49 protein-coding genes and 2 tRNA genes (1 of these 51 running past the window's edge) are annotated in these 57,671 nt (G+C 51.8%); 25 read left to right on the top strand and 26 right to left on the bottom strand.

The window, feature by feature from the left end; all coding sequences use genetic code 11:
• Together ACLBVC_RS15780 and ACLBVC_RS15775 are read left to right on the top strand one after the other, a co-directional pair.
• Positions 1-703: the 3' end of an ABC transporter permease gene (locus tag ACLBVC_RS15780; protein WP_410150416.1), read on the top strand. 881 nt of this gene lie to the left of the window's left edge; the window shows 703 of its 1,584 coding nt (coding positions 882-1,584); its start codon lies beyond the left edge, outside the window; it ends in the stop codon at positions 701-703.
• On the top strand, positions 700-1,746 hold the full coding sequence (locus tag ACLBVC_RS15775) for an ABC transporter ATP-binding protein (RefSeq protein WP_410150415.1): 1,047 nt from the start codon (positions 700-702) through the stop codon (positions 1,744-1,746). The genes ACLBVC_RS15780 and ACLBVC_RS15775 overlap by 4 nt, the downstream gene beginning before the upstream one ends.
• 128 nt (positions 1,747-1,874) lie before the next feature.
• On the opposite strand, the gene ACLBVC_RS15770 is transcribed toward ACLBVC_RS15775, so the two are convergent.
• Both ACLBVC_RS15770 and ACLBVC_RS15765 read right to left on the bottom strand, forming a co-directional pair.
• Positions 1,875-1,962 (bottom strand) — tRNA-Ser (locus ACLBVC_RS15770).
• A 183-nt stretch (positions 1,963-2,145) separates the two neighbouring features.
• Positions 2,146-2,233 (bottom strand) — tRNA-Ser (locus ACLBVC_RS15765).
• 260 nt (positions 2,234-2,493) lie between these two features.
• Between ACLBVC_RS15765 and yccA the strand changes: the two genes are divergently transcribed.
• Together yccA and tusE are read left to right on the top strand one after the other, a co-directional pair.
• A complete protein-coding gene (yccA, locus tag ACLBVC_RS15760) occupies positions 2,494-3,156 on the top strand; it encodes an FtsH protease modulator YccA (RefSeq protein WP_410150414.1) in 663 nt (220 codons plus the stop codon).
• 107 nt (positions 3,157-3,263) lie between these two features.
• Positions 3,264-3,593 (top strand): sulfurtransferase TusE, encoded by a 330-nt coding sequence (gene tusE, locus ACLBVC_RS15755; protein ID WP_410150413.1) that lies wholly within the window; start codon positions 3,264-3,266, stop codon positions 3,591-3,593.
• A 3-nt stretch (positions 3,594-3,596) separates the two neighbouring features.
• Here the strand turns inward: tusE and yccX are convergent, their stop codons facing one another.
• Entirely contained in the window at positions 3,597-3,875 is a 279-nt protein-coding gene (gene yccX / locus ACLBVC_RS15750; RefSeq protein ID WP_101075882.1) for an acylphosphatase, read from the bottom strand.
• Positions 3,876-3,974: 99 nt separating this feature from the next.
• On the opposite strand from yccX, the gene rlmI reads away from it, so the two are divergent.
• Both rlmI and hspQ read left to right on the top strand, forming a co-directional pair.
• Positions 3,975-5,168: a 23S rRNA (cytosine(1962)-C(5))-methyltransferase RlmI gene (gene rlmI / locus ACLBVC_RS15745; RefSeq protein ID WP_410150412.1), complete on the top strand. Its 1,194-nt coding sequence runs from the start codon at positions 3,975-3,977 to the stop codon at positions 5,166-5,168.
• Between the two features lie 125 nt (positions 5,169-5,293).
• Positions 5,294-5,611, top strand: a complete 318-nt coding sequence (gene hspQ, locus ACLBVC_RS15740) for a heat shock protein HspQ (protein ID WP_410150411.1) — start codon at positions 5,294-5,296, stop codon at positions 5,609-5,611.
• Between the two features lie 74 nt (positions 5,612-5,685).
• Here hspQ and ACLBVC_RS15735 read toward each other — a convergent pair whose 3' ends face one another.
• Positions 5,686-6,099, bottom strand: coding sequence for a CoA-binding protein (locus ACLBVC_RS15735; RefSeq protein ID WP_410150410.1), 414 nt, complete (start codon positions 6,097-6,099; stop codon positions 5,686-5,688).
• A gap of 193 nt (positions 6,100-6,292) precedes the next feature.
• Between ACLBVC_RS15735 and ACLBVC_RS15730 the strand changes: the two genes are divergently transcribed.
• Positions 6,293-6,952 (top strand): YccT family protein, encoded by a 660-nt coding sequence (locus ACLBVC_RS15730; RefSeq protein ID WP_410150409.1) that lies wholly within the window; start codon positions 6,293-6,295, stop codon positions 6,950-6,952.
• 118 nt (positions 6,953-7,070) lie between these two features.
• On the top strand, positions 7,071-7,532 hold the full coding sequence (locus ACLBVC_RS15725) for a methylglyoxal synthase (protein WP_410150408.1): 462 nt from the start codon (positions 7,071-7,073) through the stop codon (positions 7,530-7,532).
• Between the two features lie 68 nt (positions 7,533-7,600).
• Here the strand turns inward: ACLBVC_RS15725 and helD are convergent, their stop codons facing one another.
• Positions 7,601-9,655, bottom strand: a complete 2,055-nt coding sequence (gene helD, locus ACLBVC_RS15720; protein ID WP_410150407.1) for a DNA helicase IV — start codon at positions 9,653-9,655, stop codon at positions 7,601-7,603.
• Between the two features lie 194 nt (positions 9,656-9,849).
• On the opposite strand from helD, the gene ACLBVC_RS15715 reads away from it, so the two are divergent.
• Together ACLBVC_RS15715 and yccS are read left to right on the top strand one after the other, a co-directional pair.
• Positions 9,850-10,311: a YccF domain-containing protein gene (locus tag ACLBVC_RS15715; protein ID WP_410150406.1), complete on the top strand. Its 462-nt coding sequence runs from the start codon at positions 9,850-9,852 to the stop codon at positions 10,309-10,311.
• A 35-nt stretch (positions 10,312-10,346) separates the two neighbouring features.
• Positions 10,347-12,488, top strand: a complete 2,142-nt coding sequence (gene yccS / locus ACLBVC_RS15710) for a YccS family putative transporter (RefSeq protein WP_410150405.1) — start codon at positions 10,347-10,349, stop codon at positions 12,486-12,488.
• 25 nt (positions 12,489-12,513) lie between these two features.
• Here the strand turns inward: yccS and ACLBVC_RS15705 are convergent, their stop codons facing one another.
• Complete coding sequence (locus tag ACLBVC_RS15705; protein WP_410150404.1) at positions 12,514-13,146, bottom strand: TfoX/Sxy family DNA transformation protein; 633 nt, start codon at positions 13,144-13,146, stop codon at positions 12,514-12,516.
• A gap of 216 nt (positions 13,147-13,362) precedes the next feature.
• On the opposite strand from ACLBVC_RS15705, the gene sulA reads away from it, so the two are divergent.
• Both sulA and ompA read left to right on the top strand, forming a co-directional pair.
• On the top strand, positions 13,363-13,869 hold the full coding sequence (gene sulA, locus ACLBVC_RS15700) for an SOS-induced cell division inhibitor SulA (RefSeq protein WP_410150403.1): 507 nt from the start codon (positions 13,363-13,365) through the stop codon (positions 13,867-13,869).
• Between the two features lie 355 nt (positions 13,870-14,224).
• The gene (ompA, locus tag ACLBVC_RS15695; protein ID WP_195812769.1) at positions 14,225-15,301 is read left to right on the top strand and encodes a porin OmpA; all 1,077 of its coding nucleotides are present in this window, start codon (positions 14,225-14,227) and stop codon (positions 15,299-15,301) included.
• Between the two features lie 121 nt (positions 15,302-15,422).
• Here ompA and matP read toward each other — a convergent pair whose 3' ends face one another.
• The gene (gene matP / locus ACLBVC_RS15690) at positions 15,423-15,881 is read right to left on the bottom strand and encodes a macrodomain Ter protein MatP (RefSeq protein WP_410150402.1); all 459 of its coding nucleotides are present in this window, start codon (positions 15,879-15,881) and stop codon (positions 15,423-15,425) included.
• A 210-nt stretch (positions 15,882-16,091) separates the two neighbouring features.
• Between matP and ACLBVC_RS15685 the strand changes: the two genes are divergently transcribed.
• Positions 16,092-17,858, top strand: a complete 1,767-nt coding sequence (locus tag ACLBVC_RS15685) for an AAA family ATPase (protein WP_410150401.1) — start codon at positions 16,092-16,094, stop codon at positions 17,856-17,858.
• Between the two features lie 68 nt (positions 17,859-17,926).
• Complete coding sequence (gene fabA, locus ACLBVC_RS15680; RefSeq protein WP_013574872.1) at positions 17,927-18,445, top strand: bifunctional 3-hydroxydecanoyl-ACP dehydratase/trans-2-decenoyl-ACP isomerase; 519 nt, start codon at positions 17,927-17,929, stop codon at positions 18,443-18,445.
• Between the two features lie 144 nt (positions 18,446-18,589).
• Here the strand turns inward: fabA and rmf are convergent, their stop codons facing one another.
• The 6 genes from rmf to rlmKL form a co-directional block, all read right to left on the bottom strand.
• Entirely contained in the window at positions 18,590-18,757 is a 168-nt protein-coding gene (gene rmf / locus ACLBVC_RS15675; RefSeq protein ID WP_013574871.1) for a ribosome modulation factor, read from the bottom strand.
• Between the two features lie 275 nt (positions 18,758-19,032).
• Entirely contained in the window at positions 19,033-19,602 is a 570-nt protein-coding gene (gene pqiC, locus ACLBVC_RS15670) for a membrane integrity-associated transporter subunit PqiC (protein ID WP_410150400.1), read from the bottom strand.
• The gene (gene pqiB, locus ACLBVC_RS15665) at positions 19,602-21,254 is read right to left on the bottom strand and encodes an intermembrane transport protein PqiB (protein ID WP_410150399.1); all 1,653 of its coding nucleotides are present in this window, start codon (positions 21,252-21,254) and stop codon (positions 19,602-19,604) included. The genes pqiC and pqiB overlap by 1 nt, the downstream gene beginning before the upstream one ends.
• Entirely contained in the window at positions 21,241-22,515 is a 1,275-nt protein-coding gene (gene pqiA, locus ACLBVC_RS15660; RefSeq protein WP_410150535.1) for a membrane integrity-associated transporter subunit PqiA, read from the bottom strand. Before pqiA ends, pqiB begins: the two co-directional genes overlap by 14 nt.
• A gap of 78 nt (positions 22,516-22,593) precedes the next feature.
• On the bottom strand, positions 22,594-24,498 hold the full coding sequence (locus ACLBVC_RS15655) for an ABC transporter ATP-binding protein (RefSeq protein WP_410150398.1): 1,905 nt from the start codon (positions 24,496-24,498) through the stop codon (positions 22,594-22,596).
• 5 nt (positions 24,499-24,503) lie between these two features.
• Positions 24,504-26,624 carry a bifunctional 23S rRNA (guanine(2069)-N(7))-methyltransferase RlmK/23S rRNA (guanine(2445)-N(2))-methyltransferase RlmL gene (rlmKL, locus tag ACLBVC_RS15650; RefSeq protein ID WP_410150397.1) on the bottom strand — a complete coding sequence of 707 codons (2,121 nt, stop codon included), beginning with the start codon at positions 26,622-26,624 and terminating at the stop codon, positions 24,504-24,506.
• A 108-nt stretch (positions 26,625-26,732) separates the two neighbouring features.
• On the opposite strand from rlmKL, the gene ACLBVC_RS15645 reads away from it, so the two are divergent.
• Entirely contained in the window at positions 26,733-27,836 is a 1,104-nt protein-coding gene (locus tag ACLBVC_RS15645; RefSeq protein ID WP_410150396.1) for a YcbX family protein, read from the top strand.
• A gap of 48 nt (positions 27,837-27,884) precedes the next feature.
• Here ACLBVC_RS15645 and ACLBVC_RS15640 read toward each other — a convergent pair whose 3' ends face one another.
• Both ACLBVC_RS15640 and pyrD read right to left on the bottom strand, forming a co-directional pair.
• On the bottom strand, positions 27,885-28,430 hold the full coding sequence (locus ACLBVC_RS15640) for a cell division protein ZapC (RefSeq protein ID WP_152324138.1): 546 nt from the start codon (positions 28,428-28,430) through the stop codon (positions 27,885-27,887).
• 196 nt (positions 28,431-28,626) lie between these two features.
• Positions 28,627-29,637 carry a quinone-dependent dihydroorotate dehydrogenase gene (gene pyrD, locus ACLBVC_RS15635; RefSeq protein WP_410150395.1) on the bottom strand — a complete coding sequence of 337 codons (1,011 nt, stop codon included), beginning with the start codon at positions 29,635-29,637 and terminating at the stop codon, positions 28,627-28,629.
• A gap of 297 nt (positions 29,638-29,934) precedes the next feature.
• On the opposite strand from pyrD, the gene ssuE reads away from it, so the two are divergent.
• Genes ssuE through ssuB form a run of 5 tightly spaced genes read left to right on the top strand, consistent with a single transcriptional unit; the run spans position 29,935 to position 34,302 of the window.
• Positions 29,935-30,516 carry an NADPH-dependent FMN reductase gene (gene ssuE, locus ACLBVC_RS15630; protein WP_410150394.1) on the top strand — a complete coding sequence of 194 codons (582 nt, stop codon included), beginning with the start codon at positions 29,935-29,937 and terminating at the stop codon, positions 30,514-30,516.
• Between the two features lie 18 nt (positions 30,517-30,534).
• Positions 30,535-31,509 (top strand): sulfonate ABC transporter substrate-binding protein, encoded by a 975-nt coding sequence (locus ACLBVC_RS15625; RefSeq protein WP_410150393.1) that lies wholly within the window; start codon positions 30,535-30,537, stop codon positions 31,507-31,509.
• 57 nt (positions 31,510-31,566) lie between these two features.
• Positions 31,567-32,721, top strand: coding sequence for an FMNH2-dependent alkanesulfonate monooxygenase (gene ssuD / locus ACLBVC_RS15620; RefSeq protein ID WP_410150392.1), 1,155 nt, complete (start codon positions 31,567-31,569; stop codon positions 32,719-32,721).
• 10 nt (positions 32,722-32,731) lie between these two features.
• Positions 32,732-33,523 (top strand): aliphatic sulfonate ABC transporter permease SsuC, encoded by a 792-nt coding sequence (ssuC, locus tag ACLBVC_RS15615; protein WP_410150391.1) that lies wholly within the window; start codon positions 32,732-32,734, stop codon positions 33,521-33,523.
• Entirely contained in the window at positions 33,520-34,302 is a 783-nt protein-coding gene (ssuB, locus tag ACLBVC_RS15610; protein ID WP_410150390.1) for an aliphatic sulfonates ABC transporter ATP-binding protein, read from the top strand. The genes ssuC and ssuB overlap by 4 nt, the downstream gene beginning before the upstream one ends.
• A gap of 79 nt (positions 34,303-34,381) precedes the next feature.
• On the opposite strand, the gene pepN is transcribed toward ssuB, so the two are convergent.
• A complete protein-coding gene (gene pepN, locus ACLBVC_RS15605; RefSeq protein ID WP_410150389.1) occupies positions 34,382-36,997 on the bottom strand; it encodes an aminopeptidase N in 2,616 nt (871 codons plus the stop codon).
• Positions 36,998-37,606: 609 nt separating this feature from the next.
• Between pepN and pncB the strand changes: the two genes are divergently transcribed.
• The 4 genes from pncB to ACLBVC_RS15585 all read left to right on the top strand — a co-directional run bounded on the left by pncB (position 37,607) and on the right by ACLBVC_RS15585 (position 43,357).
• Complete coding sequence (gene pncB, locus ACLBVC_RS15600; protein ID WP_410150388.1) at positions 37,607-38,812, top strand: nicotinate phosphoribosyltransferase; 1,206 nt, start codon at positions 37,607-37,609, stop codon at positions 38,810-38,812.
• Between the two features lie 289 nt (positions 38,813-39,101).
• The gene (gene asnS, locus ACLBVC_RS15595; protein ID WP_410150387.1) at positions 39,102-40,502 is read left to right on the top strand and encodes an asparagine--tRNA ligase; all 1,401 of its coding nucleotides are present in this window, start codon (positions 39,102-39,104) and stop codon (positions 40,500-40,502) included.
• Between the two features lie 300 nt (positions 40,503-40,802).
• Positions 40,803-41,924 (top strand): porin OmpC, encoded by a 1,122-nt coding sequence (gene ompC / locus ACLBVC_RS15590; protein ID WP_410150386.1) that lies wholly within the window; start codon positions 40,803-40,805, stop codon positions 41,922-41,924.
• A 242-nt stretch (positions 41,925-42,166) separates the two neighbouring features.
• Complete coding sequence (locus ACLBVC_RS15585; protein WP_410150385.1) at positions 42,167-43,357, top strand: amino acid aminotransferase; 1,191 nt, start codon at positions 42,167-42,169, stop codon at positions 43,355-43,357.
• 77 nt (positions 43,358-43,434) lie between these two features.
• On the opposite strand, the gene ACLBVC_RS15580 is transcribed toward ACLBVC_RS15585, so the two are convergent.
• From ACLBVC_RS15580 to cmoM, 7 genes are all read right to left on the bottom strand, one after another.
• Entirely contained in the window at positions 43,435-44,082 is a 648-nt protein-coding gene (locus ACLBVC_RS15580) for an MBL fold metallo-hydrolase (RefSeq protein WP_410150384.1), read from the bottom strand.
• A 51-nt stretch (positions 44,083-44,133) separates the two neighbouring features.
• The gene (locus ACLBVC_RS15575) at positions 44,134-44,685 is read right to left on the bottom strand and encodes a YcbK family protein (RefSeq protein ID WP_056769288.1); all 552 of its coding nucleotides are present in this window, start codon (positions 44,683-44,685) and stop codon (positions 44,134-44,136) included.
• A gap of 178 nt (positions 44,686-44,863) precedes the next feature.
• The gene (gene ldtD / locus ACLBVC_RS15570) at positions 44,864-46,714 is read right to left on the bottom strand and encodes a L,D-transpeptidase (protein WP_410150383.1); all 1,851 of its coding nucleotides are present in this window, start codon (positions 46,712-46,714) and stop codon (positions 44,864-44,866) included.
• Positions 46,715-47,120: 406 nt separating this feature from the next.
• Complete coding sequence (gene mukB / locus ACLBVC_RS15565; RefSeq protein ID WP_410150382.1) at positions 47,121-51,569, bottom strand: chromosome partition protein MukB; 4,449 nt, start codon at positions 51,567-51,569, stop codon at positions 47,121-47,123.
• Entirely contained in the window at positions 51,566-52,297 is a 732-nt protein-coding gene (gene mukE / locus ACLBVC_RS15560) for a chromosome partition protein MukE (RefSeq protein WP_410150381.1), read from the bottom strand. Before mukE ends, mukB begins: the two co-directional genes overlap by 4 nt.
• The gene (gene mukF, locus ACLBVC_RS15555; protein WP_410150380.1) at positions 52,278-53,600 is read right to left on the bottom strand and encodes a chromosome partition protein MukF; all 1,323 of its coding nucleotides are present in this window, start codon (positions 53,598-53,600) and stop codon (positions 52,278-52,280) included. Before mukF ends, mukE begins: the two co-directional genes overlap by 20 nt.
• On the bottom strand, positions 53,597-54,382 hold the full coding sequence (cmoM, locus tag ACLBVC_RS15550) for a tRNA uridine 5-oxyacetic acid(34) methyltransferase CmoM (protein ID WP_410150379.1): 786 nt from the start codon (positions 54,380-54,382) through the stop codon (positions 53,597-53,599). Before cmoM ends, mukF begins: the two co-directional genes overlap by 4 nt.
• Positions 54,383-54,538: 156 nt before the next feature.
• On the opposite strand from cmoM, the gene elyC reads away from it, so the two are divergent.
• On the top strand, positions 54,539-55,327 hold the full coding sequence (gene elyC, locus ACLBVC_RS15545) for an envelope biogenesis factor ElyC (protein WP_410150378.1): 789 nt from the start codon (positions 54,539-54,541) through the stop codon (positions 55,325-55,327).
• Here elyC and ACLBVC_RS15540 read toward each other — a convergent pair.
• The 3 genes from ACLBVC_RS15540 to ACLBVC_RS15530 all read right to left on the bottom strand — a co-directional run bounded on the left by ACLBVC_RS15540 (position 55,320) and on the right by ACLBVC_RS15530 (position 57,333).
• Positions 55,320-56,213 (bottom strand): YcbJ family phosphotransferase, encoded by an 894-nt coding sequence (locus ACLBVC_RS15540; protein WP_410150377.1) that lies wholly within the window; start codon positions 56,211-56,213, stop codon positions 55,320-55,322. The genes elyC and ACLBVC_RS15540 overlap by 8 nt on opposite strands.
• A 182-nt stretch (positions 56,214-56,395) precedes the next feature.
• Positions 56,396-57,154, bottom strand: a complete 759-nt coding sequence (kdsB, locus tag ACLBVC_RS15535) for a 3-deoxy-manno-octulosonate cytidylyltransferase (protein WP_410150376.1) — start codon at positions 57,152-57,154, stop codon at positions 56,396-56,398.
• On the bottom strand, positions 57,151-57,333 hold the full coding sequence (locus tag ACLBVC_RS15530; RefSeq protein ID WP_104921460.1) for a Trm112 family protein: 183 nt from the start codon (positions 57,331-57,333) through the stop codon (positions 57,151-57,153). Before ACLBVC_RS15530 ends, kdsB begins: the two co-directional genes overlap by 4 nt.
• Positions 57,334-57,671: the final 338 nt, after the last annotated feature.

Genomic DNA, 57,671 nt, shown 5'->3' with positions numbered 1-57,671 from the left:
GACCGCCCTTTCGCTCGGCGTTCCCTTTGTTACGCTGGCGCGCTGGCTTTATCTTGGCGGCACCGATGTCTGGCTTAACCCGCAACTATGGCCCGCGTTAACACAAACGCTTCTGTACGCGCTGGCAGGTGCGGCAATCACCACGGTCTGCGCGGTGCCGATGGCCTGGATTTCGGTGCGTTATCCGGGGCGGTTATACCGCTTTCTGGAAAGCTGTAATTACATCACCAGTTCCCTGCCCGGTATTGTCGTTGCGCTGGCGCTGGTCACCATTACCATCCGCATTGCACGACCGCTTTATCAGACGGAAATCACGATTTTGTTCGCCTATCTGCTGATGTTTATGCCGCGCGCATTAATCAACCTTCGGGCAGGCATTGCTCAGGCACCGGTTGAACTGGAAAACGCCGCCCGAAGTCTGGGACGTTCCCCTTTTCAGGCATTGTGGAGCACGACGATGCGCCTTGCCGCGCCGGGTGCCGCCGCCGGTGCGGCGCTGGTTTTCCTGGCGGTCACCAATGAGCTGACCGCGACATTATTGCTGGCACCCAACGGTACGCGCACGCTGGCGACGGCGTTCTGGGCGCTGACCAGTGAAATTGATTATGTTGCGGCTTCGCCTTATGCGCTGCTGATCGTTTTGCTGTCGCTGCCGCTGACCTGGATCCTTTATTCACAATCTCAACGTAAGGCCGGACTATGAGTACGCTCGAACTGCGTGGAATCAGCAAATCTTTCACGGCCGTCAAAGTGCTGGAGAATATCGACCTGCGCGTCAGTGCGGGCAGCCGGACGGCGATTGTCGGCCCTTCCGGATCGGGGAAAACCACACTGCTGCGCATTATCGCCGGGTTTGAAAATCCCGATCACGGCAAAGTCTTTTTGCAGGGAAATCTGCTGCACGACACCGGATTGCACGTGCCTGCGCATAAGAGAGGTATCGGATTTGTTCCGCAGGATGGCGCGCTGTTTCCGCATTTCACGGTTGCCGGGAACATTGCGTACGGACTGGCGGGGGGGAAACGTGAGAAACAAACCCGCGTAGACGAGCTGATGGACATGGTGGCGCTGGACCGTCGTCTGGCCGCACTCTGGCCGCACGAACTTTCCGGCGGTCAGCAACAACGCGTGGCGCTGGCACGGGCGCTGGCGCAAAAACCGGTGCTGATGTTATTCGATGAACCGTTCTCGGCACTCGACACCGCCCTGCGCGCATCAACCCGAAAAGCCGTGGCAGAATTGCTGGCGGAAACGCGCATCGCATCCGTTTTGGTGACGCACGATCAGACCGAAGCGCTTTCATTTGCCGATCAGGTTGCGGTCATGCGAAATGGCAAACTGGTGCATGTCGGCGCGCCGCAAGAGTTATATCTACGTCCGGCAGACGAGATGACTGCGACTTTTTTAGGGGAAACGTTACTGCTGGACGCACGCCTTGAACGCGGCCATGCGCACTGCTCACTGGGAAATATCGCGGTAGATAATACTTTCCTTGCAGGCAGTGCCCGCATCATGCTGCGCCCTGAGCAAATCCGCATTACGCCCGCAGAAAAACTGACTGGCGCGGCGCACTGTCTGGCTAAAGTCGTCAGCATTGATTTTGCCGGGTTTATCTCCACACTGAGCCTGGAACTTATCGACAGCAAACAGATGCTCGATATCAGGATGGTCAGCCAGAGGGATATTTCAGTGGGATCTGCGGTGGATGTCTTCGTAGAAGGCCATGCGCACGTTTTCTTACCGTAGTTTTTAGCCGTTTTATTCTGCCATTGCGGGCGTTTCGTGCCCGCACAACAGCACGTCTTCGCGCAAACTCCCGAATTTTAGATACAAAAAAAGCCGCTAATTGCTTAGCAGCTTTAATGTGTTGTTTATGGCGGAGGAGGAGAGATTCGAACTCTCGAATGGTTTCCCATCGCCGGTTTTCAAGACCGGTGCCTTCAGCCGCTCGGCCACCCCTCCGTAAACAACAAGCACTTTGCGACATCAGTCGTTCAGTACGGGGCGTAGTATACAAGACCGAAAAAAAGATGCAAACATTATTTTCAGTCTATTTTGTTGATTTAATGAGCATTTAAATCAGCTTCACAAATTTCAGAGACAAAAAAAGCCGCTAATTTCTTAGCAGCTTTCTTGTGTTGTTTATGGCGGAGGAGAAGAGATTCGAACTCTTGAATGGTTTCCCATCGCCGGTTTTCAAGACCGGTGCCTTCAGCCGCTCGGCCACCCCTCCGCAACGAAGCGAACTATAAACATAGCCGATCGGGTTGTAAAGCCTGATTGCATTCAATTGCCTGAAAAACAGGCATTCGGTTCTCAAGCGGCGATTTAAGCATCATTACGGCGATTTTGGCATCAGGAAACCCCGCCCGGCGGCGCTTAGGGAGGTAAAGAAGGGTAAAACGTCTTTAATGACGTCACGCAACTATTTACACTCCAGTCTGACTGTATTTTCACCGACTCCAACGTTTTGTTAAAAGTGAGAATTTTATTATGGATCGTTACGCTGCCTCTACGTCATCACGCGCAGGCTCGTTGTTAAGCACACACCGGGTGTTGCGTAATACTTATTTCCTGTTAGCACTGACGCTCGGCGTTTCGGCGATCACTGCGACGGCGAGTACAGTTCTCCGCTTACCTGCACCAGGCCTCCTGCTGACTATCGTCGGTTTCTATGGCCTGATGTTCCTGACTTACCGCACGGCAAACAGCCCGGCGGGTATTTTGTCCGCCTTCGCGCTGACCGGTTTCATGGGCTATACGCTCGGACCGCTGCTGAGTTCACTGCTTTCCGTGGGTGCCGGTGACATTATTATGCTGGCGCTTGGCGGTACGGCTCTGGTCTTCTTCTGTTGTTCGGCATACGTGCTGACCACGCGAAAAGACATGTCGTTCCTGTCGGGCATGATGATGGCGGGCTTTGTTGTGCTGCTGGTCGCGGTCATCGCGAACCTGTTCCTGCAAATTCCGGCGCTGTCACTGGCAATCAGTTGCCTGTTTATTTTGTTCTCTGCGGGCGCGATCCTGTGGGAGACCAGCAACATTATTCACGGCGGCGAAACCAACTATATTCGCGCCACGGTCAGCCTGTATGTGTCGCTCTACAACGTGTTTGTCAGCCTGCTGAGCATTCTGGGTATGTCATCGCGTAACTGATAACATGCGTAATTTGCTCGAGCCCCGCCACCGTGCGGGGCTTTTTATTTTGTCGGTCAGGGCTTTTTGCTAGACTGTTGGCTGCATTTTTACAGGTCAGAGGTTGTATGCTGGAGTTTGACGGTCAGGTGATTGACACCGACGCTCAGGGTTACCTGAAAAACATTAATGACTGGCAGGAAGGCATGGCGCCGCTGCTGGCACAAGAAGAAGGCATTCAGCTTACCGATGCGCACTGGGAAGTGGTGCGTTTCGTGCGCGGGTTTTATCTCGAATTCAATACATCACCGGCAGTGCGCATGCTGGTGAAAGCGATGGCCCAGAAATACGGTGAAGAGAAAGGCAACAGCCGCTATCTGTTCAGGCTGTTCCCGAAAGGCCCGGCCAAACAGGCGACCAAAATCGCGGGTCTGCCAAAACCGGTAAAATGCCTGTAATGCTCAGTATTTGATTTTGAAATCGGTGTAATGACCGGGAGCGGCGGGCTCACTCAGCACGCGATCAACCCGCGCATGTTTCGGGCCGCCCTGTTTCAGCCAGGCTAGAAGTTGATCCACTTTTTCCTGTTCGCCGCACGCCACCACTTCGACGCTGCCGTCATCAAGATTTTTTGCATAACCGGTCAGCCCTAATCCGGTAGCCTGATGTTGTGTCGCAAAACGAAAACCGACACCTTGCACCATGCCGTAGACATAGGCGGCTATACTGACTTTTGCCATAATATTTCTCTCCGTTAGCGGTATGGTTCGTTGCAATTTCACCTGCATGACCGGACAATGTCGCTCTTTTTTGTCTCCGAACCGACAGAACCTAATTTTATGACTGCACGTTTAATTCTGGCCAAAGGCCGCGAAAAATCACTTTTACGCCGCCACCCATGGGTGTTTTCCGGCGCTGTTCAGCGCGTCGAGGGTAAAGCCAATTCCGGCGACACTATTGATATTGTAGACAGTCAGGGGAAATGGCTGGCGCGCGGTGCTTATTCACCGTCATCTCAGATACGCGCCCGTGTCTGGACTTTCAAGCAAGATGAAGATATCGATATTGATTTCTTCATCCGCCGTTTACAGCAGGCGCAAAGCTGGCGTGATTATATCGCCAAACGCGACGGGCTGGACGGTTACCGCCTGATTGCCGGTGAATCCGACTGTCTGCCGGGGATCACCATTGACCGTTTCCAGAATTTCCTGGTGCTGCAATTGCTGTCCGCCGGTGCGGAATACCAGCGCGCCCCGCTGATTGCCGCCTTACAACACTGCTATCCGGAATGCGCAATCTGGGATCGTTCCGACGTTGCGGTGCGTAAAAAAGAAGGTCTGGAGCTGGTTCAGGGCCATGTTGTCGGTGAAGAACCGCCTGCCCTGCTGCCGATTCAGGAACACGGCATGAGCCTGCTGGTTGATATTAAAGAAGGCCATAAAACCGGTTTCTATCTTGATCAGCGTGACAGCCGCTTTGCCGCACGCCGCTACGCCGCAGGCCGCAATGTGCTGAACTGTTTCTCCTACACCGGCGCGTTCGCCGTGTCTGCGCTGATGGGCGGCTGCACCAAAGTCACCAACGTGGATACCTCTCAGGCCGCGTTGGACGTTGCGCGTCAGAACGTTGAGCTGAACAAACTGGATCTGTCGAAAGCCGAATTCGTCCGTGAAGACGTTTTCCAGTTGCTGCGTAAATACCGCACGGAAGGCCAGCAGTTCGACATGATTGTGATGGATCCACCGAAATTTGTAGAGAACAAAAACCAGCTGGCGAGCGCCTGTCGTGGCTACAAAGATATTAATATGCTGGCGATTCAACTGCTTCGTCCGGGCGGAATTCTGCTGAGCTTCTCCTGTTCCGGCCTGCTGCCAACCGATTTGTTCCAGAAAATCCTCGCTGACGCCGCACTGGACGCCGGTCGCGAAATTCAGTTCGTGGAGCAATTCCGTCAGGCTGCCGATCACCCGGTGACCGGTGCGTATCCGGAAGGTTTGTACCTGAAGGGCTTCGCCTGTCTGGTGATGAATTAATCCGATGATCACGACGTGCTGTTCCGGTAGCACGTCGCAGAATTTTTAGCAGATTAAACGGTCAAAACTTGAAATAGCACATTTTATCTCCATATAGAGATTAATGATGATTTTGGGAGATGACTATGATTGCCAGCAAATACGGTATCGGCCAGCAAGTTCGTCACAGACTGTTAGGCTATCTAGGCGTGGTAATTGATGTAGACGCGGAATATTCACTCGAAAAACCCGCCGTCGATGACGTTGCCGCTGACGATTCAATGCGTGCCGCGCCCTGGTATCACGTGGTAATGGAAGATGAAGAAGGCCAGCCGGTTCACACGTATCTGGCAGAAATTCAGATTGACCATGAAGCTGCCCGCTCGCACCCGGAACAAACGTCTCTGGATGACCTGGCCGCCTCTATCCGCAGCCAGTTACAGGCACCGCGTCTGCGCAACTGAACGTGCCGCACCCACTTAATGAAAAACCGGCTATTTTGGCCGGTTTTTTTTCGTCTAATCGCTGACCGCAGCGGTTACTTTTCCATGCCCAGACGCGGAATTTCAATTTTCGGACAGCGATCCATCACCACTTTCAGCCCGGCATCTTTTGCCAGCACGGCGGCCTGCTCGTTGATCACGCCCAGTTGCAACCACAGTACCTTTGCTTTAATCGCGATGGCTTCCTGCGCCACGCCGTAAGCGGCTTCCGCGTTACGGAAAACATCGACCATATCCACCGGTTCTGTGATTTCGGCAAGCGTTCCCACTGCTTTTTGCCCCAGCAGTTCTCGTCCTGCCAGCTTCGGACTGACCGGAATGACCTTAAATCCCTGAGAAAGCAGGTAGGCCATCACACCATAACTCGGGCGACCAGGATTATCGCTGGCACCCACCAGAGCGATCGTTTTTACGTCCTCGAGAATTTTGCGAATATCATTGTCTTGCACGGGGTTATCTCCTTTTGACCAGTCTCCGGTAAGTGTAACGCAGCCTGACCGTTTCGACAGTGCCCGGCGCAAAAAGGAGCAGCGCAGGAAATTTCCTTATGTAAAATTAAAACATTTTGTAAAACTTTGACACACAATCGTCGTTATTGAATAATGCAGGATGAGTAATGGTGTGTCTGAGGAGAGAAGAAGAATGAAAGTCTGTCGTGCGCTGGTCGCATTAGCGAGCTTCAGCCTGATGGCGTCAGCTTCTGCGACCTCACTCAAACTGTCTGCGGATGTGGATGTGCTGGTTATCGACGGTAAACAGATGTCTGGCGCGATCCTGAAAGGCGCGGACAGCCTTGAGCTGGATGGCGGACAGCATCAGATTCTGTTTCAGGTGAGCAAAAATCTCCATCCTGCTACCGCGCAAAACGCGCTGATTTATCACTCTCCGGCACTTATCGTCACCTTTAACGCCAAAGGAAGCCGCTCTGTTTCTTTCGTACTGCCTCCACTGAACAGCGAAAAAGACACCGCTCAGTTCAGCCAGCAAATGAATTATCAGCTGGTGGATGATCAGGGTAATACGCTGGCGACCCGACGCGATATTCTGAGTCTTTTTAATCCGGGCAATACAGCTGGCGCTGAAAAACTCATGATGACGTATAACTTATCCGGCGCACGCGCTGCAGTACCTTCTTTTGCCAAAGGCAATACCGATAAAAAATCGGCGCTGGCGAGTGAAGTACCTTCCCAAATTTCCATCGCCTATCTTCACCCGCTCTGGACGCGGTTAGCCGCCAATGCGGGCATTGAACAATTATTGCTCTGGTTTAAACTGCCAGAAAAACAGGAACGCACATCGTAACTTAATCTGCATCACGCATTCTCTTTCTTAATGCCGAATTGTTTCCCCCGCGCTATGCAGTAAAACGGAGTTTCAGTATTCTGTTATCCACTCTTACTTTCGCGTTGAAGGGAATTAGATGGAATACACGACCCGTACGATCGCCAAACAAAAACACATTGCCCTGGTCGCGCATGACCACTGCAAAAACACCCTGATGAAATGGGTGGATAAAAATGTGGCTGAGCTGTCTCAGCATGTTCTTTACGCTACCGGCACTACCGGGAATATGGTTCAGCGCAGTACCGGAATTACGGTAAAAAGTATGTTGAGCGGCCCGATGGGCGGTGACCAGCAGGTTGGCGCGCTGATTGCAGAAGGAAAAATTGATCTGCTGATTTTCCTCTGGGATCCGCTCAATGCCGTTCCTCACGACCCGGATGTTAAGGCTCTGCTGCGTCTGGCGACCGTGTGGAATATTCCGGTCGCGACCAATGTGGCAACGGCAGATTTCCTGATTGCGTCTCCGCTGTTCCAGTCAGAGGTGGACATTACGATCCCTGATTATGAGCGTTATTTGTGGGCACGTCTGAAAGAGTGATGTACGCGATTTCGCATGGAAAGAATGTTAATAAACAAATCGCCCGGCTTTTGCCGGGCGATTTGTTATCAGGGTTTCCGTTGCGCCGGAACACCGATATCTTCGAGCTGTTCGACAAAAACCGAAGGACGCGCTTTATCCTGCAATAGCCAGACCTGATGCTTCGCGCGGGTCATCGCTACATACAGTAACCGCCGTTCCTCAGCATCCATGAAGTTTTCAGGTTCCGGTAATAAGACCTGTTCCAGTACCGATTCACGCGTCGGTGCCGGGAAGCCGTCGTTGCCTTCGTGCAGCCCGACAATAATGACGTATTCCGCCTGCTGACCTTTACTGGCGTGGATCGTCATAAATTCAAGATTCAGCTTAGGCCAGCGGGTAGCGGCCTTTTCCAGAACCTGTGGCCGTAAATGGTGATAACGCGCCAGCACCAGAATTTTTTCATCGGCAGTGACATAGCCACTGAGCTTATCCAGCAGCTTTTCCAGCTGTTCGTCCGGCAAGATCACCACATTTTTCTTGTTGCCCTTCGTCAGGCTATTCAGTGGTTTTTTCAGCTGATAAGGGTTCTGCTGAACAAACTTATTGGCGATTTCACCGATACGATCGTTGAACCGGTAAGTCGTATCGAGGGCGCACTGCGCACCTTCGCCAAAGTTTGTCGCAAAAGCAGTGGTCAGGGAAAGCTCTGCACCGCTGAAACGGTAAATCGCCTGCCAGTCATCGCCCACTGCAAACAGGCTGGTGCGTTTATTGAGTTTGCGTAACGCCGACAGCAACAGCGCGCGCTGCGGCGAAATGTCCTGAAATTCATCGACGAGAATATGTTTCCACGGGCTGACAAAGCGGCCTTTTTCCAGAATGTTCACGGCCTGATGAATAAGCCCGGAGAAATCCACTGCGCCCTCATCTTTCAGCGCCGTTTTCCAGGCTTTCAGTAGCGGAGCCATCAGCCGGATGCGCTTCGAAAACAGATCTTTCACCTCTTCCGGCGCGCTTTCTATCATCTCGGCCTGACTTCCGCCGTGCATACGCATCAGACTCAGCCAGCGTTCAAGGCGGCTGCCCAGACGTTCGGCCAGCGATTTCTTTTTCCAGTAGTCCCCTTCCGGCACATCCCATTCCAGCTCATCAGTCATCCACTGCCGCCAGCCGCTGGCCTGCACTTTCTTGCCAGCACATTGTTCCTGCCAGGTTTTGATAAGCAAGCTGCGGCGCGCTTTAGCATCCGTTTCCAGTTTGCTGATTTTTGGCGCTTTCTTGCTACCTTCCTGAATAATCTGCAGGGCCAGCGCGTGAAACGTTTTGGCTTTGATCCCGTCGGTATGCAGGCGTTCTTTGATACGCGTGTTCATTTCATCCGCGGCCTGACGGCCAAACGCCAACAGAAGAATTTGCTCCGGCACTGCCTCCTGACGGCGCAGCAACCAGCCTGCGCGGGCCACCAGCACCGAGGTTTTACCGCTGCCGGCACCTGCCAGCACCAGAACAGCATCTTCGCCATTCACCACCGCGCGACACTGACTTTCATTTAGCGGAGAAACTTCGACGTTATCAAAGAATTCCTGATTTTCTGCAATCACCCGATCCGTCCAGGCCAGATTGCGTTTATCAACGCTGCGTTTGCCCTGCTCAAGCCAGCGTAAACAGGTGTGGTAATCCTCGCGGCAATTATCGAAATCATCAAGCCGTTCGACGGGAACAGGAATGGCGGAAAAAGCCTCGGTGATGTCATTTTGAACGTCAGCCACATCGGCGCTTTTAAACCACTTATCCTGCTCTTCAATATTTCTGATTTTTTCAATTTGCCCGTGCAGAACGCCCGCGCTGACGCCACTCATCTCCTCACTCCAGGCCTGCCAGATTTTGAGAAGGTGCTGATAAAAGCGCTGCGTTTCCTGCCATTCCGTACCGTGCAGGCGGACGACTTTTGCCTCGGGCAATTCAAATTCAAGCTCGCCCCAGACAATGCCGCGCTTACAGCGGATCTGGATAAGCTGATTAAAAGGGATCAGGTAGTGATGTTTGTCGCCGCTGACTTCTACGCCCGCATTAAGCAGACGCACCCGGTTATAGGGATGCTGCGCCAGATGTTTCCCGAAAGAGGTCGATTTCAATTCCATATCATCACACCGTTTTTTCTCTTTAATTCCTGACGGAAAAGTAATATTTGTTATTTTACATGCAAGTCGTTTTAGGAGTTTACCTTTGATATACAGAGGCGATCCACATTCCAAAACAGGGTAGAATAAGAAGGTGTTTCTTTTCAGTTAACCTGAAATTTTTCTAATTATTAATATCTTCGGGAAGAGTCGATATGCGCACTGTACTCAATATTCTTAACTTTGTTTTAGGCGGCTTCTTCACAACGCTCGCCTGGTTATTCGCCACTCTGGTGAGCATTGTGCTGATTTTCACCCTGCCGCTGACCCGCTCTTGCTGGGAAATCACCCGTCTTTCGCTGATGCCATTTGGCAACGAAGCGGTACATGTAGACGAATTATATCCGGAAAAACGTAACGCGCTGATGTCCGGTGGCGGTACCCTGCTGAATATCTTCTGGTTTATTTTCTTCGGCTGGTGGTTATGCTTGTCACACATTTTGGCCGGCATTGCTCAATGTATCAGCATTATCGGTATTCCGGTGGGTATCGCGAACTTTAAAATCGCGGCCATCGCACTCTGGCCAGTAGGACGAAGAGTGGTCTCCGTCGAACTGGCAAAACAAGTTCGTGAAGCCAATGCCAGCCGTCGGATAAAAAACGGACGCATTCGCTGATTTTTCATTCTTGAAGTTAACTGTGGGGTTTTTCCGTGCTTTCTATTGCACCGGGTTTGAGGCGTTATGCCTATAACAGCAATGTGCTTTACCACATCAGGATTTTCATTGCGCTGGCAGGTGCCGCCGCAATTCCCTGGTGGCTGGGGCAGATAACGCTGACCATCCCTCTGACGCTCGGTGTGGTGGCGGCCGCGCTGGCTGATCTGGACGATCGTCTGGCAGGTCGCTTACGCAATTTGTTGATCACCCTGGTCTGCTTCTTTATTGCTTCAGCGTCCATTGAACTGCTGTTTCCCTACCCCTGGTTATTCGCACCCGGGCTGATGATTTCAACCTGCGGTTTTATCCTGCTGGGTGCCCTGGGGCAGCGGTACGCCACGATTGCATTCGGTGCACTGCTCATCGCGATTTATACGATGCTCGGCACCAGTATGTATCACGTGTGGTATCAGCAGCCTCTGATCCTGCTCGCCGGTGCCATATGGTATAACCTGCTGACGCTGGCCGGACATATTATTTTCCCTATCCGGCCGCTTCAGGATCAGATTTCCCGCTGTTTCACGCAGCTGGCAGCTTATCTGGAAGCCAAAGCGACGCTTTTTGACCCCGATCAGGAAGATAATAATCAGCAACTGGTGGAGCTGGCCATGGCAAACGGCCAGCTGGTATCTACGCTGAACCAGACAAAAAATACGCTGCAAACCCGCCTGAAAGGCGACCGCGGACAAAAAGGTACGCGCCGCACGCTGCACTATTATTTTGTGGTGCAAGACATCCATGAGCGCGCCAGTTCGTCACATGTGAAATACCTCAAACTCAGCGAGCAGTTTCATCACAGCGATATCCTTTTCCGTTTCCAGCGTCTGATGAGTATGCAGGCTCGCGCCTGTTTGCAGCTTTCCCAGTGCATCCTGTATCGCCAGCAATATACGCATAACAGCCAGTTCGAGCGGGCGTTTTCCCGTCTTGAAGAAGCGCTGAAACGACTGGAATCTCAGGGTGAGCATCGTGAAATGCTCCAGGCCCTGCGTCATCTTTTGAGAAATCTGCACGCGATAGATGCACAGCTGGCAAACATCGAATCAGAGCAATCATTACCGGAAAATCAGGCAGGAAAAAGCCCGTTCGTCGACGATAAGCTCACCGGGCTGGATGATATCTGGCTGCGCATTTCCCGTCATTTTACGCCACAGTCCGTTCTGTTTCGCCATGCGGTGCGCATGTCGGTAGTGCTGTTTATCGGCTACGTATTTATACAGGTCAGCGGCCTGAGCCACGGTTACTGGATTTTGCTGACCAGCCTGTTTGTCTGCCAGCCAAACTACAGCGCAACCCGACGCAGGCTGGCGCTGAGGATTATTGGCACACTGGCCGGGATCGCGCTCGGCATTCCGATTTTGTACTTCGTGCCGTCGGTTGAAGGGCAAATGATCCTGATTGTGATCAGTGGATTATTGTTCTTTGCATTCCGCACAGTGCAATACGCGCAGGCAACGATGTTCATCACCCTGCTGGTATTGCTGTGCTTTAACTTATTGGGTGAAGGTTTTGAGATAGCCATTCCCCGAATCATTGATACGCTGATTGGTTGTGCGATTGCGTGGGCCGCCGTGACATATATCTGGCCTGACTGGAAATTCAGGCAGATTGATAAAGTCGTCAGCAAAACATTCGACGCCAATTGCCGTTATCTGGATGCAATTCTGGTGCAATACCATCAGGGCAAGGACAACAGTCTCGATTACCGTCTGGCACGTCGTGACGCGCATAACTGCGATGCGGAACTGGCGTCGGTAGTATCGAACATGAGTTCGGAGAAGAATAACGATCCTGCGACGCTGGAAGCGGCATTTCGTTTGCTGTGCCTGAATCACACAATGCTGAGTTACATATCAGCACTGGGTGCGCATCGTGAAAAACTCAGTGATACCGAAACCCTGAACCTGCTTGACGACGCAGCCTGCTGTGTTGATGGCGCATTACACCATTTGCCTTCTGAAGCCGGGCGAATACAAAAAGCACTTGAGCAACTCACGGCAAGGATTCAGATGCGGACACCCGATTCCGATAGCAAAGAGCAACTCGTCTTGCAGCAAATCGGATTGCTGGTGGCCCATCTTCCTGAGCTCACCAGTCTTAACAGTAAAATTCTGCCCGTTCAGAGCCATGATTGATGGCCCGACCAGAGGCCGGTAAAACTCAGTGCATCGTATCGGCAGGTTGTTCTTGCTGATGGTTAAACCACTGGGTCAATATGTCTCTGGACGCCATCGGCAAAGCAGCCTCATGAAATCCCAAAATGGCGCCTTCCAGCGCCATTAACAAATTTAGACCCAGGCTCTTTTTTTTCATAGCACAGAGCTTCAGGTAAGTTTTACATGCCCCCTGCGTACGCAGGTCTCCCGAGTTTGTTATCCCCACCTGCCACAGCAGTCTTTCCAGAGCCAGAGAGAGATTCGGTAAATCTTTAAGTCGCCCGGCTTCATTATTTTTGCGCACTTCAATTTCACGCAGCATTCCCTTAAGTGAATATTTGCCCAGCTTTCGTACGACATCCGGATCTTCCCACTGTGCCGGATTCACCTTGAAATAACGTAACCTCACATCCATTCCGCGCTTACGATAAATCAATCTTTCCATCTTCTTCCGACAAAAATGTGCTTCCGTTTCAGCACTGGCCCGCAGATATAAATCTCCATCTGAAACCAGTGCAAACATCGCCCCATCGGCAGATAAACTGAAGCCACCGAACTGGGTCCGAGTGCGGATTTTGCCCAGAGGAGCAAAAATTGCCATACACTCAAGCACTCTTTTTTTTGACTGATTTATCATTGCGTTATCCTTTTCATATTCATTCCTTACATCCAGTTTGAGTTACCCGTATAGCTAAAAGCAAAATACGCAATGTCAGTAGGCGCAACAAACATAAAATGCACTTGAAGGTTATTCCCTTCAAAATTTGCGAGATGTCTTGGAAAAATTGGGTTGATCTTTGTTCACCGCCAGAGTACTGTACATTCATACAGTAACCTACTGGGGTATATCACTATGCGCACTCAACATCTTATAAATCATCATTTTAGTCAGCCTGCTTTGCCCGTCGCTCATACACAGGTAAATTCGTCAGCGTCCTTGAATAATGGTCTGATCACTGAGTTCGTTTATAGTGCGAGCCAGCCAGCGTTTGCGCAGTTACTTCTGCCATTACTGCAACATTTAGGTATGCAATCACGCTGGTTGTTGTGGCTCACACCTCAGCAAAAAGTAAGCCGTCACTGGTTATCGCAGTCAGGTTTGCCAGTCGATAAAATGGTCCAGGTTAATCAGATCACCGCGATGTCGACGGTTGATGCGATGGAAAAAGCATTGCTGACCGGTAACTACAGTGTAGTGCTTGGGTGGTTGCCCGATTTGAATGATTCAGAAAGAGAAAGACTGCAAATTGCAGCGCGTCATGGAGGGTCATACGGGTTCATTATGAAGCCAACAAATGAACAGAATTCAGCTAGTGGACATCACTCCACCGTAAAAATTCACTCTTCTGTATACCATTAGTTCAAAATAGGAATGTTCCTACAAAAATAGTACGGAACTTAGTGATTTGTGCTGAAACCGGCTTCAAACCCAGTAAAAATGGGTATTCCGACCTCAGATTATCTCCAGTTTTTGTCAACAATTGGTCAAAGCCGTTAAGAAATGTGTACGTTTTTCCCTTTTTTTCCACGGTGTTAACACTTCAAGCTTGTAAGTTTCGCGCCACGTTGTAGACTTTACAACGCCAAGGTTGCTCTATAATGCCAACGTAAAGTGGCAAGTTCTTAATTGAAGCAAGAATCTTGGCGTAAGGATTTTAACCAAGGGCTTAAAGCTTAAAGCTCAATTGCCTATTTGGATGATAACGAGGCGCAAAATGAAAAAGACAGCTATCGCATTAGCAGTGGCACTGGCAGGTTTCGCTACCGTAGCGCAAGCCGCCCCTAAAGATAACACCTGGTATACCGGTGGTAAATTGGGCTGGTCCCAATACCATGACACTGGTTTCGCAAATGCTTACGAAGGTATCGGCAACGGCCCTACCCACGAAAGCCAACTGGGTGCAGGTGCGTTCTTGGGTTACCAAGCGAACCAATACCTGGGCTTTGAAATGGGATATGACTGGCTTGGCCGCATGCCTTCTAAAGGCAGCGTAAACAACGGCGCGTTCAAAGCACAGGGCGTTCAGCTGGCTGCTAAACTGAGCTACCCGCTGACTGACGATCTGGACCTGTACACCCGTCTGGGTGGTATGGTTTGGCGTGCAGATTCTAAAGGTGCCTTCGACAACGGTGCTGCTGGCCGCGTAAGCGACCACGACACTGGCGTTTCTCCACTGGCAGCAGTGGGTGTTGAATACGCAGTGACCAAAAACTGGGCTACCCGTCTGGATTACCAGTGGGTTAACAACATCGGCGACGCGCAGACTGTTGGCGCACGTCCAGACAACGGCATGCTGTCTGTAGGTGTTTCTTACCGTTTCGGTCAGGATGATGTTGCAGCACCAGTTGTTGCACCGGCTCCAGCTCCAGCTCCAGTTGTGGAAACTAAGAAATTCACTCTGAAGTCTGACGTTCTGTTCAACTTCAACAAAGCCACTCTGAAACCAGAAGGCCAACAGGCTCTGGATCAGCTGTACAGCCAGTTGAGTTCAATCGATCCTAAAGACGGTTCAGTTATCGTTCTGGGTTACACCGACCGTATCGGTTCAGAACAATACAACCAGAAACTGTCTGAGCAACGTGCACAGAGCGTAGTGGATTACCTGGTATCTAAAGGTATCCCTGCGAACAAAATCTCTGCACAAGGTCAAGGTAAATCTAACCCAGTTACTGGTTCTACCTGTGACTCCGTTAAAGGCCGTGCTGCTCTGATCGACTGCCTGGCACCAGACCGTCGTGTTGAAATCGAAGTTAAAGGCTACAAAGATACTGTTACTCAGCCACAGGCTTAATAACACTCTTTAGCTTTAACGACAGATATCAAAAACCCCGCTTCGGCGGGGTTTTTTTATGCTTTGAATTCAGCGAATGGAATACAGCGGTGAGGGTCTTCAGCCCAATTAAGAAAAAGGATCAGAGATCTTGTATACCGAGGATTTGCTGCAGGTCTTCTTTGAGTGAAGACATCTGGTTGGCGTATTTCTCTTTCCGTTCAGCGTCTTCAAGCAACTGAATGATGGTATCAGACAAGGTTGCGCCGCGGCGCTGTGCCAGCCCTGCCAGACGCTGCCAGACAAGGAATTCTAAATCGATGGATTTCTTACGGGTGTGCTGATGTTCGGCATTAAAATGACGTTTTCTGCGTGCACGAATAGTTTGTTTAAGACGATTTTCCAGCGCCGGATTCATATTATTTACAATCCAGTCCGCAACCTTAACAGGTTCATTTTCTAAACTGAGAAGTTGATTCACGGATTCCTGAGCGGCACTGTTTTCGAGATGGCGGGTGATACGCTCACCTTCCCGATGTTTTTTCACCAAATACTTCCATTTCCAACCGCTTTCAAGATTTTCCAGTTGCTGATATTTCATCGTGAACTCTTCGGTGACCACGTAACTTTACTAAGCATAACAGCTTTATCTCAATTTTCACCCCAAAAAACTCAGCATATACTGTCCATTTTTTGCGCACCTGTTCAGCAATGTGCACTAAGACCTATTCAGTCGCGACTCTCATTGTATGCAGCCGGATTTATTCTTGTATAATCGCTCTTTCCCTTTTTATAGAAAACAGCTAACACATTGACCAATAACCGACTTGACTGGCAGCTTTTACTGCCTGACTCCGCGCCTTATGAGGCAATATTTGCAACGGCAGCCCAGTTAGCCCCTGTCGATTTCGCTGGAACACAGCCCCGGCTGGAAAATGGTTTAACGCTGTTTTGTCACCCCCGCTCACGTCCTCGCTTTATGACACTTAAGGCGCAGGAAAATCGTGAGTATTTGTCACGCATTGCTCAGGCGGTCAGCGACCTGTTGCCTGAAATCACTGAAGTGTCAGGTAACCGCTATCATATTGAAGGCAGTAAGGTCACCCTGCTCGCTGCAAAATCGGCGGAAGATGCCTTTGCCGCGAAGTTCACCTGTCAGTACCGCGAATGGTTAGAGCCGGAGCAGTTGTTTGGCTGTGTTCGTGTGCATAAAGATCTCATCCAGCTTGAACCCGGTTTGGTTCATCAGGTCAATGGCGGTGTTCTGGTACTTTCTATCCGCACGCTTATCGCTCAACCGCTGATGTGGCTGCGCCTGAAACAGATGATCACCGAAGGCATGTATCACTGGGTTTCCCCGGATGAGACGAAACCGTTGCCTGTTACCATTCCGCCAATGCCGCTGGATCTCCGTCTGATTTTAGTCGGCGACCGCCTCTCTTTGGGCGATCTGAGTGATATGGAACCGGAGCTGATGGATTCTGCCATTTATGGCGAGTTTGAAGCCGACCTGCCGCTGACCGAAGAAAGCGACATGGAAACCTGGTGTGGTTATGTCAATACGCTGGCCGATGAGTTGGAAATTCCCCGCCTTGCCGCTGACGCCTGGCCCGAATTCTTTAAGCTGGCAATCCGCCACAGCACCGATCAGGGCAGTCTGACGCTCGATCCGGTCTGGCTGAACACGCAACTCAGCGAAGCGGCGCTCTATAATGAAGATGAACTGCTCAGTGCCAAAGCGCTTGAGGCGGCATTCAGCGCGCGTGCATGGCGTGAGAGCTATCTGCAGGAACGCATGCAGGACGAAATCGAACTGGGCCAGATTCGCATCGAAACTGAGGGCGAAGTGGTCGGGCAAATTAACGGGCTGTCCGTACTGGAATACCCGGGACACCCGCGCGCGTTGGGTGAACCTTCACGCATTAGTTGTGTCGTACACACCGGTGACGGCGAATTTACCGACGTTGAGCGCAAAGCAGAATTAGGCGGCAATCTTCATGCGAAAGGCATGATGATTATGCAGGCCTTCCTGATATCCGAGTTAGAACTCGACCAGCCTCTGCCCTTCTCCGCTTCGATTGTGTTCGAGCAGTCTTACGGTGAAGTGGACGGCGACAGCGCTTCCCTTGCTGAACTCTGTGCGCTGATCAGTGCGCTGTCGATGCAGCCGATTAACCAGCAAATTGCGGTGACCGGTTCTGTCGACCAGTTTGGGAATGTGCAACCTATTGGTGGCGTGAACGAAAAAATCGAAGGTTTCTTCGAGGTTTGTCAGCGTCGCGGTTTGACCGGTAAACAAGGGGTCATTCTGCCTACCAGCAACGTGCGTAATTTGTGCCTGCATCCGCAGGTGATTGACGCCGTTCGCGAAGGCCAGTTTCACTTATGGGCAGTTGATAGCGCAGACGAAGCACTGCCTATCCTGACCGGACTGATTTACTTCAACGAAGGAGAAGCTGAGGAAGAGCGTCCGAGTTTGCTGGGATTAATTCAGCAACGTATTGCGCTGGTCACGTCTCAGGGCGGCCCGCGTTATCCGTGGCCTCTTCGTTGGTTGAACTGGTTCAACCACAGCTGATCGGAGTTGTTCAGCTTACAGCTGTTCGCTAATCTTCGCCCTTCAATAAAATAAGGCTTACATAGAACATGGTAGATAAACGCGATTCCTATACGAAAGAAGACCTCGTAGCTTCCGGCCGCAGTGAACTGTTTGGCGCAGGCGGCCCTCCATTACCGTCAGGCAACATGCTGATGATGGACCGCATCGTGAAGATGCAGGAAGATGGCGGCACCCATGGCAAAGGCTATGTTGAAGCTGAATTAGATATCAATCCGGACCTGTGGTTCTTTGGTTGCCACTTCATCGGTGATCCGGTAATGCCGGGTTGTCTGGGTCTGGATGCAATGTGGCAGCTGGTCGGTTTCTATCTGGGCTGGCTCGGTGGCGAAGGCAAAGGCCGCGCACTGGGTGTGGGTGAAGTGAAATTCACCGGTCAGGTATTGCCGACGGCAAAACTTGTCACTTATCGCCTGAACTTCAAACGCGTGATCAACCGTAAACTGATCATGGGTGTTGCAGATGGTGAAGTTCTGGTTGATGGCGTAGTTATCTATACCGCAACGGATCTGAAAGTCGGCCTGTTCAAAGACGCTGCCGCGTTCTAACAGCCCTTTCACTTCATGCCAGACAAACGGTGAGCCTTGCGCTCGCCGTTTTTTTTATGGTCTTTTAAAGTTCAGCGGAGAGAGCCACAAACAAAAACCTCCGCGCGCAGCGGAGGTCGTTCCTTATTCTGACAGGGGAGCCGCTTAAGCGGTAACGGCCCTGTCCTCCATGGCTTGTCGCCAACCCCCGAGCCAGTGTGATCGGGCATCTAATGATTGGTACGGACAAATCTCCTTAGAGCGTCCGCCAATACCTGCTTGATATCCACGTGATTGTGCCCGTTCCAGGCGATCGCGTTTTTGTCTCTTCATGCCTTGTATCCCTCATTATTCAGGTCAGGTGGAAAGAAAACAGTGGTACGCATCTGCGTCCACACCTAACAAATAGCCGCAATCACAGGCGAGGTCAATGCGCAAAATTCACGCCAATGTCATATTCATGAGCTATATTATTCGATTGCGCACAAACTAATCGCGCCAGCGAAAGGCTCATCTGGCTGATCGCCCTAAAAAAATCCCGGTGTCTGAAAAATCAGAAACCGGGATTTTTTGTCTTTAACTTAAAAAATATTAAGCTTAAAAAATTGTCATCTTATCTGTGATGCAATCTGGCCTGCTTCTTGCTGCCATCCTGTCGCCAGCGTTCTGACCAGCGCATCGTAACCATCTTCGTTTTGTTTCAGGTTCAGCGCGAAATCACGCTGAACCGTCTGTCCGCCATGCGTCAGCGTCCAGCTTCCGCTGACCACGACGATACCGTCGTAGCGACCATGGAAACCGGTGACATTGACGTTCAGAACATCCTGATCGTCTGAGCCTCCCGCCTGCGAAGAAACCAGGAAGCCCGGCAAATCACGGCGCAGATAGGTCACCAGTGATTGCTGGAGCTGTTGATCCAGCGGACTGGCCCAGAGGTTATTCTGAGTCAGTGTGTATTGCACGTCATTGGTCTGATAAACCAAACCAGTGCCCGCCAGATAATCAGCCACGCTGACCCGCTCAACCCACAAGTGACGCTGCGCGGTTGAACCAGATGTCATCGAACTGCCCGCCACTGGCGTGCTGCTAAGTACCGGCAACTGGTAATACGTTTTTTCGTTACTGCTGCTGCATGCAGACAGGAATAATGCTAAGACGACAGGTATCCATTTCATCATTATTTGGCCTTCTTCGGCTGAGGATCATCTTGCCCTGGGGCGGCGAAAATCAGTGCATTGCTTTTCTGATTCAGCGTTTTCAATACCGGCTGAAGCTCACGCAGCGTTTTATCCAGACTCTGCATATCGCCAACCAGATTGCCGTAAGCCGGTGAGCCAGGCTGGAAACCTTTCAGGCTACGGTTAAGCTGAATGAGCGTCTGCTGCATATCCGCAGGCAGATTTTTCATCTCTTTACTTGAAACAATCGCGTTCAGAGACTCGATGGTTTTCTGCGTAGATTTCATCGTTCTCTGACTTTCGGCCAGCGTGCTGGTGGCTTCACGCATCATCGGCTCAATCGGCAGATTGTTGATTTTATCCAGCGTAGCCATCAGTTTCTGCTGGATTTGCGCAAACCCGCCGCTCACGGTCGGCAGCAGTTTATGTCCGGCAATTTCCAGCGGCCCTTTCCACGGTTTCTCGTTCGGATAGAAATCCAGATCGATATACATCGCGCCGGTGAGCAGGTTGGCTGATTTCATTGAAGCGCGCAGACCATGTGAAATGCCATCACGGACATGCTCTTCAATATTGAAGTCTTTACCCATCAGTTGAGCAAAGCGGTCAGGCTCAATACGAATTAATACCGGTATACGGTATTCTTCAGACATTTGCTGATTGAGCACATTCATCGGATAAGGCACTTCGGCCACGGTACCCAAACGGATGCCACGGAATTCCACTGGTGCCCCCGGTTGCAGGCCGCGAACTGAATCAGAGAAGAACATCACGTAATCCATATGGCGGGTATACAGTGATTCCTGAATGCTTTTCTGATCGTCAAACAGCTGATAGTTATCGCCATTCTTCGCTTCAAGCCCCTGCGTCCAGCCGTTAGGAATATCGAAGCTTACGCCTCCGCTGAACAGCGTCGTCAGTGACCCCATCTCCACACGCATACCGGCGGCGGACATATCAAAGTTCACTCCGCTGTCTTTCCAAAAACGCACATTGTCAGTCACCAGCGTGTCGTAAGGTGCGCGGATGAAGAGCTGATATTTGATGTTACGGGCTTTAGGATCAAAGTGGCTGGTCTCAACCGTCCCGACCTGATAACCACGGAAGAGTACCGGATCCCCCGGATTGAGCTGCCCGGAGCGCTCACTTTCCAGAATAACGCGGACGCCTTTCGCATCCGGTGACGCCAGCGGAGGCGAATCATCCAGCTGATATTCTTCTTTCTCGCTACCTTTACTCCCAGGCTGTAGCTGAATATATGCGCCGGATAACAACGTCCCAAGGCCGGAAATACCTTCACGTCCGATTTGCGGTTTCACAACCCAGAATACGGAGTCACCACGCAGCATTTTTTCCATGCCGGTGTTAAGCCGCGCTTTGATAATGACCTGCTGGAGGTCGTCGCTGAGCGTGACGGTTTCTACTTTTCCCACATCGACGTTGCGGCTTTTGATGGTGGTTTTGCCGCCTTCAATACCTTCAGCTGTCGTTGTGATTAACGTGACTTCCGGTCCCTGATGGCTGTAGTGATAAAACAGGATCCAGGCTCCGATCAATGCAGTCACAATCGGCACGATCCACACCGGGGACCAGCGTTTAATTTTTTCTACTTTGGCAGTTCCGTCGTGCTCTGCCATATTATTTCCTGCCATCTTGTGGCTCCTTTGCAGACTTCATTCCAGCGCGATCCCAAATGAGCCTTGGGTCAAACGTCATGGCGGCGAACATCGTGAGGATGACAACGCCCGCAAACAGCAGCGCGCCGATATCCGGATAAATACTCATCAGTTGCCCCATTCTGACCAGTGCTGACAGCACCGCAATGACAAATACGTCAATCATTGACCAGCGGCCAACAAACTCAACAACTTCATAAATGACATGCAACCTTTCCCTGTCGATTTGTTTATCGCTGTTGGCATCCCAGCAAAGCCAGGCAATGGCGATCATTTTTAATGTCGGCACCATAATACTGGCGATGAAAATCACCATTGCCACAGGGTAAGAGCCGTCACTCCACAGCAGCACAACACCGGCCATGATCGTTGAAGGCATCGGATTCCCGAGAACCTGCGTGATCATAATCGGCAGCATATTGGCCGGGAGATATAACAAAATGGACGTCACCAGCAGGGCCATCGTCCATTGCAGACTGTTTTTACGTCGCGCGTGGCCTTTGCTTTTACAGCGCCCGCACACTTCCTGCTCCGCAGGCAAAATCGCCATGCAGCAATGGCAGGAACGCAGCCCCTGGCGCAAACCACTCTCCCCGACCCGTAACGGCTGAACAAGTTCAGGTGCGGGTTCGATGTGTTCCCACATCCAGAAGCGATCGGTACACTGAAAAGCGCGCAGTTGCAGCAGGCAAAACAGAACATAAGGGATAAAGCTGGTGCCAATCCCCACATCACCATACGCCATCAGTTTGACGAAACTCACCAGCACACCGGCGAGGAAAATCTCCACCATGCACCAGCTTTTCAGCCGAAACAGCGTACGCGCAATGCTGACTTTCCAGTGAACAGGAATTTTGTTGCCGTAGCAAAGAAGGATAATTGAGAGCATGCAAACCGCCGGGAGCAGCTGCACCACGATCATAAACAGCGACGCCATACTGGCGTAATTTTCAGAAACCAGGACCTGCGGGATCTGGACCAGTGTCACTTCACTGCTCAGCCCGGCAACGTTCATATTGACGAAAGGGAAAAGATTGGCCAGCAACAGCATGAATAGCGCGCTGATTGCATAACCGACAGGACGTCTGCGTGGCTCATTCCAGCGGGTTGTCAGCGTCGTATGGCAACGGGGACAAACGGCTTTTTGCCCTATTTTCAGACCAGGTATGGCCACCAGAATGTCGCATTGGGGGCACAGGATGTGCGGGTCATTGTCATGGGCGTCAGAACACACTATCGACTCCTCAACAGCGGAAAGACTAAGAATATTGGCAACCGATCTTCCCTTCATCCGGTTGCCAATCATGGTGCAGTGTTAGCCGTTTTTCTGCGCTTCCAGCGCTTCCCAACGTTCAAACGCCTGCTCTAACTCCTGCTCTGCAGCAGCGAAAGCAGTGAGCACTTGCTGAGTTTCTTCATGAGGAAGTGTGAAGAAATTCGCATCGCTCATCTGCTGTTGCAGTGCTTCAATTTTTTCTTCCAGCGAACTGATTTGCAGAGGCAATTGTTCCAGCTCGCGTTGTTGATTATAGCTGAGCTTATTCGCCGTGCGTTTGGCCGGTTCTGCTTTCGGTTGTGCCGCCGGTTTATTTTCCGCTACAACAGCCTGACGGATTGGTTTCTGGTTCCGGCGCTGATGCTGCGCGTCAAAGTAACCGCCCACATAGCTGTTTATCACGCCGTTGCCTTCATAAATCCAGCACTCGGTCGCAGAGTTATCAACAAATTCACGGTCATGGCTAACCAGCATTACGGTGCCCTGATAGCTGTCGATCATCTCTTCCAGCAGTTCCAGCGTTTCCACATCCAGATCGTTGGTCGGTTCATCGAGGATCAACAGGTTGCTTGGACGCAGGAACAGTTTTGCCAGCAGCAGACGATTACGTTCGCCGCCAGACAAAGCTTTCACCGGCGTCATCGCACGTTTCGGATGGAACAGGAAATCTTGCAGATAGCCCAGCACGTGGCGTGCACGGCCGTTCACCATCACTTCCTGCTTACCTTCGGCAAGGTTGTCCATCACGGTACGTTCCGGATCAAGTTCGGCACGGTGCTGGTCGAAGTACGCCACTTCCAGCTTGGTGCCGCAGTGAACGCGACCGCTGTCGGCCTTAATCTGACTTAACATCAGTTTAAGCAAGGTGGTTTTACCACAACCATTCGGGCCAACCAGCGCAATCTTATCACCACGCATGACCTGCGCAGAGAAGTGGCTCACCAGCTGTTTACCGGCAATCGCGTAGCTGACGTCTTCCATTTCGAAGACAATCTTGCCGGAAGTCGAAGCTTCAACGACCTGCATTTTGGCGGTGCCCATTACTTCACGACGTTCAGAACGCTCCTGACGTAAGGCTTTCAATGCGCGAACGCGGCCTTCGTTACGGGTACGGCGTGCCTTGATGCCCTGGCGGATCCACACTTCTTCCTGCGCCAGTTTTTTGTCGAATTCTGCGTTCTGCAATTCTTCAACACGCAACGCTTCTTCTTTCGCCAGCAGATATTCTTCGTAGTTACCCGGATAAGAAACCAGTTTGCCACGATCGAGATCGACAATGCGGGTCGCCATGTTACGGATGAAAGAACGGTCATGGGAAATGAAGATGATGCTGCCCTGGAACTCTTTCAGGAAATCTTCCAGCCAGGCAATACTTTCGATATCCAGGTGGTTAGTCGGTTCGTCGAGCAGCAAAATGTGCGGCGCGCTGACCAGCGCACGGCCCAGCGCAGCTTTACGCAACCAGCCGCCGGACAGAGATTTAAGCTCGGTATCCGCGTCCAGACCCAGTTTCAGCAGCACTTCATTGATGCGGCTGTCGAGCTGCCACAGTCCCTGATGATCGAGGATCTCCATCACCTGCGCCAGTTTGTTCAGGTTCTTTTCGCTCGGATCGGTTTCAACCAGATGCGAAATCGCGTGATACGCTTTCAGGTGTTCCGCCTGTTCAAAAACGCCTTCAGAGACGAAATCAAACACTGTGCCTTCCACGTTACGCGGGGGATCCTGTTGCAGACGCGCCACAATCAGGTCCTGCTCATAAACGATGCGCCCGTCATCGAGCGGCACTTCGCGGTTCAGAATTTTCATCAGCGTCGATTTACCGGCGCCGTTACGGCCAACCAGACAGACACGTTCGTTCGGCTCGATGTGTAATTCGGTGTTATCCAACAGCGGCGAGTCACTGAATGACAGCCAGGCACCTGACATACTAATTAACGACATAAACTTTATTTTTCCTCGCCGGCATGAGACAGCAGCCAGCAGTTATGAATCTGACGATTACGAGCGAAATCCTGTGACAGGGTTTGGCTGGTGATTTCTTTGGCGGTCAGCCCCAGTTTGCTCAGTCCATCGAGATCCATCTGGAAGCCGCGCTTGTTATTGGAGAACATGATGGTGCCGTTGCGACGTAAAATGCGTTTCAGATCTTTCATTAATGCCAGATGATCGCGCTGAACATCAAAACTGTCGGCCATACGTTTCGAGTTGGAGAACGTCGGTGGATCGATAAAGATCACATCGAATTGTTCATCACACATGCCAAGATAAGACAGGCAATCTGCCTGAATCAGGCGGTGCTGACGGCCGGTCAGGCCATTGGCACGCAGGTTTTTCTCTGCCCATTCCAGATAGGTACGGGACATATCCACCGTGGTTGTACTGCGCGCACCACCCAGACCGGCGTGAACGCTGGCCGTGCCGGTGTACGCGAACAGGTTCAGGAAGTCTTTTCCTTTACTCATTTCGCCGAGCATTTTGCGGGCAATACGGTGATCCAGGAACAAACCGGTGTCGAGATAATCCGTCAGGTTAACCCACAGTTTAGCGTCGAATTCCTCAACCAGCAGGAACTCACCCTTCTGTGCCAGTTTCTCGTACTGGCTGGTGCCTTTCTGACGTTCACGGGTTTTCAGGATCAGTTGGCTGGATGAAATATCCAGCACCGACATTGTGGCGTTAATTACGTCGAACAAACGCTGACGCGCTTTCTGCGCATCAACCGTTTTCGGCGGCGCATATTCTTGTACCACAACTTTGCTGCCGTAACGGTCAACCGCCACGTTGTAGTCTGGCAAATCGGCGTCATACAGGCGATAGCATTCGATACCCTGCTGTTTGGCCCACTTCTCCAGCTTTTTAACATTTTTGCGCAGGCGGTTGGCATAATCTTCTGCCATTTGCGCACCTGCCGCGCCGGTCGGATTCTCCGCCAACTGGTAGTTTTTCTGCACACATTCCAGTGGACCGTTTTTCGCTTTGAACTGACGCTCAGCGCGCAGTTGCAGGCAACTTAACAGCTCAGGTGACGCACTGAACAACGACAACTGCCAGCCGCCAAACTGGGTTTTCATAATGCGCCCAAGCATGTTGTGCAGCGCAATCAGAGCCGGTTCGCTTTCCAGACGCTCGCCGTATGGCGGGTTGCTGATCACCGTCCCGGTCGGGCCTTCCGGCAGCGGATTCACCAGTTTGCCGACTTCGGCAGCTTCAAAGCTGATCAGTTCCACCACACCCGCGCGACGGGCATTTGCACGTGCCATCTCTATAACGCGACGATCAATATCAGATCCGAAGAAGCGTGATGCTGTTTCCTGAACGCCACGGCGGGTACGAACCTGCGCTTCTGCGGTCAGTTCGCGCCACAATTCAGCGTCAAATTTGTTCCAGCCGGTAAATCCCCAGTGCTGGCGATGCAGGCCAGGTGCGCGATCGGCAGCGATCATCGCCGCTTCAATCAGCAACGTACCGGAACCACACATCGGGTCAACCATTGGCGTACCCGCCTGCCAGCCAGAACGCATCACAATAGCCGCTGCCAGATTTTCCTTCAGCGGAGCCTGACCGGTTAAATCACGGTAGCCGCGCTGATGCAGGCCTTCGCCGCTGAGATCCAGCGCGACGCTGGCGGTATCACGTTGCAGGAACACGTTAACGCGGATGTCCGGCTGTTGCTTCGCCACGTTCGGGCGCTCATCCATTTTGCGGGTAAAGCTGTCAACGATGGCGTCTTTGACTTTCAGCGCGCCGTACTGGCTGTTACGGATTTCGTCGTTCAGGCCGCTGAAATGCACGGCAAACGTTTTTTCCACGCCAAACACGGACGGCCAGTCAATCGCCATCACGCCGAGGTAAAGATCCAGATCGCTGTGAACTTTGAATTCGTTCAGCGGTAACAGGATGCGCGAAGCCAGACGGCTCCACAGTAAGCTCCGATACATCAGGCGATCGTCACCTTCAAAATGCACCCCTCCCTGCACAACTTTGCAGGCTTGCGCACCCAGCGTTTCCAGTTCGCTTTTTAACAGTTCTTCCAGTCCACGCGCCGTGCTGGCAAACAAAGAGTTCATATCGACATATCACCAAAAATAAAATTGTTGCGCATTATAGCTAATCCCCACCGCTTGTCATAAAGTCTCTGGTTATCTTTAAGACTTTATATACAGAGGCGACGTTCAGTGCCCATTCTTTCACGTTTATTTGTACACCCGGTCAAATCCATGCGTGGTCTGCAAGTCTCACATGCGCTGGTCACAGCAACAGGACTGACATTCGACCGCCAGTTCATGATTACTGATACGCAAGGCACTTTTATTACGGCCCGCCAGTATCCCAACCTTGTCCTGTTCACCCCGGTGATCCTGCCCGATGGCCTGATGATCTCTGCGCCTGAAGGCGACAGCATCAGCGTTAAATTCCGTGAATTCGCCGGTGAAAGCTCACCGACAGAAGTCTGGGGCAATCAGTTTACCTCACTCATCGCGCCGGAACCGGTAAATCGCTGGTTAAGTGCTTATTTAAAGCGTGACTTACAGTTTCGTTGGGTAGGCGAAGAACCGACGCGCCGTGTGAAAAAACATCCGGAAGTCCCGCTGTCGTTTGCCGACGGCTTCCCGTATCTACTGATCAATGAAGCGTCGATGCAGGATTTACAGCGCCGCTGCCCGGGCGGTGTTCGCGTTGAGCAATTCCGGCCCAACATTGTGGTCAGTGGTGCAGAAGCTTATGCCGAAGATACCTGGCAGACGATCCGTATCGGTGAAGTCATTTTCGATCTGGTCAAACCGTGCAGCCGCTGTATTTTCACCACCGTCAGCATTGAGCGCGGGCGTAAACATCCGCGAGGCGAACCGCTGAAAACCTTGCAGGGCTACCGCACCGCCAGCGATGGCGACGTGGATTTCGGCCAGAATATGATTGCGCGAAATACCGGCGTGATCCGCGCGGGCGACAGCGTTGAGGTGCTGGCCACCAAGCCGCCACGGCCTTACGGCGCAGGTGAAGTGGTTGAAAACGTTGACGCGCCGAAAAGCACTGCGCAGGATGTGACCATCAATTATCAGGGCACGCAGTTCATCGGGAATAATCAGCAGATTTTGCTCGAACAACTGGAATTGCAGGGACTACGGATCCCGTATTCGTGTCGTGCGGGAATATGTGGTGCCTGCAAAATGACATTACAAGAGGGAAAGGTTTCGCCGCTGAAAGAAAGTGCCGTGGGCAAAGACGGAATGATATTGTCGTGCAGCTGTATTCCGGCCTCAGATATTATCATCAGCTAGAAAACGCAGTTAACTCAGGGTCAGGCAGTTTTAAACGGAATGACGAACTTAAACTGCCTGATCGTAGACATCGCTGTCCACCCGGAAAGCCGCGGGCATCAGGCGGTCATGCATCACTTTAATCGCATCACCCAGCACCATACCGCGCCCCGCCACTGTCAGACGTTCCTGCGCCAGCAAGCACAGACTGGCGTTATCGCCGGACTCAACCACCAGTAATGTCGCCTGCTCACCACTTTCCATTACCTGCACTTGCGCAAGCTGACCGTTTGCTGGCTGGAAAGGACGATGTTGCTGACTGAAATGCCAGCTCTTTGGCATTAGCGGTTTTAAAAAGCGAAAAGCGACCAATGCATTTAATACTAATTCGGCGCGCTGTTCGGCGGCCAGACGAATATGTTTGCACTGTTCTTCGAAATCAAAATACAGCGCCGCATCATCGACACAAAATGACATATCACCGAACGCATCCGGCGTTAACATTTTAGCCGGGAATCTGGAACGGAAAATCATGCCATTAGCGAGATCCAACATAAGTCGGTCATGTTCAGTATCAAAATACCAACGCCAATTATCATCTGGTTTGATTTTCATTTCGTCATCCTGTTTGCGCGATGCCCTCTGTCTGTTTGCCCGTAATGTTCTGTTGTTATCCAACCGGATAAGAATAGATCTTTTTATTACGAGCTGATATCAGACAAATCCTGAGCCTGAATAATGGCCAGTGGACAAAATATAGACGAGCCGGGTTAATAAATAAACCCCTGACTCGCCTTAAGGATGAAAAATATCAGAGGTGGGTAACAATATCTTTGATCAATCCCGGACCACGGAAGATAAATCCGGAATAGATTTGAATTAATGATGCGCCGGCTGCCATTTTTTCACGCGCTGCCGTCAGTGAATCAATGCCACCGACGCCAATAATAGGCAGGCGACCTTGTAATTCATTTGACAGCATGCGGATAATTTCTGTGCTGCGCAGTTGCAGCGGGCGACCGCTCAGTCCGCCAATCTGATCACAATGATTAAGGCCCTGGATCAGTTTACGATCGAGCGTGGTGTTAGTGGCAATCACGCCATCCATATTATGACGCACCAGGCTGTCAGCTATTTGGATCAATTCTTCCTCAGAAAGATCCGGCGCGATCTTCACAGCAACCGGGACATATTTCTGATGGCGCTGCTGAAGTTCAAGCTGCTTATTTTTAATCGCCGCCAGTAAATCATCAAGCGCTTCGCCGTATTGCAGTGAACGTAATCCCGGCGTGTTTGGTGAAGAAATATTCACCGCAATATAACCCGCGTACGGATATACCTTTTCCATACAGGTCAGATAATCATCTTTACCCTGCTCGACCGGCGTATCTTTATTCTTGCCGATATTAATCCCCAGGATGCCGCCAAAATGGGATTTTTTGACGTTATTCACCAGATTATCCACACCGTGGTTATTGAAACCCATGCGGTTAATCAGGCCTTCTGCTTCAACGATGCGGAATAAACGTGGCTTATCATTACCCTCCTGTGCGCGCGGCGTCACGGTTCCCACTTCCACAAAACCAAATCCCATTGCGCCGAGTGCATCGATACATTCGCCGTCCTTATCCAGGCCAGCGGCCAGCCCCAGCGGATTCTTGAAGGTTAATCCCATGCAGGTCACCGGTTTGGCCGGAACGGACTGACGAATTAAAAACTCAAGGGGAGTGCCGGAGATGCGGCTTAACTGACGGAAGGTTAACTCGTGGGCGCGTTCTGGATCGAGCTGAAACAGTGCTTTCCTGACAAAAGGATAATACATGGAGACTCCTGGATTCCCGGTGGCTAGACGGGGCGGTATTATCGACTAAGCGCCGGGCAATTGGAAACGATAACCGGCGGATTGGCACAATAATTGTTTCCGCACGCAAACGATTACTTTTTATTTACCTTAATTTTACTTTTATTCCCCCGCGCCCGCTTCATCCCTGCTTTATCCGTTTTCAAACTATTCATAGCCAAAATTGAGATTTCCGGTGCGCGGCGTCCCCCTGTTACGTTTACTTCACTTTGTTAAAGAAAATAATGGTTCTATTACTTTTTGTTATAAGGAAGAGAGATGCGCGTTATAACAATCGCAGGCAGCCCGCGACAACCTTCACGTTCTTCCTCCCTGCTGGCGCTCAGCCATCAGTGGCTGGCAAGCCGCGGCGTCGAGGTTTTCACCTATACGATTCAGGATTTTTCCGCTGACGACCTGCTGTTCGCAAATTTCGCCAGCCCGCAGCTCAAACAGCTGAATGCTGAACTGGCAAGCGCCGATGGATTGATCGTGGCAACTCCGGTCTATAAAGCCTCATTTTCCGGCGCACTGAAAACATTGCTGGATTTACTGCCGGAACGCGCGCTCGACCACAAAGTCGTACTGCCGCTGGCCACCGCCGGTTCGATAGGCCATATGCTCGCGGTAGATTACGCGCTCAAACCGGTGCTGGCGTCACTCAAAGCGCAGGAAGTTTTGCAGGGCGTTTTCGCCGATGACAGCCTGATCACCGATTACCAGAGTTTCCCGGCGAAGCTTGATCCCGCTCTTGAAGAACGTCTGACCGAATCGCTGGAAAACTTCTATCTGGCACTCAGCCGCCGCCGCCCGCTGGCGCCGTCTGTCGCGTCCCTTTCTGCCCAGGCATTACGCGTTTAACTTTAAAAGGAATTAACCATGCCAGCATCCTTCTCTTTATTACGTCACCTGCCAGTTATTGCCGTGCTGCTGACCAGCCTGACGCTGAGCGGTACAGTACTTGCGCAGGAAAAAGATCCCGCGCAGTTACGCATCGCCTACCAGAAAGGATCCGTCGGTCTGGTGCTGGCTAAATCCCATCAGTTACTGGAAAAACGTTTCCCGGACACCAAAATCAGCTGGGTGGAATTTCCTGCCGGCCCGCAGATCCTTGAAGCGCTGAACGTCGGCAGTATTGATCTGGGCGGAACCGGTGATTTGCCACCGCTGTTCGCGCAGGCCGCAGGCGCGGATCTGCTGTATATCGGTTCCGAACCGCCGAAGCCGAAAGCTGAAGCCATTCTGGTCGACAGCAACAGCCCGATTAAAACTGTCGCAGACCTGAAAGGCCATAAAGTTGCTTTCCAGAAAGGCTCCAGTTCGCACAATTTACTGCTTCGTGCGCTGCAGCAGGCCGGGCTGAAATTCACCGATATCCAGCCGGTTTATCTGACGCCCGCTGACGCACGCGCGGCTTTCCAGCAACATGACGTCGATGCCTGGGCTATCTGGGATCCCTACTATTCTGCCGCTCAAGTTCAGGGCGATGTTCGCGTGCTGACCGACGGTTCCACGCTGCACCAGACCGGTTCTTTCTATCTGGCACCGAAAAAATATACCGAAGCGAATCCGCAATTTATCAGCGCCGTTCTGGACGTATTAACGCAGGCGAATGCGCTGACGAAAACCGACCGTGCGCAAAGTATCACACTGCTTTCCCAGTCGATGGGGCTGCCGGATAAAGTCGTGGCGTCTTATCTCGACCACCTGCCGGATATGCCTATCACACCGGTCAGCGCCGAAACCGAAAAACGCCAGCAGCAAACCGCCGATCTGTTCTATGAAAGTCATATTTTGCCAAAACCGGTTGAGATTAAAGATCGCATCTGGAAACCCGAAGTACAGGCTAACTAAACATTCATTGAGCCGCCTACTGAGCGGCACCTGATGACGATTTGAGAGGAACACAACATGAGTCTGAACGTATTCTGGTTCTTACCTACCCACGGCGATGGCCGTTATTTAGGCACTGAAGAAGGCGCGCGCGTGGTCGATCACGGCTATCTTCAGCAGATCGCACAGGCTGCAGACCGCCTGGGTTTTGGCGGTGTATTGCTGCCAACAGGCCGTTCATGTGAAGACTCATGGCTGGTAGCCGCCTCACTGATTTCGGTGACTCAGCGTCTGAAATTTCTGGTGGCGCTACGTCCGGGGATTATTTCTCCGACGCTGGCTGCCCGTCAGGCCGCCACGCTGGACCGGCTTTCCGGCGGTCGTGCGCTGTTTAATCTTGTTACGGGCGGTGATCCCACCGAACTGGCTGCCGAAGGTTTGCACCTCAATCACAAGGAACGCTACGAAGCGTCCGCAGAATTTACCCGCATCTGGCGCCGCGTGCTGGAAGGGGAAACCGTGGATTACGAAGGCAAGCACATTCAGGTGAAAGGCGCGAGCCTGATGCACCCGCCGGTTCAGTACCCTCGCCCGCCGCTGTATTTTGGCGGTTCTTCTGACGAAGCGCAGGATCTGGCCGCTGAGCAGGTTGAACTGTATCTCACCTGGGGTGAACCGCCCGCGCTGGTGAAAGAAAAAATCGAGCAGGTCCGCGCGAAAGCCGCGGCGAAAGGCCGTACGGTTCGTTTCGGTATTCGTCTGCACGTGATTGTTCGCGAAACCAATGAAGAAGCCTGGCGCGCCGCTGACAAGCTGATCGCCAACGTGGATGACGAAACTATTCAGCGCGCGCAGGCCGCATTTGCGAAGACCGATTCCGTCGGTCAGCACCGTATGGCCGCCCTGCACGGCGGCGACCGCAATAAACTCGAAATCTATCCGAACCTGTGGGCAGGCATTGGTCTGGTGCGCACCGGCGCGGGTACGGCGCTGGTCGGAGACGGCCCGACCGTTGCGGCCCGCATGCAGGAATATGCCGATCTGGGCATCGATACCTTTATTTTCTCCGGTTATCCGCATCTGGAAGAAGCGTACCGCGTTAGCGAACTGCTGTTCCCGCATCTGGATCTGGCAAAACCCGAAGACGATCAAACCGTGAAAAATGCCATTTTGCCGCGCGGTGAACTGGTGGCGCACGATTTTGCGAATAAACGCGTCGCCAGCCAGCATTAAGGAGAAAAAGATGACGAGATCTCAACGCTGGCTGAACCGCGCCGCGCCATGGGTCGTTCCGGTTGTCTTGATCGGCGGCTGGCAACTGGCCGTTGAAGGGGGGTGGTTGTCTAACCGCATACTTCCGGCACCGAGCGCTGTGGTTGAAGCGTTTTGGACACTGGCGAAAAGCGGCGACCTCTGGCAGAACCTGAAGATCAGCACTTTCCGTGCGCTGATTGGTTTTGCCATCGGCGGCAGTCTGGGTTTACTGCTCGGCTTTATCACCGGGCTTTCACGCTGGGGCGAACGTCTGCTCGACAGCTCGCTTCAGATGCTGCGTAACATTCCGCATCTGGCGCTGATCCCGCTGGTGATTTTGTGGTTCGGCATCGATGAATCCGCCAAGATTTTCCTCGTGGCGCTGGGCACTCTGTTCCCGATTTATCTCAACACTTACCACGGTATTCGCAACATTGACCGTGGCCTGCTGGAGATGTCGCGCAGCTACGGTTTATCCGGTTTCCCGCTGTTTATTCAGGTGGTTTTACCGGGCGCGCTGCCGTCGATCATGGTCGGCGTTCGTTTTGCGCTGGGCTTTATGTGGCTGACGCTGATCGTCGCGGAAACCATTTCGGCCAACTCAGGCATCGGTTATCTGGCGATGAATGCCCGCGAGTTTTTACAAACTGACGTCGTGGTTGTGGCCATCGTGTTGTACGCCATCCTCGGCAAACTGGCCGATGTCCTGGCCCGCCAGCTGGAAAGTGTCTGGTTACGCTGGCACCCGGCCTATCAGAAAAAACAAGGAGACGCCGCATGAGCGCACCTGCACGTATCGGGCAAGGCACGCCGGTCACCTTATCCGGAATCACAAAAAAATACGGCAACCGCGCCGTACTCAACGACATTAATCTGCGTATTCCACCCGGCCAGTTTGTGGCCGTTGTGGGCCGCAGCGGTTGCGGAAAAAGTACCTTGCTGCGCCTGCTCGCCGGGCTGGAAAAAACCACCCAAGGCGAGCTGCTCAGCGCCAGCGCACCGCTGAGTAAGGTTCGCGAAGATACACGGCTAATGTTTCAGGATGACCGACTTTTGCCCTGGAAAAAAGTGATCGATAACGTCGGCCTGGGCCTGAAAGGTCAGTGGCGTGAAGCCGCGCGGGCTGCGCTGGAAGAAGTCGGGCTGGCCGACCGCGCAGACGAATGGCCTTCGGCGTTATCCGGCGGACAAAAACAACGCGTGGCGCTGGCACGGGCGTTGATCCACCGCCCCCGCCTCCTGTTGCTTGACGAACCGCTGGGCGCGCTCGATGCGCTGACGCGTATTGAAATGCAAAGCCTGATCGAACGTTTATGGCAGCAGCATGATTTCACCGTTTTGCTGGTGACACATGATGTCAGCGAAGCGGTCACGGTCGCGGATCGCGTGATCCTTATCGATCAGGGGCACATTGGCATGGATTTAACCATTGATTTGCCACGCCCGCGTCGCAAAGGATCTGCACGTCTGGCTGAGCTGGAAGCGGAAGTGCTGGAGCGCGTGCTGACGCCACAGCCTGCACAGACAGTGACTCAGGAAGCGAAACGCGCGCAGAGTTAAAGGAAAGTCCCGTCATCTCAACATGCAAAAAGGGCGATGTTTCCATCGCCCTTTTGTCTTTCTGCGTTGCTGCGATTAATTACGCGTCTAACGCTTTGGTGATTTTCTCGAACAAATCACCGGACAGGTTTTCCAGTCCTTTCAGCTGCTCCAGCGCCTTGCGCATCAGCGCCTGACGGCCGGCATCATAACGTTTCAGACGGATTAGCGGCTCAATCATACGCGCGGCAACCTGCGGGTTGCGCGTGTTCAGATCGCTCAGCATTTCGGTCAGGAACTGATAACCGCTGCCATCTGCGGCGTGGAATGCAGAAGGATTAGCCGACGCGAATGCACCAATCAGTGAACGGACGCGGTTCGGGTTGCCCATGCTGAATGAACGGTGGTTGAGCAGTGAACGAACTTTCTGCAACACGTCGGCCGCCGGGCTGGTCGCCTGCTGGATAAACCATTTATCCATGACCAGACCGTCGTGATGCCAGCGCTCGTCATAAGCTGCCAGCAGCGTTTCGCGACAAGGTAATTGCGCGGACACAGCGGCAGCCATTGCGGCCAGCGAATCGGTCATGTTATCGGCCTGTTCAAACTGGTTTTTTACCAGCTGATCTGCCAGATCAACATCCGCAAAAGCCAGATAATGCAGGCAGGTATTGCGCAGTGAACGTTTACCGATATCTTCGTGAACCACACGGTATGACGGCAGACGGTTAGCGTTGTAAACCGCCAGGAACTCATCCGACATTTCGGTTGCCAGACAACGGGTAATCGCGTCATGCACGGCGCTGATCGCTTCAGGATCGATGATATCGAACAGTTCAGCGATTTCGTTTTCTGACGGTAACGTCAGGATTTGCGCCGCCAGCGCCGGATCAATGTGCTCATCCAGCAGTACAGCACGGAAAGCATCGGCCACATGCAACGGCAGCGACAGTGGCTGTTTCTGCTGATGACGTGCGACGTTCAGTTTGATGTAAATCGCCAGCAGGCTCTGCGCGGCGTCCCAGCGGGCAAAATCGTTACGTGCGAATTTCATCAGGAAAGTCAGCTGATGATCGCCCCACTTGTAATCGAGTTTCACTGGCGCAGAGAATTCACGTAATAAAGAAGGCACCGGCGGGTATTCCACATCGTCAAAGATGAAGGTCTGCGCGGCTTCGGTCACATTCAGCACATGGCTGACAGCCTGGCCATTTTGTTTCAGTGCAATCACGTTGCCCTGCGGATCGTAGAGTTCGATATCCAGCGGAATATGCAATGGCAGCTTTTCAGTCTGATCAGGCGTCGGCGGGGTTTTCTGGCTGACGGTCAGGGTGTATTGCTGTTTTTCCACGTCGTAGTCGTCGCGCACGGTCAGCACCGGCGTGCCGGACTGGCTGTACCAGCGGCGGAACAGCGACAGATCAACGTTTGAGGCATCTTCCATCGCCTGCACGAAATCGTCGCAGGTCGCAGCGCTGCCATCGTGGCGCTCGAAATACAGCTGCATACCGGCCTGGAATTTCTCTTCGCCCAGCAAAGTGTGCAGCATGCGGATAACTTCAGAACCCTTCTCATACACAGTCAGCGTATAGAAGTTATTCATTTCGATAACTTTTTCAGGACGAATCGGATGCGCCATCGGGCTGGCATCTTCAGAGAACTGTGCGCCACGCATAACGCGGACGTTATCGATACGGTTGACGGAACGGGAGCCCAGATCAGAACTGAATTCCTGATCGCGGAAAACGGTCAGGCCTTCTTTGAGGCTCAGCTGGAACCAGTCGCGGCAGGTGACGCGGTTACCGGTCCAGTTGTGGAAGTATTCGTGGCCGATCACCGCTTCGATACCGAGGTAATCTTTGTCGGTCGCGGTTTCGGCTTTTGCCAGCACGTATTTGGAGTTAAAGACGTTCAGGCCTTTGTTTTCCATCGCGCCCATGTTGAAGAAATCAACGGCAACGATCATGAAAATGTCGAGATCGTATTCGAGGTTGAAGCGGGTTTCGTCCCATTTCATTGACTGTTTCAGGGATTCCATTGCCCAACCCGCGCGATCCAGATTGCCGCGGTCAACGAACAGCTCCAGCGCCACATCGCGGCCTGAACGGGTTTTGAAAGAATCACGCAGAACGTCAAAATCACCGGCAACCAGCGCAAACAGGTAGCAAGGTTTCGGGAACGGATCCTGCCATTTGATCCAGTGCTTGCCGCCTTCCAGCTCGCCAGAATCGATACGGTTGCCGTTCGACAGCAGGTACGGATAACGGGCTTTGTCCGCCACGATACGGGTGGTAAAACGCGCCAGCACATCAGGGCGATCCAGATAATAGGTGATATGGCGGAAACCTTCCGCTTCACACTGCGTACACAGCGCTTCACCGGACAGGTACAGCCCTTCCAGCGCGGTGTTTTTCGCCGGATGAATTTCGTTAACAATCGCCAGTTCAAATGCTTCTGGAAGGCCAGAGATTTCCAGCGCGCCTTCTTTTAACTGATATTGCGGCCAGTCCAGACCATTAATCTTCAGGCTGATAAGCGCCAGATCTTCCCCGTTGAGCACCAGCGGAGCGCCTTCTGCACCCTGCCGTTTAATCTGGCTGACGGCGGTCACAAGGGTCTTCTGTGCATCAAGCTCGAAATTCAGGTCGATATCCGTGATGGTGTAGTCCGGCGCACGATAGTCGTGGCGAAACTTGGCTTGTGGCAGTTGAGTCATAAAAAACCTTTTGGCGTTTTCATTGTTTAGGGTGATGACGATTTATGGAAGATGAAGCTGGCGCATGTCTCCGGCGATTCACTGTGCAGCCCTTACAGCATCCAATCTTTTTATCTCTAAACTCTAACACAGGCATCAGGAAATCCCAGATTGTTGCCAGTTTGTGAGTGCGTTAGGCCAGAAATTGTTCAAAACGGGATTTCATGAAGTTAAGTAGTGAAGTGATGAGAAAACATGCCTGAAATTCATGCAGTGAATCGGTTGGGTGGTCGGTCGTTTATTATCATGAACAATTGCAGGGGATTAAGCTGATGAAAATAAGCGCAGAAAGCGGTCGAATCATTCTATCCGAACTTCAGATTGATTAAATTTATGTAATCAATTTGTGCTTTTTTTCATCTAAAAAAAACGCTACCTGCCTATATTACCTGCGTTTAAGCACATTTAGGCCTCGACCATTCCCAGACAATTATGATGTGATGGGAGTTCTTTAGCGGGATATTACGGTATACTTCACAGACTTTGCTGTTTTATCCCGAACGTTTTTTTTACGGAACGGTTGTTTGTGTTCAAACACTCAGTTTCTGACGAGGATGCTGTAAGCGCGCTATGACTCCATACGCCTCCCCGATTTTGACTTCGCTGTTAGATACCGATGCCTACAAGCTTCATATGCAGCAAGCGGTTTATCATCGCTATCGCAATATTAACGTCGTGGCCGAATTTCGTTGCCGTGGTGATGAGCTTCTGGGCGAATATGCCAGCGAGATCCGCCAGCAAATCCAGATGATGAGCCAGCTGGCGCTGACCGATGACGAATTCACCTACCTTTCCGGTCTGCCCTTCTTCACGAAGGATTATCTGAACTGGCTGAAAACATTCCGCTACAATCCTGAGCATGTCGCCGTCTCTGATCGCAACGGGCATTTGCACGTGCGTATTGAAGGTCCGTGGCGTGAAGTGATTATGTGGGAAGTCCCGCTGTTGGCAGTAATCAGTGAAGTTGTGCACCGTCAGCGTTCGCCGGATGTTACCGCGCAAATGGCGGTCGATCAGTTGCGTAAGAATCTTGCAAGTTTCAAACAACAGGCTGCTGACATCGATCTCTCTGCTTTCCGCCTGATGGATTTCGGCACGCGCCGCCGGTTCTCCGGTGAAGTTCAGGAAGCCATTGTCACTACGCTGAAAAACGAATTCCCGTATCTGGTCGGTACAAGCAACTACGATTTAGCCCATAAATTGCAGCTGACGCCGGTTGGAACACAGGCGCATGAATGGTTCCAGGCGCATCAGCAAATCAGCCCGGTTCTGGCGAACAGCCAGCGCGCTGCGTTGCAGGCATGGCTTGATGAATACCCGGATCAGCTGGGTATTGCCCTTACTGACTGCATCACCATGGATGCTTTCCTGCGTGACTTCGGAACAAAATTCGCCAACGCGTATCAGGGTTTACGTCATGATTCCGGGGATCCGTTTGAATGGGGTGAAAAAGCGATCGCACATTATCAAGCACTCGGTATCGACCCGATGACCAAAACGCTGGTGTTTTCCGATAATCTGGATTTGGATAAAGCGCTGCATTTATACCGGCACTTTCATCAACGGGTAAATCTGGTCTTTGGTATTGGGACGCGTCTGACCTGTAATATTCCGGACGTCAAACCGCTGAACATTGTCATTAAACTGATTCAGTGTAACGGCAAACCGGTGGCAAAACTTTCTGACAGCCCTGGAAAAACAATCTGCCAGGATAAAGCGTTCGTTAAAGCATTGCGCAAGGCATTCGATCTGCCGCTGGTGAAAAAAGCCTCCTGATGGGCGTTAATACTGTGCCGGAAAATAAACTTCGGCACAGTGATGCATTTTTCCGCATATTTATGCTTCGCGTTCTCTTCCTTTATATACATACGATTTAATTCGCTCGGCTTTCATTCAGTCCGCTAATAATTTTCCCCAATCCATCCTCCTGCCTGAGAATTCTTGGCCGCCGACGACGATTTCTGCTTGTGTCCTGAGAAAGGCTAAGTAACATAGCAAAATCCCTTTTTACAGGGTGTACATTATTTCTTAGCCAACATCTGTATATAAAGAAAGAGAGAAATCTATGAGCGTTGTGCCTGTAGTCGACGTACTGCAAGGCCGTGCTGCGGTTGACAGTGAAGTCACCGTACGCGGTTGGGTACGTACCCGGAGAGATTCTAAAGCGGGTATCTCATTCGTCGCCGTTTATGACGGCTCCTGCTTTAATCCATTACAGGCCGTCGTCAATAATTCTCTGCCCAATTATCAGGAAGACGTTCTGCGCCTGACGACAGGTTGTTCGGTTGAAGTGACGGGTACCGTTGTCGCTTCGCCTGGCGAAGGCCAGAGTTTTGAGCTGCAGGCCACAGCCGTGAAAGTCGTAGGCTGGGTGGACGATCCTGATACTTACCCGATGGCGGCAAAACGCCACAGCATCGAATATTTACGCGAAGTCGCTCACCTGCGTCCGCGGACTAACCTGATTGGCGCGGTTGCCCGTGTGCGCAACACCCTTTCTCAGGCAATTCACCGCTTCTATCACGAAAACGGCTACTTCTGGGTTTCAACCCCGCTGATCACGGCTTCTGATACTGAAGGCGCAGGCGAGATGTTCCGCGTTTCTACGCTGGATCTGCAAAACCTGCCGCGTACTGATAAGGGCGAAGTGGATTTCAGCGAAGACTTCTTTGGTAAAGAATCCTTCCTGACCGTTTCCGGCCAGCTGAACGGCGAAGCCTATGCGTGCGCGCTGTCCAAGGTTTACACCTTCGGCCCGACTTTCCGTGCAGAAAACTCCAACACCAGCCGTCACCTTGCTGAATTCTGGATGGTTGAGCCGGAAGTCGCGTTTGCAACGCTTGATGATGTCGCATCTCTGGCTGAAAACATGCTGAAGTATGTTTTCCAGGCTGTGTTGAACGAACGTTCAGACGATATGGCCTTCTTCGCAGAACGCGTAGACAAAGATGCTGTTGCCCGCCTGGAGCGTTTCGTAACCTCCGATTTCGCGCAGGTAGATTACACCGAAGCAGTAGAAATTCTGATGAATTGCGGCCAGACATTCGAAAATCCGGTCTCCTGGGGCGTGGATCTCTCTTCTGAACACGAGCGCTATCTTGCAGAGCAGCATTTCAAAGCGCCGGTTGTTGTGAAAAATTATCCTAAAGATATCAAGTCTTTCTATATGCGTTTAAACGATGACGGCAAAACGGTTGCTGCCATGGATGTTCTGGCGCCGGGCATCGGCGAGATTATCGGGGGTTCACAACGTGAAGAGCGTCTGGATGTTCTGGACGCCCGTATGGCTGAAATGGGTCTGAAACAAGAAGATTACTGGTGGTATCGCGATCTTCGTCGTTACGGCACCGTGCCACACTCCGGTTTCGGGTTAGGGTTTGAACGTTTAGTAGCTTATGTGACCGGTGTCCAAAACGTGCGCGACGTAATCCCGTTCCCTCGGACACCACGTAATGCAACCTTCTAATTAAATAACGTATTTTTATTTTACAAAATTGCCACAATTCGAAGGCCAGCTTAGCTGGCCTTCGCCATTTTTAAAGATAGATCCCCGTCACAAAGTTCCTTTAAATACACATTTTGAAATACAATTTTTCTCACTGAAACATATTTAGTAATTTAGTAGCATTTTCGCTATGGATTAAGCGAACCTCGGATGGAATAGTGCGTTCAGACACAGGAGACACCAAACTCTCACGAATAGTTCCGTAAAGAATTATTTAGGGCAGTGGCAGGTGTCCATATAAAACCAATGAGGGTAATAATAATGATGAAGCGCAACATTCTTGCAGTAGTAATCCCAGCTCTGTTAGTCGCTGGTGCAGCTAATGCAGCAGAAGTTTATAACAAAGACGGCAACAAGCTGGATCTTTACGGTAAAGTTGATGGTCTGCATTACTTCTCTGATGACAAAGGTAATGATGGTGACCAGACTTACGTTCGTTTCGGCTTTAAAGGCGAAACTCAAATTGCAGACCAACTGACCGGTTACGGCCAGTGGGAATATAACGTCCAGGCTAACCACTCTGAAAGCCAGGGTACTGATGGCAACAAAACCCGTCTGGGCTTTGCTGGTCTGAAATTCGGCGATGCAGGTTCTTTCGACTATGGTCGTAACTACGGCGCAGTCTACGACGTTGAAGCATGGACCGATAACCTGCCAGAATACGGCGGCGACACTTACACCATCACTGACAACTACATGGTTGGCCGTGCAAACGGTGTTGCAACTTACCGTAATACCAATTTCTTCGGTCTGGTTGATGGCCTGAACTTTGCTCTACAATATCAGGGTAAAAACGAGAACGACGGCCGTGATGTTTCTAAACAAAACGGTGACGGTTACGCGATTTCCAGCACCTATGACATCGGCGCAGGCGTCAGCGTGGGTGCGGCTTACGCATCTTCTGACCGTACTGATGCTCAGACTGCAGACGGCAACGGCGACAAAGCTGACGTTTGGACAGTCGGTACCAAATTCGACGCTAACGGCGTTTACCTGGCAGCCATGTATGCTGAAACAAACAACATGACTCCGTTTGGTAACACCTCACTGGGTAACGGCGCAGCTAACGGTACTCGTGATGGCCAACAGCAATTCGCTAACAAAACTCAGAACTTCGAAGTTATTGCACAGTACCAGTTCGACTTCGGTCTGCGCCCATCTGTTGCTTACCTGCAATCTAAAGGCAAGCAGCTGAACAGCTCTTACGGCGACGACCAGGATCTGGTGAAATATGTAGAAGTAGGTACGACTTACTACTTCAACAAAAACATGTCTACCTATGTTGACTACAAAATCAACCTGCTGGATGACAATGACTTTACCAAAGCTAACGGCATCGCAACTGACGATATCGTCGCTCTGGGTCTGGTTTACCAGTTCTAATATTGCTTAACGATGCGCTTTCGGGCGAATCAAAATGGATATTAAGGCAGGGCTTCGGCCCTGCCTTTTGCATTTATGCGTTTGCCGAAAAACCGCTTTGCCACCTCATCTCATAAATTATTTTAATCTCGCACGCCTTCTCACAACTCTGCTTTCTTTTTGCCGCAAACGGTTGGCAAAAAGAGGCTCCGGCGTTACCCTGATGCCCTCTTTCGAAATATCAGGCTATGGAAGTTTCCAACATGTTTGAAAAAATCACTGCAGCACCTGCCGACCCGATTCTGGGTCTTTCCGATCTTTTCCGCGCTGACGACCGCTCAAATAAAATCAATCTGGGGATTGGTGTTTATAAAGATGAAACCGGTAAAACGCCGGTTCTGGCCAGTGTGAAGAAAGCCGAACAATTCCTGTTGGAAAATGAAACGACAAAAACCTATCTGAGCATCGACGGGTTACCTGATTTCGCGCGTTGCACCCAGGAATTGCTGTTTGGCAAAGACAGCGCTGTGATTGCCGACAAACGTGCCCGCACGGCGCAAACTCCGGGCGGTACCGGCGCGTTGCGTATCGCCGCAGATTTTATCGCCACACAAACCAGTGCCAAACGCGTGTGGGTCAGCAACCCAAGCTGGCCGAATCATAAAGGTGTTTTCTCGGCTGCGGGTCTGGACGTTGCGGAATATAATTATTACGACGCCGCCAATCACAGCCTCGACTTTGATGGCATGCTGAAAAGCCTGAGCGAAACACAGGCTGGCGACGTGGTGCTATTTCATGGTTGCTGCCATAACCCGACGGGTATCGATCCGACGGAAGAACAATGGGCTAAACTGGCGGAATTGTCTGTCGCCAAAGGCTGGTTGCCGCTGTTTGATTTTGCCTATCAGGGTTTCGCCAAAGGTCTGGAAGAAGACGCTGCCGGGCTGCGCCTGTTTGTGGCTAATCATAAAGAATTGCTGGTCGCGAGCTCTTACTCGAAGAACTTTGGTTTATACAATGAGCGCGTGGGTGCCTGTACGTTAGTAACGGCCGATGCCGAAACAGCAGACCGCGCATTCAGCCAGATGAAATCGGTTATCCGTGCAAACTACTCCAACCCGCCAGCACACGGCGCAGCCGTTGTTGCCACTATTCTGGGTAATGAAGCACTCCGCACGCTGTGGGAACAGGAGCTAAGCGATATGCGTCAGCGCATCCATCGCATGCGCCAGTTGTTTGTCAGCACGTTGCAGGAAAAAGGCGCGCAGCAGGACTTCAGCTTTATTATTAATCAGAACGGGATGTTCTCTTTCAGCGGCCTGACCAAAGATCAGGTATTGCGTTTGCGTGATGAATTCGGTGTTTACGCGGTGAACTCTGGCCGTATTAACGTAGCCGGTATTACACTCGATAACATGGCTCCGTTGTGTGAAGCCATTGTCGCCGTACTGTAAGAATTCGTATTTCTGAATTCCATTAAAAAGCCCGTCAGATAACGACGGGCTTTTTGTATTCTGGCAGTTAAAAAAATTTACCAGACCGGCATTTCATCCTGCAGGAAGGGGTTGGTTTTACGTTCGTAGCCGAAATCGGACATTTCACCATGACCCGGAATAAAGACGATATCATCACCCAGCGGCAATAATTTTGTTTTGATGGAGTGAATCAGCGCCTGATGATCACCACGCGGGAAATCACTGCGCCCTACTCCGCCTTTAAAGATTACATCACCGGAAACGGCCAGCCGTGTTTTATTATTGATGAAAACAATGTGTCCCGGCGTATGTCCCGGGCAATGCAACACAGAAAGCATCTCTTCACCCACGGTCACGGTGTCCCCTTCTTCCAGCCAGGTATCTGGCGTGAGCGGGTCACAATGGTCAAGACCAAACATCTGGCTTTGTGTCGGTAGCGCATCGAGCAGGAACTGATCTTCTTTTTGTGGCCCGATGACCGGCACCTGATAATGGGCGGCCAGTTCTGCTGCTGCACCGACGTGATCAAGATGGCCGTGAGTCAGCAAAACTTGCGTGACCAGCACACCTTTATCGGAGACTTCGCGGATTATTTTTGCTGCATCACCGCCCGGGTCGACAAGCGCGGCCTGATTTGTTTTTGTACACCAAATCAGTGAGCAATTTTGGCTGAAAGCCGTGACAGTAATAAGATGGAATTTCATAGGGCTCCACAAAATGGCCTGTCCGTTTGGGCAGGCCATTAATGACGCACACTACCAGGTTCGTGCTGGCCCGGTATCAATGTGCACAAAGTTACTTCGTGGATAATATCCTACACCACCCATCCGCATTTTTAATGCTGCTTTGCGGATATTACTCAGTTCAATTCCCTGGATATGGAAATCCATTGCCTGCCCGAGCGTGTGGTAACTGTGTTTTGCCACGCCGCTTCCCGGTTCACGCATGCTGTTATTCGTGGCCAGAGAACGGTACCCGGAAATCAGTTGCACCGGTTTATTCGTTCCACCGAGCATAACCTGCAAACGATAAAGATGATCGAAAAGCGCGGGATCGATGCTTTTTACTTTTTCCGCACGATAGTCCCTGAACAGATGATTCAACCGGGCCAACTCATCCTTGTTATAACGCTTTCCATCAAAAAACTCAGTTTTGAGGGTTTCGCCGGTATTCAGATTATTAACCACTAAAATACGCGGACGAGGTGTGGAAAGAGTGGCGAATGCACGACTCGGAAGCAATGCAATCCCCATAGCGGCACTGCCTAATGCCAGCCATTTACGGCGATGTTTGTCGATTTCATTCATGAACAGTTTACTATCCGGTAAGAGAGTCAAAAATAAGCTCCGTTCGGAACCGTTTTGAACCTTAACCGCCAAATTTCTGCGAGTCAAGGGACCCTGTAAAGCAAAACGAGCGTGCCAGTAGCTCACGCTCGTTGTCAGGCCAAATATTCAGACCCTTATCAGATTAGTTTTACTGCATTTATTGGAGCAAAATTTCTGCCTGAGGCAAAATTTGTGCGCCCGATCGCACAGTCGCATCGTAATTGTAAATATCTGTGCGGAATTGCGGCTTACCGTCGTCAGCTACCCACGCCGTCAGATAGAACAGTTTTACCGGTATATGATGGCGGATCGCCACATACGTCGTATTGCCACCCTGAAGGGCAGAAGAAATTCGGGTATCGTTCCAGCCCGCATCCTGCAAAAGCATATTGGCCAGCTCAGAGGCTTTATTCACCCTCACACACCCCGAGCTCAGCGCACGAATGTCTTTGCTGAACAGATTGTGGTTAGGCGTGTCATGCAAATAGATAGCGTCGGAACTTGGCATATTAAATTTATAGCGGCCAAGAGAATTGCTTGCGCCCGGTGCCTGACGGATGCGATACGGGAAATGACCTGGCGAAACCATCGCCCAGTCAATCATCGCCGGATCAATCACTTCCGCATCATTAGTCCAGCCGGACAAGACCTGATAACCGTGCTGCTGGAAGTACGTCGGATTATTCCTGGCTTTCGGCACGATATCTTCGCGTACCAACGTTGTCGGCACGTTCCACGGTGGATTCACTACGACGTTATTCAGCGCACTGCTCATCAACGGTGTTTTCCGGCTCGGACGCCCCACAATGACCCGCGAAGACAAAACTTCACTGCCGTTGAGATAATACGTGAGCTGGTAGTTTGGAATATTCACCATAATGCCAGTATTCACATTGCCCGGCAGAATACGTAAACGTTGAATATTCAGCGCCAGCAAAGTGGCACGCAGTTGCGGAGATGCATTCAGCCACTGGCGGGTACGTCCGCCAATGATGCCGTCAGCTTCTAACCCCTGCCATTTCTGGAAGCGTTTAACGGCTTCGACCAGATCGGAGGTGTACTGGTTATTCGATACAGCCACCGGCGCAGCAGGTGCAGGCGTTCCACCGGCCTGAACCGTCGGCAATACATCCTGAATCGACGTCGCAGAAGGGCTCACTGCAGGCGTTGCAGATTGGGCTTTATCGGCGGCTTCATCGACGGACAAATCATCATTCGCCGCACTTCCCGGTACATTTGGCGCAATAGTTTCATCGGTCGGCTTCGGCGATTTAGCCTCTTCCGCTGACGCCACCATCATGCCGGTGCGCGTGAGAATTTCGCGCAGCGCAGGCACATCATCGCTGATTTGATCGGGCCGCAAACTGGCGGCACCCGTCATTACAGGCCACGGACGATTGTCCGCCAGCATCAGCCTGAGGGCATCGTGCATTTTGGCGTAATAAGGATGTTGCGGCGTCAGTGTTGACAGATAATGTGCCGTGTCGCCCTGACGGACAGCCAGTTGCCACTGATTAATCACGGTCAGCGGCGGCGTGGTCATTTTGTATGGCACATTGCTGTAAAGCCAGGTGTCGCCATTGGCTTCAACGCTGCTGGTAAATTGTAAATAGCCCAGCATGGCATCAGACAGCACAACATCGCGTGCCATTCCCGTGACCTCAGGATCCGTCAGCCATTTGACCCATTGCGTAAATTGCGGCTGGATACCCGAAATCGCCAGCTCAGCTAATTGCTGCTGGAAGATCTGAATGGATTCCCTGTCTTTCCACATCGGCTGCATATGATTGGCAGCGTAAAGTGAGGACAAAGACGACAAATACAATGGGCGAATCCCGCGCGGTGCCAGTTCTGCCTGCAACTGACTCATGCTCTGAACGCTGGACAGCGTAGTTTTCCCTACCGGCATAGTGGGTACTGCGGCCCAGACAGAAAACCATGGCGACAGACCGCTTGCCAGCAGACAGCTGGCAACTAAAAACCTGAGAGACCTTTGATTCATTAACATTTTCCCTTGCCTCCCGATAAATTGCCCAATTTGATCCCCAAAATTAAGCCAGCAGCTCTTGGATTAAGTATATAAAGAGAATTCTTTTTTTGCGTAGGAACTCAATGCAATAGAGTCCGTATCTCACGTAAAGACTCTAAGCCAGCCGCCAGCCGAAATAAAGACTTCATTGTGTACTTTCCATTCTGCGGCAAAGCATTAGCTCACTATTCAGCCAGGTGTTTGAAAATGTCTTAATTGTTATTTATGACTAAGACATATTCTTAAGAAAGTATCAGAGAAATGAATAAGTAATACTCAGAGAGTAAACGAATATTTAAGAAAAGAAGTATGAAGAAAATAAGGAGTTGCAGACAATAAAAAACGCCCCGGTAAAATACCAGGGCGTAAGGGTTTTCGAAACTGCTCAGGAAGCGTCGGCTTCGCTCGTCACCAATGTCGGAAGTTCCGGAGCAAATCCACGCAATCCTACCACATGCACGTGTTCATTATTACCGAACACTTTACGTACCAGTTTGTAGGTCGTGCCTTTCTCAGGGCTGATATTTTCTGGTGCCGCGATAATAAGCTGCATTTCCAACCGGTCGCAAAGCTCAAACAGCGTAGCGATAGATTTGGCATCCAGACGCGCCGCTTCATCAAGGAACAGCAGACGGCAAGGCGAAATATCTTTACCACGCATACGGCTCGATTCGTCTTCCCAGCTCTGAACCACCATCACCAGAATCGACATACCGGTACCGATCGCTTCACCGGTAGACAACGCGCCACTTTCTGCACGCAGCCAGCCATCAGACCCACGGTTAACTTCCACCTCCATTTCAAGGTAGTTACGGTAATCCAGAAGTTCTTCGCCGATGGTTTGTGGCGTACGCTGCCCCATATCGATTTGTGGATTCAGGCGCTGATACAATTTTGCCAGTGCTTCAGAGAAGGTCAGACGGTTGCTGCTGAACAAGTCCTGATGCTGTTCCTGTTGCTCAGAAAGCACATCCAGTAAACCGGCGTGAGCTTCACGCACATTAACATTCAGACGCACACTTTTGACCTGACCAAACGCCACGGCCTGCAGGCCCTGGTTGAGCTGGCGGATACGGTTTTGCTCGCGCTGAATCGTTTTACGAATAATATTCGCCACACTCTTCGAGCTGATCGCCAGTTGCTGTTCACGCGCCGTCAGTTCTTCAGTCAGGCGCCCCAGCTCGATTTCCATCTGTTCGATGGCTTCAACCGGGTCGTCTGTGCGGATAATATCCTGACGGATACGCTCGCGCAGATGCTGATAAACCGCAATGTAGAACTGAATTTTACGTTCAGGACGTTTGGGATCTTCGGAAAGACGCAGCACATCACGCAGATGTTCGTTGTCAGAGACTGCCAGACGCAGCGCACCGAGCGATTTATCCGACATCGAACGCAGTTCGTCGCCGTCCATATAGGCCAGCTCGCGGCGGTGAAGACGGCGCTCAACGCCATTATCTTTCACCAGACGCATCACGGCGCACCAGCCAGCTTTCGACGTCACCACCTGCTCACGGCTCTGATGGTAATCGCGTTCCAGCTTGCGTAATTTCTTCTGCAAATTGTCCATCTCGGCTTCACAGAAAGTAATCTGTTTTTCGAGCTGGTTGCAGCGCGCACGGTTCGTACTGAGGGCGGTATGCAATTCATCGCGTCGCGTTTTGGCACGCGCTTCCGCGTTCGGATCTGCCTGAACGCCTATATCCTGCAATTCCTGGCTCAGTTCTTTGAGCATGTCGCGTTTGGCATCAAACGAACTTTTCAGGGATGCCAGAACCTGACTGTATTGCGTCAGCTGGGTCTGATGCTGACGCATCTGCTCACGGGCGCGGGTACGTTCCGCTTCCGCATGCTCCAGGCGTTGACGCAGTTTGTCATTCAGGTCACTGTTTTCATTGAGCATACCGGCAGAATCGGTATAGCCAAAGTGAGCGCGACGCTGAACGACTTCGGTCAGGGCAAACGCCTGCTGTTTCGCCAGACGCTGTGCATGCTGAGCCTGTGCATAATCTTCTTTCAGTTGCTCGTGCTGTTCCGGGTCACTTTGTAACACCGAGACCAGCGGTTCGAGTTTGCCCAGAGAAATGCCATGCTGCTGGATGAAACGGGCAGAATCCTGCGCTTCATCCATTTCTTCACGAATTTCTTCCACACGGTCAATCAGCGTTTCGTCGCATAACAAACCAACGCGCGGTTGCAATTTGTTCAGCATCGTGACGGCTTCTTTAGCCTGTTCGTATTGCTGACGTTGCTGCTGATTCTGGCTTTCGTGCGCATTCAGCGCGCGTTCCAGTTCACCACGACGCCCGCTCAGAGTACGGATATCCGCTTCTGGGTCGGCATCAAAAGCAACGGCCAAATGGCTACCGATGAAACGGCTGAACGCCTGATGCGCCCGCTGGATTTTCTGGACGTCAAACGACAGCGTGGCGTAACGCTCGGATAAATTTTCGCGTTCTTTATGCAGTGTTTCCAGGCGATTTTCACGCGCAGCACGACCGAACAGCGGCACCTGTGGGAAGTGGGAATAACGCCACTGACGTTCGCCGGTTTTGACCAGCACTGCGCCCTGCATTTCTTCCACTTCAAAGACGTTATCGTCAAATGACTGCGGATCCCCTTCGATCAGATAGAGGTCTTCCGGACAATCGTCCAGCCCATCGAGCTGATCGCGGATCAGCGACAGATCAGGTACGACGATCGCGTGACGTGACGGGCCATACAACGCGGAGAAATACGGCGCGTCGTCGATGGTGACGTCGTCATAAATCTCGGAAAGCAGTACGCCACCGAAGCGTTCGGCCAGCGCAATCATGCGGGAATCTTCCGCACCACTTGGCTGGCTCAGACGGGTGATCTGGCCTTCGATGCGGCGCTTACGTGCAGCGACTTCATCGCGTTCAACCGTCGTTTCACGTTCGGTTTCCAGCAACTGCTGCATATATTCAGTCACCTGCTGGCTGTTTTCCAACGGTTCCTTACTTTGCTCGCTCAGCTGGCCCAGCGCTTCCTGAGCAGCCAGCCAGACCGGCGCACGGGCAGTCAGTTCACGGATACGCGACTGAACCTGCTCGAGTTCCTGACGCATTTCCATGCGGCGTTCACCGGCCTGTGAAACTACGCCCTGTAACTCTTCAATCTGCACTTCCAGCTCGCGCTGCATTTCGTCCAGATCTTCCGGCTGCACATCCTGGCCGGTGCGTTTGCAGAATTCCTGCAACTGACGTTCAGCGTCCTGCTGCTCACGAAGACGGCCTTCAAGCTCTGACAAACGCATGCGCAGCGGTTCGACGCGCTCCGCCTGATGCTGCTGAGAAGACCAGTCGCGTAACAATTCACGCGCGGTTTGCCAGGCCTGACTGCGGCTGACTTCACCGGCGATTTTCACCACCAGCTGATACGCAGTTTCAAACTGATTGTGCGCCGCTGATGCCACGCTCATTTTTTGTTCCAGCTGGAGCAGGATCTCTGTAGCTTCCTGCTCTTTGCTCTGGAATGTTTCCAGCCATTCTTCGCTGTTTTGGGTGCTCAGATCCGGGATCTGGCACAGGTCGCGCGCACGTTCAATGGCCTGCAACGCCTGCTGGTATTGAATCGCACGGGTTTGCTGAACGTCCAGCGCCTGCTGGTAATCGGCAAGCTGACTTTTCAGCTCATCGACTTCAAGCTCGGCGGCCTCGGCTCGCGCTTCATGTTCAGCATGCAGTTCGCTGGCTTCCGCCACGACTTCATTCTGTTCTTCAAGACGGTACGTCAGCTCTTCGAGATCACCTTCATAACGCTCGATTTTTTCCTGCTGACGCATCGCGGTCTGAACCAGACTGAGATGATCGCTGGCGGCCTGATAATCGGTTTCCAGGTCACTTTGCGAACCGCTCTGCTCCGCCAGTTCACGCGCCATTTCGACATGACGGTATTGCTCGCCGGACAGCTGTTTCCGGCTGGTAAGCAAATCGTTACGCAATACCAGTGCACCATCGAGGTGAATACGACGTTCGTTGGCGTGACGCATATAGTCGGCCGCCACGTAAGATGTCGCTTCAGAAATCAGATGTTTGAACAGGTCACGGTCGGATTGGGTTACGCGAATAGCTTCCAGCGTCATGCGGTTTTCACGCAGTGCAGCTTCCATATCCTGGAAAGCCTTTCGCACACCGCTGTTTTCCGGCAACAGGTAGTCGCGCAGGGAACGTGTGATGGCGCTGGAAATCCCGCCATACAGCGAGGCTTCAATCAGCCGGTAGAATTTGCTGCGGTCAGACGCTGATCGTAAACGTCGCGGAATGACACCCAGGTCGAACATCAGCGCATGGTAATCGGTGATCGAGTTGAACTGCTTAAACTGGACACCTTCCATGGCTTCGACGCGATCTTTCAGCTCCTGCAAAGACAGCACGCGAGCCTGGCGCTCTCCCACCGTTTCCGTCAGCATTTCCGTCGGATTAACCGCGACCGGCAAGCCCTGGATGGTGAACGGTTTAATGTCGACTTTACGGTCACGGCCTGCGACCTGTTGCAGACGTACACCAACCACAATGCGCTGGTGGCGCGAGTTCACGACATCCAGCACCGAGTAACATACGCCCGCACGCAATTTACCGTGCAGACCTTTATCGCGGGAACCTGAGGTTGCGCCTGCTTCCGTGGTATTACGGAAATGCAGCAGCGTCAGATCGGGGATCAGCGCCGTAACAAACGCGGCCATGGTGGTGGATTTACCCGCACCGTTACCGCCTGAAAGCGTAGTGACCAGTGAATCGAGGTCAAAGGTCCGGGCAAAGAACCCATTCCAGTTAACCAGCGTCAGTGAGCGAAATTTACCGCGTTCAATCATTCCTGTTCATCCTCTGCGCTATCAGATCCCTGATGCCCTGCCTGCAATTCGCCCTCTTCGCTTTCATCGTTCAGTGACAACGCACTGTCGACGGGCATCGCTTCGCCGTCGCGGATCATCCGTAACTGTGCTTCACGGGCATCATCGCCGCTGCGAACATCCGCGCCAAAACGGAATACCGCCTCGGTGATACGGAATTTGCTGCTGTCGACACCCATGAAATACACCATGCCCAGACGGCGCAGACGGTTCAAAGACGTACGGACTTTATCCTGTAATTTCTGGCGGTCTAAATCCGAACCGGTTGAGCGCTGATTGACGTATTTCAGCAGCTTGTTTTCATCGGCCAGACTCAGCAGCTCGTCATACAACTCTTGCTGGGTAAAAATCCCTTCGTGCGCTAGGCGTTCCGGGCTGAGATACAGATAGCAGAGAATTTTCCCCACCATCATGTCCAGCTCAGAAAGCACTGAACGGGGGATCAGTGTCGTCGAGCGCGGGCGCAAATAGAAGAAACCTTCCGGTGCCCGGATCAGTTCTACACTGTAGCGGCTGTAAAACAATTCCATTTCTTCCTGATAATCCATCAGGAAAGCGTGGTTATCGAGTTCATCGATGCCAATATGGCGGCCAGAACGCAGCTGGCTGTCGAGAGCAGGAAACACTGAATTTGCCAGTGCCTGCGCCAGCTTAGCTGGCATTATGTGTTCAATATTTGTCGATGACATGGGCCTGCACCTTGGCTCCGTAATCATTGATTGCCTGCCATTCGGCATGCAACCCTGAAAAATCTGCTTCAGCCACACCAAGGCGAACTGCCTGGTCGACCACAATTCGCGCGACATCAAAGTGTCGGGCACGCGGATACTGTTTGAGATATTCGCGCATTACCATGCCCAGATTGAGCGGCGTTTTCTGTTGTTGATAGACCTGTAATGCCTGTTCAATCAATGCCGCAAGCTGTTCGCGGATTTCGTTAAATTCTTCAAATTCCAGATCCGGCGGTAATTCGCCGGTGACTTCTTCGCTGCGTAACGCCAGTTCTTCATCACGCATATCCAGCAAGCGATCCGCATTGGCAAACGTCAGCGTCCAGGGCTGGTCAAAATAGTTTTGAACCGACTGGCGCAGGCGCTGCGCAAATACGCGGTTTTTATCCATGTCGATAGCCGTACGGATAAATTTATGCACGTGGCGGTCATAGCCAATCCACAGGTCAATCGCCTGCTGACCCCAGCTGGTAATGCGGTCGAGTTTGTTCTGTAAATCGAAGACCAGTTTGTCGACGAAGCTCAGGTCCATTTCCACCATCGTGGCATCCTGAATACGCAACAGGTGTGCCTGCAACAGGTCGCCTGCGGCTTCCAGCGTATCCTGTAATTCACGCAGAGTGCCCGAGGTTTCTGACAGGAGGATTTCACAGCTGGAAATGGCGGCACGCCAGTCTTTGTTGAGCAGCCCTGCGATATCATCTTTGACGCCCTGTTGCTGCTCATCCATGATCCGCTGAGTCATGTCGATGCTGTCAAAAATTTCAGCGACGGAATATTTCAGCGGTGCATAAACGTTGCGGTGCCAGTGGAAATCATCGCCACCCTCTTCGGCAGCATCGGCCGCACGCTTAAGTTCCTGTGCAACAATCGACAATTGCATGGACAATCGCAGGGTAGAAAATTCGCGCTGACGGATATAATAATCTGAAATACCGATGGCCAGCGGCGTCAGGCGATAAATGGCATTACCATCCGCCAGTTCGCTGACAAAACGGTTGAGCAGACGCTGACGCACCATATCATTGATGGCATTATTGGCACGCACGGTGATCGTTTCGTTTGTCTGCTCGAAACCTTTACTGACGTGACGAAACGCGTCTACCAGCTCACCTTCACTCATTTCCCCATCGAGGCGCTCGCTGTTTAACGTAGCAATTGCCAGAAGAAAAGCCAGCCGCTCCGTTGGCAGCGAAATTGAGAAATCATTTTTCCGTGCCCAGGCGACCAGTTCGGGTACAGTCTGGGAAAATTCACTCATAATTCGTCCTTCAGAATGGGTTTGTTCGCCATCACATGGATGTAACGTCCCAAACTAACAAAAGGTTCCTGCCGGCAATAACGCTGTTCCAGCGCCAGAAGCTCGTCAAAATCCTGCTTATGTTGTTGTCTGTTTCGCAAATAATCGTGGAATACTCTAACACCGGTTTTGCCGCTTATCTGCATCCCAAGCTCCTCCAGCCACTGATAGACCTGCGCAGGTTCCAGCGGATGATCGGGCAACAGGGAGCTCTTTTTGATTTTTGGCACGCCGGCTTCAACATGACCGAAATTTCCCAGGATCATGTGCCGCATGACCAGACCGTGGATATTGTAAAACATTAGCGAGATTGCGCCACCCGGCACCAGACAATCGGTCAGTGTGGCCAGTGCCTGTTGAGGTTCCGCGAGCCATTCAATGACCGCGTGAAACAATATCAGATCAACCGGCGCTTCCAAATGTTCTGCGATGTGCTGAGCGGGACAATGTACAAATTGCATGTTGTCGCTCACACCTTTTTCAATCGCCGCAGCCTGCGCGCGACGGATCATCTCACCGGAGAGATCGCACAACAAGACCTGATGTCCTAAAGCGGCCAGTTCGCAGGCCATTTGCCCTTCACCACCGCCCGCATCAAGAATACGCAATGGCCGCTGCGGCAAAGTTTTCATCAACTCCTGCAGATCCTGACCCAGCACGGCCTGACGGATACGTCCTTTCGTTGTGCCGTAGATATTGCGCGAAAACTTTTCGGCCATATCGTCAAAATTACGATCCTGCATGAATTGAACCTTGTTCCTGAAAACGTTTTACCGGGTTATCTCTATGCGGCATCGCCGCGTGAGGTGCTATTTTGGCACAGGCTGGCATAGAATAAATCATCCTGACGCTGAATCACGCCCGGATGTCGTTTTTTCACCCAAAAGGACCGGTTTCTGATGCTATTTATCCTAAAAAAAACTGTTGGGGGCCTGTTATTGCCTCTGCCTTTTATCCTGCTGATGATGGCGATCGCGCTGGTGTTGTTGTGGATGACCCGCTGGCAAAAAACTGGAAAAGTGTTTTTTTCACTGAGTTGGCTGCTGTTGCTCCTGCTGAGCCTCCAGCCGGTCGCTGACAATTTACTTGGGCCGGTGGAATCTGGCTATCCGACCTATCAGCCTCAGGCGCATCAGCCGGTAAAATACGTTGTCGTTCTCGGTGGCGGCTATACCTATAACCCGGACTGGGCACCCAGCTCCAACTTGATCAGCAACAGCCTGCCCCGCGTCGCAGAAGGGATCCGAATTTATCGAGCAAATCCGGGATCGAAAATCGTGTTTACAGGCGCGCAGGCCATGACCAATCCGGTGAGCAGTGCAGCAGTAGCGGGGAAAGTGGCGGAGAGTTTAGGTGTTCCGGCAAGCGATATCATTTTGCTCGATAAACCCCGGGATACACAGCAGGAAGCACAGCAGGTGAAAATTCTGGCAGGGGATCAGCCTTTCGTGTTGGTGACCTCCGCCAATCATCTGCCCCGTGCGCTGATTTTCTTCCGGCAGGCAGGATTGAACCCAATTCCGGCTCCGGCCAATCAGCTGGCAATTGATTCCCCGCTTAATCCGTGGGAAAGAGCCCTCCCGCAGGCACTTTTCTTATCTCACAGTGAACGGGCGTGGTACGAAACGCTGGGGCGTCTCTGGCAATGGATGACGTTAGCGTCATCCGAAACAAAGTCCGTCAGTTAAGCCACGGCAACAGTTGCTGTCTCGCATAGTCAAACTGGCGGCGATCGAGCTTACCGGTATGGATAAGGTGCGCGACGGATTCCCACAGTAAATAGAACCAACGACGCTCAAGGAAGATGTCTGAGACGGGCGCTTTTTGCAAATAGCTGAACAGCAGTTGCTCGCTCATACCCTTTTCCCAAAGACGGAATAAATCAAATTCACGCGGCGCCCATAAAACGGTGCCCGGATTAATCATCGCCAGAAGCTGATCGCTGCGCGGGTCTTTCAGCATACTGCGCAGAGAGAGATTACCGTGAACAAGAACCGGCGTGTCATCGAATTCCCGGAACAAGGTCGGGATACTGGCACGGGACCGGAAAAGCACCGTGCGGTCTTCCGCCATGAGTTCCGGCGCCTGTAAATTTGATAAGGTTGACCACAGCACTTCAACCCGTTGCGGATACCAGTTTTCCCAGCGGTTTTCCTGGGTGCTGTCGACTGAACCGACGCAACCATGGCTGTCAATCCGGTGCCAGGCTAGCATCGCCTCAACGATTTGCTCCTGCAAGATTTTCCAGCGTTCTGGCGTGCGGGTTGGCGCTTCCGCTGAGACGCCGCGCAGACGTTCAATCAGCAAAATTTCCTGATAGGGTTTTTGATGCGTTGTGACCATACCGTAAATCGTCGGCACGCGCACCACGCCCTCTCTGGCCAGCATTGAGAGTTTGTAAGCTTCCTGCCCCGCGATGCCTTCGCAGACAAAACTTTTCGCCATCAGCGGCATTGCATAGCCCTGCTCATCATAAAGAGAAAAAAGATGGGCATAGGGTTGCTCACTGACACATTCAAGGCGGGATAAACGCTCGCCCAAAACAATACTTAACTCGGCTTTTAGCTGTTCCATAACGTATTCGCAGTGACGAAAAGATTAACGTTTATGATGAAAGCTTCGGTAAATGAATACCCCGTTTCAGATCAAACAAAAACCGGATAATTGCTTCGGGGGAGAGAGGATATTACGGAAACTGGAAGGAACGTCAGATAAGAATGGACGGAATATGGCGCATTCCGTCCGCTAACAGAGGATCAGGAATGCGAATGGCCCAAAATCTTACGCACGCGTTCCAGATCTTCCGGAGTATCAACCCCTACTGAAGGAATGGCTTTCGCGACATCTACGTGGATTTTCTCACCATACCACAGCACCCGGAGTTGTTCGAGCAACTCAATGTGCTCCAGTTTACTCGGTTTCCACTGAACGTACTGCCGGATAAAACCGGCACGATAAGCATAAATCCCGATATGGCGCAGGAAGACGTCGCCAATCGTGTCTTTAGAAATAGCGAAGCGCTCGCGTTCCCACGGAATGGCCGCGCGGGAGAAATACATGGCGTAGCCGTTGACGTCGCGAACCACTTTTACAGCATTCGGGTTGAAAGCTTCTTCAGCAGATTCAATCGGTACTGCCAGCGTGGCCATACCCGCAACGCTGTTAGCCAGATTCTCAGCAACCTGACGGACAATCACCGGCGGGATCAGCGGCTCATCGCCCTGAACATTAACGATGATTTCATCATCGGCAAACTGACAAATCTGGATAACTTCTGCCAGACGCTCAGTACCAGACTGATGATCCGGGCTGGTCAGGCAAACTTCACCACCGGCTGCTTTCACTGCGGCCACAACTTCCGGATGGTCGGTCGCTACAATCACGCGTTTTGCACCTGATTCCAGTGCACGTTCCATGACGTGCACAACCATCGGTTTACCGTTAATGTCGGCTAAAGGCTTACCGGGCAGGCGGCTAGACCCAAAACGGGCCGGGATAATTGCAATAAAACTCATGGATGTGTCTCATCAACAGAAAGCGGGCGGGCTTCGTTTTCTAATAATACTGGAATGCCGTCCCGAACCGGATAAGCCAGACTGTCGGCTTTACACACTAATTCCTGTGCTTCTTTATTGAAGTACAGTTTCCCGTTACACACAGGGCACGCAACGATTTCAAGTAAACGATGGTCCATTAATTCCTCCCGGAGGCGAATACACCGCTTTTAAGCAGGGTGTCACGCAAAAATGCATTGGAAAACACAATACAACGGCTCCAGAGAATAGCATAACGCCCCCTCTCCGTTAATCCTCGCGTCACCTTCTGTTACGCCTCCAGAAAGTTAAATTAATGTGATTAAAAAATATCACTCATGAAGGATTGCGTAGCAGATTCCGTGGGAGTACAATTTTTTGTGATGTACATCACATTATAAACTTCAGATATGAGCACAAAATGAAAACCATTAACAAAATCATCGCAATGTTCGCTAACTTCAGCAACTAATGCTGAGTCACACCTGCAATCATCGTG

Origin of the sequence: Rahnella selenatireducens, from assembly GCF_046449555.1 — a bacterium.
GTDB classification, from domain to species: domain Bacteria; phylum Pseudomonadota; class Gammaproteobacteria; order Enterobacterales; family Enterobacteriaceae; genus Rahnella; species Rahnella selenatireducens.
Note: the sequence above shows the minus strand (reverse complement) of the source record. Positions and strands in the feature narration are given on the sequence as shown.

What these genes read in the sequence shown, in the direction of transcription:
- pyrD (WP_410150395.1), bottom strand. Translation starts at nt 29,637, where the DNA reads ATGTATTATCCTTTTGTCAGGAAAGCACTGTTTCAGCTCGATCCAGAA.
- ACLBVC_RS15625 (WP_410150393.1), top strand. Translation starts at nt 30,535, where the DNA reads ATGCCAGCATCCTTCTCTTTATTACGTCACCTGCCAGTTATTGCCGTG.
- ssuB (WP_410150390.1), top strand. Translation starts at nt 33,520, where the DNA reads ATGAGCGCACCTGCACGTATCGGGCAAGGCACGCCGGTCACCTTATCC.
- ACLBVC_RS15730 (WP_410150409.1), top strand. Translation starts at nt 6,293, where the DNA reads ATGAAAGTCTGTCGTGCGCTGGTCGCATTAGCGAGCTTCAGCCTGATG.
- cmoM (WP_410150379.1), bottom strand. Translation starts at nt 54,382, where the DNA reads ATGCAGGATCGTAATTTTGACGATATGGCCGAAAAGTTTTCGCGCAAT.
- sulA (WP_410150403.1), top strand. Translation starts at nt 13,363, where the DNA reads ATGCGCACTCAACATCTTATAAATCATCATTTTAGTCAGCCTGCTTTG.
- pepN (WP_410150389.1), bottom strand. Translation starts at nt 36,997, where the DNA reads ATGACTCAACTGCCACAAGCCAAGTTTCGCCACGACTATCGTGCGCCG.
- ACLBVC_RS15585 (WP_410150385.1), top strand. Translation starts at nt 42,167, where the DNA reads ATGTTTGAAAAAATCACTGCAGCACCTGCCGACCCGATTCTGGGTCTT.
- yccX (WP_101075882.1), bottom strand. Translation starts at nt 3,875, where the DNA reads ATGGCAAAAGTCAGTATAGCCGCCTATGTCTACGGCATGGTGCAAGGT.
- mukB (WP_410150382.1), bottom strand. Translation starts at nt 51,569, where the DNA reads ATGATTGAACGCGGTAAATTTCGCTCACTGACGCTGGTTAACTGGAAT.
- asnS (WP_410150387.1), top strand. Translation starts at nt 39,102, where the DNA reads ATGAGCGTTGTGCCTGTAGTCGACGTACTGCAAGGCCGTGCTGCGGTT.
- ldtD (WP_410150383.1), bottom strand. Translation starts at nt 46,714, where the DNA reads ATGTTAATGAATCAAAGGTCTCTCAGGTTTTTAGTTGCCAGCTGTCTG.
- hspQ (WP_410150411.1), top strand. Translation starts at nt 5,294, where the DNA reads ATGATTGCCAGCAAATACGGTATCGGCCAGCAAGTTCGTCACAGACTG.
- ACLBVC_RS15540 (WP_410150377.1), bottom strand. Translation starts at nt 56,213, where the DNA reads ATGGAACAGCTAAAAGCCGAGTTAAGTATTGTTTTGGGCGAGCGTTTA.
- ACLBVC_RS15725 (WP_410150408.1), top strand. Translation starts at nt 7,071, where the DNA reads ATGGAATACACGACCCGTACGATCGCCAAACAAAAACACATTGCCCTG.
- rmf (WP_013574871.1), bottom strand. Translation starts at nt 18,757, where the DNA reads ATGAAGAGACAAAAACGCGATCGCCTGGAACGGGCACAATCACGTGGA.
- pncB (WP_410150388.1), top strand. Translation starts at nt 37,607, where the DNA reads ATGACTCCATACGCCTCCCCGATTTTGACTTCGCTGTTAGATACCGAT.
- ACLBVC_RS15715 (WP_410150406.1), top strand. Translation starts at nt 9,850, where the DNA reads ATGCGCACTGTACTCAATATTCTTAACTTTGTTTTAGGCGGCTTCTTC.
- ACLBVC_RS15575 (WP_056769288.1), bottom strand. Translation starts at nt 44,685, where the DNA reads ATGAATGAAATCGACAAACATCGCCGTAAATGGCTGGCATTAGGCAGT.
- ACLBVC_RS15775 (WP_410150415.1), top strand. Translation starts at nt 700, where the DNA reads ATGAGTACGCTCGAACTGCGTGGAATCAGCAAATCTTTCACGGCCGTC.
- matP (WP_410150402.1), bottom strand. Translation starts at nt 15,881, where the DNA reads ATGAAATATCAGCAACTGGAAAATCTTGAAAGCGGTTGGAAATGGAAG.
- ssuD (WP_410150392.1), top strand. Translation starts at nt 31,567, where the DNA reads ATGAGTCTGAACGTATTCTGGTTCTTACCTACCCACGGCGATGGCCGT.
- rlmKL (WP_410150397.1), bottom strand. Translation starts at nt 26,624, where the DNA reads ATGAACTCTTTGTTTGCCAGCACGGCGCGTGGACTGGAAGAACTGTTA.
- mukF (WP_410150380.1), bottom strand. Translation starts at nt 53,600, where the DNA reads ATGAGTGAATTTTCCCAGACTGTACCCGAACTGGTCGCCTGGGCACGG.
- ACLBVC_RS15530 (WP_104921460.1), bottom strand. Translation starts at nt 57,333, where the DNA reads ATGGACCATCGTTTACTTGAAATCGTTGCGTGCCCTGTGTGTAACGGG.
- mukE (WP_410150381.1), bottom strand. Translation starts at nt 52,297, where the DNA reads ATGTCATCGACAAATATTGAACACATAATGCCAGCTAAGCTGGCGCAG.
- kdsB (WP_410150376.1), bottom strand. Translation starts at nt 57,154, where the DNA reads ATGAGTTTTATTGCAATTATCCCGGCCCGTTTTGGGTCTAGCCGCCTG.
- ssuE (WP_410150394.1), top strand. Translation starts at nt 29,935, where the DNA reads ATGCGCGTTATAACAATCGCAGGCAGCCCGCGACAACCTTCACGTTCT.
- yccA (WP_410150414.1), top strand. Translation starts at nt 2,494, where the DNA reads ATGGATCGTTACGCTGCCTCTACGTCATCACGCGCAGGCTCGTTGTTA.
- helD (WP_410150407.1), bottom strand. Translation starts at nt 9,655, where the DNA reads ATGGAATTGAAATCGACCTCTTTCGGGAAACATCTGGCGCAGCATCCC.
- tusE (WP_410150413.1), top strand. Translation starts at nt 3,264, where the DNA reads ATGCTGGAGTTTGACGGTCAGGTGATTGACACCGACGCTCAGGGTTAC.
- ACLBVC_RS15640 (WP_152324138.1), bottom strand. Translation starts at nt 28,430, where the DNA reads ATGAAAATCAAACCAGATGATAATTGGCGTTGGTATTTTGATACTGAA.
- ACLBVC_RS15705 (WP_410150404.1), bottom strand. Translation starts at nt 13,146, where the DNA reads ATGATAAATCAGTCAAAAAAAAGAGTGCTTGAGTGTATGGCAATTTTT.
- ACLBVC_RS15655 (WP_410150398.1), bottom strand. Translation starts at nt 24,498, where the DNA reads ATGTCGTTAATTAGTATGTCAGGTGCCTGGCTGTCATTCAGTGACTCG.
- rlmI (WP_410150412.1), top strand. Translation starts at nt 3,975, where the DNA reads ATGACTGCACGTTTAATTCTGGCCAAAGGCCGCGAAAAATCACTTTTA.
- ompA (WP_195812769.1), top strand. Translation starts at nt 14,225, where the DNA reads ATGAAAAAGACAGCTATCGCATTAGCAGTGGCACTGGCAGGTTTCGCT.
- pqiB (WP_410150399.1), bottom strand. Translation starts at nt 21,254, where the DNA reads ATGGCAGGAAATAATATGGCAGAGCACGACGGAACTGCCAAAGTAGAA.
- elyC (WP_410150378.1), top strand. Translation starts at nt 54,539, where the DNA reads ATGCTATTTATCCTAAAAAAAACTGTTGGGGGCCTGTTATTGCCTCTG.
- fabA (WP_013574872.1), top strand. Translation starts at nt 17,927, where the DNA reads ATGGTAGATAAACGCGATTCCTATACGAAAGAAGACCTCGTAGCTTCC.
- ssuC (WP_410150391.1), top strand. Translation starts at nt 32,732, where the DNA reads ATGACGAGATCTCAACGCTGGCTGAACCGCGCCGCGCCATGGGTCGTT.
- pqiC (WP_410150400.1), bottom strand. Translation starts at nt 19,602, where the DNA reads ATGATGAAATGGATACCTGTCGTCTTAGCATTATTCCTGTCTGCATGC.
- ACLBVC_RS15580 (WP_410150384.1), bottom strand. Translation starts at nt 44,082, where the DNA reads ATGAAATTCCATCTTATTACTGTCACGGCTTTCAGCCAAAATTGCTCA.
- ompC (WP_410150386.1), top strand. Translation starts at nt 40,803, where the DNA reads ATGATGAAGCGCAACATTCTTGCAGTAGTAATCCCAGCTCTGTTAGTC.